Here is a 54263-nt window from a genome sequence, read left to right as displayed (position 1 = left end):
AGAGGAAGCCTAGGTATGTTATTCAAAGAAAACCGACCGAGGCCATCAAGACCAAGGTCGGTTAAACTATCCAAAACCCGCTATCCGGTGAATCGCAATGCTGCTCCGCTTAAGTGAACAGCATTGCGCGCTTAGGCGGGCTTTTGCTTCGCGTTAGGTTTAGTCACCGAGCGATAGTAGGGTAGCGTTGCCGCCTACTGCGGTGATGTTATCGGTACGCGTTTTCTCGGTAATGAAGCGGGTGAGGTAGTGTGGGCCACCGGCTTTTGGTCCGGTACCTGACATGCCGCGACCACCGAATGGTTGCACGCCAACTACTGCTCCGACTTGGTTACGGTTAATGTACACGTTACCGACATCGATTTTGCTAGCGACTTCGCGAGCAAAGGTTTCGTTACGGCTGTGAATACCGAAGGTCAAACCGAAACCGGTGTTATTGATACTGTTGATCACGTCTTCCAGCTCGCTGGTTTTGTAGCGAATCACGTGCAAGATTGGACCAAAGTTCTCTTTGACCAGTTGGTTAATACTGTCGATTTCGATTGCCGTTGGTGCGACGAAGGTTCCGCCTTGGGTGTAATCTGGCATTGGGGCGCGGGCAATTAATCGGCCGGCCTGCTGAATGTCAGAAATATGCTGTTCCAAGTTAGTTTTAGCGATACCGTCGATGACCGGACCGACATCGGTCTCGTGCAACATTGGGTCGCCCACTTGCAGCTCTTCCATTGCTCCACGTAGCAAATCGATGACTCGGTCAGCGATGTCGTCTTGCACATAAAGCACGCGCAAGGCTGAACAGCGTTGCCCCGCACTGGTGAAGGCACTAGCAACTACATCGGTAACGACTTGTTCTGGTAGCGCAGTTGAATCAACCATCATCGCGTTTTGACCGCCGGTTTCGGCAATCAGTGGCACAATGGCACCAGTACGTGCGGCTAATGCGCGGTTGATCGCTTGGGCGGTGTAGGTTGAACCGGTAAAGCATACGCCCCCGATGTCTTCTTGGCTGGTCAGGTAACTACCGACTTCGGCACCGCTACCTGGCATGTAATGCAAGACATCACCTGGAATACCTGCTTCTAACATTAATTGCACGGCACGGTACGCAATCAATCCGGTTTGTTCCGCTGGCTTAGCGATCACGGCGTTACCGGCTGCTAATGCTGCAGCGATTTGGCCGGTGAAGATAGCTAATGGGAAGTTCCACGGGCTGATGCAGATAAAGGTTCCGCGACCTTCGACAAACAACTCGTTGGTTTCACCCGTTGGTCCAGGTAACTGAATTGGGCCGCCCATCAATTCCCGCGCTTGGTTAGCGTAATAGCGACAGAAGTCGACGGCTTCGCGAACTTCATCGATACCGTCTTGCAAGCTTTTACCGGCTTCAATGGAGCATAGCGCAATCAGCTCGTTGCGGTTAGCTTCAAGCAGATCGGCGAATTTTTCTAACGCTTTTGCGCGCTCTTCAACATCGGTATCGCGCCAGCGACGATACGCTTTGTTGGCGCTTTCTAGTGCTTGCTCTGCCAGCTTTTTGTCGCCCCAATAGATGGAGCCAGCGTGTTTAGCGGTCTCTTGCGGGCTAGTGATTGACACATGGTGGTCGGTTTCTATGGTTTTACCATTAACAATTGGGCCACCTTGCCACTGTTTGTCACGGTATTGCTGCACGGCAGCAATGAAATCGTCTGCTTGTGAGTGAATATTCATATTCATTCCTAACGAGTTGGTGCGGTCGCCATAAATTTCTGGCGGCAACGGAATTTTGCTATTAGCGAATTGCTCATGACGGCTCAGGGTTTTCAGCGGGTGAACAGCGAGTTCACTTGCAGCTACCGAGGGGTCAAGCAACTTGTGCACGAATGAAGAGTTGGCGCCATTTTCCAGTAAACGGCGAACCAAATAGGGGAGCAAGTCACGGTGTTTACCGACCGGTGCGTAAATCCGCACGGTCATCTCCGGATCTTGTTCTAACAGCGTGTCATATAACGAATCGCCCATGCCGTGTAGGCGTTGGAATTCGATACGACGCTGGGTGGCTTCATTCATCTGCTGAATAGCAACCACTGTTTGGGCATTGTGAGTTGCGAACTGCGGATAAATCGCGCCGTCGGTATCCTCACTCATCAAGTATCTTGCACAAGCAAGGTACGACACGTCGGTATTGGCCTTGCGAGTAAATACCGGATACCCGCTAATACCGTTCTGCTGCGACCATTTAATTTCGCTATCCCAGTATGCGCCTTTAACTAAACGTACTGGAATCTCGTCGCCGCATTCACGTGCCAAAGCTGTGATCCAACAGAGGGTCGGCAAGGCACGCTTGGAGTAGGCTTGCACGACCAGTCCGAAGCGCGGCCAGCCTTTACAAACGCCGCTGCGATAAACTTTTTCGAACAGCTCTAGCGACAGCTCGTGGCGGTCGGCTTCTTCAGCATCAATGGTAACGCCGACATCGGCTTCTTTCGCCAACTTCACCAAGTCGGTCAGTGTCGTCGCTAGCTCGGTTAGCACGCGCTCATGGTTGGCGCTTTCGTAGCGCGGATGTAGTGCCGACAATTTGATAGAAATCGTTGGTCGCGGTGCCTTAGGATTGTTGAACTTCTCTTTGGCAACGGTCTGTATGGAGTACACATACTCTTCGTAATAACGTTTCGCATCCGCTGCGGTTAACGCCGCTTCGCCCAGCATGTCGTAGGCGTGGGTATAGCCCTTATCGCGGTTAGCGCGACTTTCTTTTAGGGCTTCCTCAATGGTACGCCCTAAAACGAACTGCTTACCCATTATTTGCATTGCCGTATAGGTGGCTTTGCGCACCATCGGCCGACCCATTTTACGGATCAAGCGGCGGAAGGCGTTTCGCGGTGTTTCCATCGGCTTTCCGGTGGGATTAATAACACCGTTGGTTAAGGCTAGTGCCCATGTACCAGAATTCACCAACCATGACGCGCTTTGCCCCATGTGCTTTTGCCAGTCACCACCAGACAACTTGTCTTGAATGAGCGCGTCGGCGGTGTAGGCGTCTGGGATGCGCAGCAGCGCCTCCGCCAAACACATCAAAATGATGCCTTCTTTGGTATCCAGACTGTACTCTTGCAAAAACGCATCAACCACGCCACTGCCGGCGTGATCACGGACTTGCTCAACTAGTTTAGTTGCGCGCTCGGTAACTGCGCTAACGCTGTCGTCATCGTTTGGAACCAACGCAAGTAACTCTTTCATATAGTCATTTTCGTCGACAATGTAGTTGTCGGTGACTGCTTGCTGAAGGCTGCGGAGGTCATCCGCTTGATGACGCTTGGTTAGCACCTCACTCGCTTTGAACATAGCATCTCCTGTAAAGCCAGGCCGAAGCTCGGCGTGCTTCCCCAACGACGGGAATCGGGCGCAAGTATAAGCTTATTTTCGCGCCGGTAAAGCCTTGTTTTCGATCTCACCGTGCAATTTTTCTACAGTAGTGTCAAGCAGAGTCACAACCCCTGTGTATTGACCCTGTGACGGCTAGGCTTTACCTTTAAGCACTTACCCTTTCACTTAGCCTGGAAGCGCCAAAATATGTCGCAAGAATTGGAACTCAAATTAGTTATCGAGCCCTCGCGTAAATCGGCCGTACTCGAACTGTGTCGGCAATTAGCGAAACAGCAACCAGAAGATTGCTTGTCGCTGGCGAATGCGTACTTCGATACCGACGATTTACGTTTGCGACAGTTTGATATTGGACTACGTATAAGAAGCCAAGAAGATCAAAAAGAACAAACAGTTAAGCTTGCAGGTCGAGTCATAGGCGGGCTCCACGAGCGGCCTGAGTACAATGTGAAAATTGATCAAAAGCAGCCAGATTTACGCCTTTTTGATGAACAAATTTGGCCGGAAGATTTCCCGTTAGAAGATGTTCAGCGTGAGTTGCATTGTATTTTTGAAACCGATTTCACTCGTCACCGCTGGCGTATTCCCAGTGAGCAAGGCGTCATCGAGTTGGTGTTCGACCAAGGCACCATTCACGCAAATGACAAGCAAGAAACCATTTGCGAGGTTGAACTGGAGGTTCAAGGGGGCTCGGTACAACAGGCGTTCCGTATGGCTCGTCAACTGATTCAGAAAGGCGCTGCCCAAGTGGGCAATCTCAGCAAGGCAGCGCGCGGTTACCTTTTGGCTGACAAGAGTGTATTGGAGCCTTTTACCCAAGCGCATTTTGTTGCGGTTAATCAACAGGACAGTATCGCTCAGGGGTTGTATCGCTCATTGGAGTACTCCCTGCGCCATTGGCAGCACAACGACGCTTGCTTTAATCGTCACGCCACGGTGCGTGCCGCGGCAGGCATAGCCGACGGTGTGCAACTGTGTAAAGTGGTGCTACAACAACTGGCGAACTTAGACATTGATGTTAGTGAGCAATTACTCCGGATTGAGGAGATCTTATCGCACTTTTCTTGGTTGCAGCAGTACGATGCGCTAACCGAACTGACGGCGGAAGACGGTGCGTATCACCGTGCACTAAAACGTTACCCAGCCCTTTACGAGCAATTAGAGAGCTTGCAGCAACAGGTGATGCAATTATCGAACACCAAGACTTTCTGCCAAACTAAGGGCTACCAGTTAGCGTTGCTGGAGCTCGGTCAATTGTTGATTGAGCAGCCGCAGGTAGAAGCCATGCAGGAGCCACTGCCGGCATGGTCTACGCAGTTACTCAAAAATGATTGGCAGCAGGTTGTCGACGCGTTCAACAAGGAGGATAGCCTGAGTGTCGAACGCTACACCAAGTTGCGACCGTCGTTGTTGCACAGCCTGCGCTTAGGCTATTGTTTTGGGCAATTATTCGATGAAGAGGAACGCGAGACATTCCGTGCGCCTTGGTTGGACTTAGCCCGCGGTATCGGTGAGATTTCGGCGTTACAACAATTACGCTCATGGATTAAGGACCACGACGAATTGAGTCGGGAGAAACTGACCAACTGGCAAGAAGTTCAGCGCGAATCATTGTTATTGGCCTTGGAATACTCTCGTAAAGCCGCACTGAAAAAAGAGCCGTATTGGTTGCATTGATGGCGAAAAGGCATTTTGACATAGCGCCGCAACTGGTTGCTGAGGCGAATGCGCGTTGGCAACGTTGGCTACAGCACTCATCTGCTGCCGAACAACTGACAACGGAACAGCAGCAAAATGTACAGTGGCTGTTTGCTGTGAGTGAGTTTGTTGCCCGCAGTGCTGAACAAATGGCCGATGAATTTCTAGATTGCTTGGATAAATCGCTACCGCACCCGCAACAATACGCCAAGATTGTTAGCCAACGTCTCGCTGACTGTCAAACCGATAAGCAGTTAGGGCAAATACTGCGACAGTTGCGGCGCCAGTGGATGTGCCAGCTCTGTATTGCTGACTTAGAACATCAACTTCCTTTGCGCGATGCATTAACACACCTAACCGCGATGGCGGATGCTTTCATTGAGCAAGCGTTGGCATGGCTTTACGATAATTTTTGCCAACGTTTTGGTACACCGTATTCGGAATCTGGTGAACAGCAACACTTGTTGGTGATTGCCATGGGCAAACTCGGTGGTGGTGAGCTGAACTTTTCCTCGGATATTGACTTGATATTCAGCTATCCAGAACAGGGGCACACTACGGGTGGCAACAAGGCGCTGGAAAATAATGTGTTCTTTACTCGCTTGGCGCAGGCGTTAATTGCTGCGTTAGACCAACAGACGCCCGAGGGTCGGGTTTTCCGCGTCGATATGCGATTGCGACCTTTTGGTCAGTCAGGGCCTCTAGTTTCTAGCTTTAGCGCGCTTGAACATTACTACCAAGAACAAGGGCGGGATTGGGAACGCTATGCCATGGTTAAAGCTCGCGTCATTGGCGGCGAACGCCAGCAACAGGCGCTAGAAACGCTGCTTCGGCCTTTTGTTTATAGACGTTATATCGACTTTAGCGCGATTGAGGCGCTGCGCAAAATGAAGCTGTTGATTCAGCAGGAAACGCGACGTCAAGGCGCTCAGGATAATATCAAGTTGGGGCGTGGAGGCATTCGTGAGGTTGAGTTTATTGTGCAAGCCCACCAGTTAATTCGCGGTGGTCAAGAAAAGCGTTTGCAGACGCGCTCGCTGTACCAAGCCTATGAAGGGCTGAAGCAATTGCAAATGATGCCAACAGAAACCGTCGACCGATTACTCCAAAGCTACGAATTTTTGCGCACTGTTGAGCACCGTCTGCAACAACTCAACGACGAACAAACACAGCAATTGCCGACCAACGAAGCAGACCGTCTGCGCTTGGTCAGTAGTTTCCAATATCGTGATTGGGATGCTCTATACGAAGCCATTAACCAGCATTGTGATTATATTCATCAGCAGTTTCTTTTGGTGGTAGGTGAACAGTCCGAGGAGGACGAGGAAGAGCCAGAGTTACAGGTACTGTGGCAAGACATGCTCGATGACGATGCCGCTATTGAATTATTGCAACAGCAACAGGTAGAGAATCCACTGGTCATCTGGCAAACCTTGCAGGCTTTTCGACTAGATGCGCGCAAGCGTCATTCAGGGCCAAGAGGGCGCCGTGCGCTGGCTCGTTTGGTGCCATTACTGTTGCGCAATATTCTCGACCATCAACACCCTGAACAGGCGCTGGATAGAATTCTGGTGGTCATGCGTAAGATTATGACACGTACCGCCTACGTCGAGTTATTGGTGGAAAACCCCGGCGCCCGTGAGCAACTGATCAAACTGTGCACTGCAAGCCCGTGGATCACCCAACGCTTGGCCCAGTTTCCACTATTATTGGACGAGCTCATCGACCCTCAGCAACTCTATCAATTGCCAGCGCTTGACCAGTATGGGCAGCTATTGCAAGAGTATTTGGTGCGTATTCCGGAACAGGATTTAGAGACTCAAATGGATGCCCTGCGCCAAGCAAAGCAAGCATTACAGCTAAAAATTGCCGCGGCGGACATCAGTGGTGGTGTGGAACTGATGAGAGTCAGCGATCACTTAAGCTTTCTTGCCGAAGCAGTCATTGCCGAAGTGGTTGATATGGCGTGGTTACAGTTGGTCGCGCGCCATGGCACGCCACCGGGTTGTAGTCGCGAAGAAAAGCACTTTGCGGTTGTTGCTTACGGCAAGTTGGGCGGCCTTGAGCTTGGCTATGGTTCCGACTTAGATTTAGTGTTCGTTACCGACGCGGATTATAGCGGACAAACCGATGGTGCTAAGCCGATTGATGTTCAACAGTTCTATTTGCGGCTGGCGCAGCGTATTTTACACCTGTTTACCACTCGCACTGTGACAGGCGTGCTGTATGACGTCGACCTGCGTTTACGGCCGTCGGGGACGGCAGGCTTATTAGTCACCCAGTTACAAAGCTTTGCGCGCTATTTGAGTGAAGAAGCGTGGACGTGGGAATTGCAAGCACTGGTGCGAGCACGTTGTGTTTACGGAAGCCGCGGATTGCAACGGGCGCTGCAGGACATTCGCCAACAAACCCTGATGAAGCCACGCGATCCGCAGCAGTTGCGCGAGGATATTTTAGCCATGCGAGAAAAAATGCGCGGCCATCTGCGGCAGTCGAGCAGTCATCAACAGTTCGACCTGAAACAGGATCCTGGAGGCATTACCGACATTGAATTTATTACGCAGTTTCTGGTGCTCAAGTATGCTCACCAATATCCAAGTTTGGCGCACTACAGCGATAATATTAGGATTCTCACGGAAGCAGAAATACAACAGCTGCTAGCAGCAGAGCAAGCACAGAATTTAATGGCAGCTTACCAGATTCTTCGTTGTGAATCGCATGCGTTAGCGTTACAAGATGAACAAGCATTGAGTTCCCACGACCTAAGCCAAGAGCGTGATGCCGTATTGGCCTGTTGGCGCTCAGTGTTTCAACTGTAGATTGGTTTTAGCTTGCGCTTTAGGCGCTTGCGGCTGTTGTTGGTTTGGGTACAGCAAGCGCTCTACTGGTGGGCAGTCGTGGGTCATGGCTTTCACATCTTCCGCCTCGGTGACTACCAAAGTATTCTGTGGAAAGCAGTAGTATGCGTGTACCGGTACCATGAAGTCGTGTTTTACCGTTTCGGCAACTTGGTTAACCGCGCCGACAAAGGTGTCATCGATATTAAAGGGGGATTTAACGATATAATCGCGGCTTAACCACCAAATAAAATTAACATGGTAGTCACGCGCAATCTCCTCGAGCCGTTGCTTAATGGTTTCCCCTTCCATAAACCAATGTTGGTCGGGCTCTCCGCGCCAATCTTTATCAGCATCATTGCGCCGAGGCAGAGATGCAATAACCTGCTCTAAGGTCTTTTGCGATTGCGCCAGTTCAATCACGTAAATACTCGAGTCATTAGCGCCCGGTGTCAACGACGTGGCAATGTGACTAAAGAAGCGTGAAATCTCATCGTGCAAATTTTTTATCGGTTCTTCGCGAACCCGCGGTCGCTCGGCAAAACCGATCGATTGGCCGTCGATAACAGCGGTGTCAGTGCCCGTTGCCCATTGCTCTCGGAGAATAATTAACAATAAGCCGATAATGATCACTAAAATAATAATGGTGATCTGTGATGCGGTTAATGTCTTGTCACGCTGCTTTGGCAAGCAAGCCTCCTAGCCAGTTACGAGTAGTAGCTTGGCATGTCTTTTTCTGGTCGAGTTTTAAAGCGCCGATGAACCCAGAGGTATTGACTGGGGGCTTGTAAAACCGCTTCTTCAACCAGTTGATTAATACGGGTTACATCTGCTTTATCGTCGCCACTGGGGAAGTTCTCCAATGGTTTATGAAAATACACATCGTAACCTTTGCCATCTTTGCGCCGGTAACAGGTGCTGGCCATCACTTTACAGCGTGCATTGGCAGCAAACAATAATGTACCTGTGGTGGTTGAGGCATCAGGCACGGCAAAAAATGGCACGAATTCTACCCGTTTGCGACCGTAATCTTGATCCGGAAGGTAGGCCGAGATCTCACCATGATCAATAGCGGAAAGCATGCCCTTTACATCTTTTTTACGAATCAAGTATTTGTTTGAGCGACCGCGTCCGCGGGTTTGGAGAAACTCCATTACCGCGTTGTTATGTGGCCGATAGAGACCAACCGCCGGTTGAATGAAACCCTGTAGGCGGGCTTGCATTTCCAAACTGAGAAAGTGAAATAGCAGTAATAGTACTCCCTCTCCATCTTGTTGAGCCTGCTGTAAATACTGCTGGTCATGAATAAAGAGTTTGCGCTTTACGCGCCAGTCTGGCCACCACCAAGCCATGCCGATTTCGAAGTAGGCGACCCCAGTATTTTGCATATTTTCTTTAACCAGCGCTTCAATTTTGTCTTCTGACCAATCGGGAAAGCACAGCTGCAGGTTGCGTCGTGCAATGTTTACACGGCGTTTCATGAACTTATAAAACAGCGTACCTAAGCCTTTGCCCATCGCTATTTGCAAGCGATAAGGTAACCACGAAATAAGGTACAAAATAATCACACCAACCCACGTTAGCCAAAAGCGAGGGTGGAGAAAGCGCCATTCGAAAGGGGGTTTTTTATTGGGATGATGTTTTGCCACAAGCGGTCTTTATCTGTTGCTGTTATCTCTGATGGCTATAGTATGCCTGAGTTTTCAAAGAATGAAAAAAAAAGGGAGCCACGAATGGCCCCCAGGATGCAGTCATTATTAAGAAAACGTTAATTACTGAGCCGTCTCTTTTAAGCTGGCATTGATAGCCAATAAGTCTTCTTCGCTAATATTTCCCGCGGCTTGTTCAAGGGTCAAGATCTGACGGATGTAACCGTAGCGTGCCTGCGACAAGTTACGCTTAGCGTTGTAAAGGTTACGGGTACTATCTAATACGTCGACGATAGTACGAGTACCCACTTCAAAACCCGCCTGCGTCGCTTTTAACGCACTTTCTGCTGAAACTACAGCTTGCTCAAAGGCGTTGATACTGGCGAGTGAGGCAACGACGTCATAGTATGCAGAACGCACATTACGTTGCACATTACGGTACACTTGTGTCATCTGTTGAGAACTCGCAACGTAGTTAAAACGCGCTTGTTCAACTTCTGACGAGGTACGGAATCCAGAGAAAATCGGTACGTCAACTTGCACACCGATGGACTTGGTGTCTAGCGTTGGTAAATCGGTGGTTTGCTCTTGGTTCTGAATCGAAATAGTACTCTCAGAATTCGAGGCAGAGTAACGTGCCTGCAGTGACACTGTTGGATAATGACCCGTCTGTGCTAAATCAATTTGTTGTTGAGCGATTTCGACACCAATTTTTTCAGCCATCAAGGACAGATTCTTTTCTTCGGCAATTTTCACCCATTGTTGCACTTCAGCCGGCTGAGGCTTAGCTGGAGAAAAGCTTTTGGTGTCGAGTGTGGCTAAATCGTTGTGTTGTTGCCCAGTGATTTCACGTAAACCTTCGCGCGCTACCAAAACCGCATTTTGTGCTTTGATTTCACGCGCCACAGCACTGTCGTATTGCGCTTGTGCTTCATGGACATCGGTAATTGCGGTTAAACCTACAGAAAAACGCTGTTTAGTCTGCTCTAGCTGGCGCGCGATCGCTTTTTTTTCTGCTTGTGCAAAGGCTAAATCGTCTTTTGCTTGCAACACGGCAAAGTACGCATTCACAACCCGGAGCATCAGCTCTTGTTGAGCATTGCGATAATTGACCTCTGCTTGGTAGGCTTGTTTATCTGCAATATCAGCGTTTTTCCAGACACCCCAATCAAAAACGCTTTGATTCAGCGTTACGCCGTAATCGAACGAGGTTGAATCTAGGTCGTAAGTAAAAAGCTGGCCGCTATCGTTCGCCTGCACACTTTCCCGCATTGACTTGTTGTAACCTACACTACCGGTCACTTGTGGCCAAAACGCTGAGTCGGCGATATCAATTTTTTGTTGCGCAGCATTTTTTAGTGCTGCCGCACGCAGTAAGGTTGGGTCGTTCTTTAGTGCTAACTGATAAACGTCTTTTAAGTCATCGGCACTAGAGGTCATCGAAACAGAACCAAGAGCTAAACCGACCAACGCTGATAATAAATGCTTTTTCATTTTCAATGAGTCCCTATTGCAAAAGGATGTGGTGCTCGATCAATAGAACCTATTTTACATACACCCGTGAATGATTACTAGTTTATCTGTTTAGTCGCCGCACCTTAAGGTAAAGTTGGTAAAAGAACTTGGCTAAGTGTAACAGAATGTTGAAATCGGACATTAACAGCAAGCAGGTGACGCAGTGAATGGTACGAAATCAAATAATAAAGCGATCGGCGAACGCGCTGAATTTTCTTTGGATGATGTAGAAGTTAAGGCTAAACAGCCCTTATATCAAGGCTTTTTAACGACGGAAAAGTGGACCTTAAGGCACCGCTTATTTGCTGGGGGATGGACGCCTTGGATAGAGCGCGAAGTGATGCGGCGCGGGCACGCGGTGATGGTGATTCCGTATGACCGTCAGCGCGACGAAATGGTAGTGTTGGAGCAGTTTCGTGTTGGCGCAATGGAAACCAGTGATAGTCCTTGGTTGTACGAATTTGTCGCAGGAATGATTGATGAGGGAGAGACCTTAGAGCAAGTGGCGATGCGTGAACTGTCTGAAGAAACCGGAATCCAACAGGCAGACTTGACCTATGCGTTAAGCTATTTATCAAGCCCCGGAGGAACGACTGAGCGTATTCATATCTACATCGCTGATGTTGATGCGAGCCATGGTCACAAATTGGCGGGTTTGGATGCCGAGCATGAAGACATTAAAGTCCATCGCTTGGCGCGAACCGTAGTGATGGATATGCTAGAGCAAGGCAAGATTGATAATGCCGCCAGTGTGATAGGATTACAGTGGTTTCAACTACATCAACAGCAATGGTTAACAAAATAACGAGGAAGCTCACTTGAATAGCGCAGTAAGCCGTTCCCAGCGTCGCTATGTGGTCGATGTTGCGGGACTGCACCGATTAGCAGAGATGAATTATGCCCAGCTAGTTAGGCTGATGCCCGATGACCGCGAGGAGCCCTGCCGGGTCCGTATCGGAGCCAGTGGTTGTTATTCGATCTCGCTAGTGACCGAATCGCGCTACACCTCTGACGTGCGTATTGAACTGCAACAAAAGTCGGTTGCTGATTATTTGCAGCCGCGGCTGGTGGTGCGGCTTTACCATGACGCGAGAATGGCCGAAGTGATCGAAACACAAGGTGTATCGCGGCTCGCGGCGAATTATCCGCAACCCAATAAAGCCATGCGACATGCCGACGAAAAACACCAGAGCAATCGTTTTCTGGCGGATTGGTTGCTGCTCTGTAGACGCCATGGTGAGGCAGAATTAGCCCTATGACTGACGCGTCGCAGCGGGCGCATTGGGTTGTGCTACATGGTTTCGAAAGCTCTCCGCAGTCACAAAAAGCGCAACAGTTACGACACTGGGCTGAGAACTTCGGGCACAGTGTCGAGATTCCGCAATTGCCGCCTAAATGGCGCGAAATGAGCGATTACTTTAACCAACAGGCACCGCGCTGGAGTCAACCGAATGTGGTATTTATTGGCAGCTCCATGGGCGGTTTGTGTGCTCATGCTCTGGCTAGCCGCTGGCAAAGGCGCGCGGTGTTGATTAACCCGTTGGTTGATTTGAGCGAAATTATGCAGTCGCGAGCAGGCTCGCGTTTTCATCCATACTTACAGTGTCAATACCAGCTAACCGCGGACGATGTTGCAGCACTGGCAGAGTTGGCAGAACAACGCAGCGATGAGGTCGATGCTTTGGTGTTAGTACAAAGTGCCGATGAGGTATTGCCAGCTGAACTGACACGCCGTTACTATCAACGCCAGCGAATGATATTTGAGCATGGCGGTGATCATCGTTTTCAAGGATTTCAAAAATATAGCAAAGCGATTGCGCAATTTTGTCGCTGAACACTTCAAATAGCACAGAGTTAATTGTACATTTGTAGACATTCTCACCATGGTCAGCAAGCGACCGAATAATGATAAAAAGAGACGCATGACAGACTATAAAGCGGATTCAATTGAGGTACTGAACGGTTTAGAACCGGTCAAACGCCGTCCAGGGATGTATACCGATACCACGCGTCCCAATCACTTAGGCCAAGAAGTCATTGATAACAGTGTCGACGAAGCGTTGGCAGGGCATGCGCGTAATTTGACCGTAATCCTGCACCAAGATCAGTCATTGGAAGTTATCGATGATGGCCGCGGTATGCCCGTTGATGTGCATCCTGAAGAAGGGCTACCTGGCGTTGAACTGATCATGAGCAAACTCCACGCTGGGGGTAAATTCTCTAATAAAAACTACCAGTTTTCGGGTGGTTTGCACGGCGTCGGTATCTCAGTCGTGAATGCGCTCTCTACACGGGTAGAATTGACCATTCGGCGTGATGGCCAAGTTTATGAGATGGCTTATGAGAATGGTGATAAGGTCAGTGATTTAACCGTTACTGGAAGTTGCGGGAAGCGCAATACCGGTACCCGGGTGCATTTTTGGCCAGATCCAAAATATTTTGATTCCGGAAAATTTTCGGTATTGAAGCTGACCCATATCCTCCGAGCAAAAGCGGTGTTGTGTCCAGGTTTAACCATTACCTTCCGAAACAAGGTCGACGACAACGAAACGCAGTGGTGCTATGAGGATGGCTTGCGAGATTACCTGCGTGAAGCCGTACGCGAACTAGAAACACTGCCGCAAGACCCCTTTATTGGCCAACTCAATGGCAAAACTGAGGCGGTCGAGTGGGCGGTGACGTGGTTACCAGAGGGCGGCGAGTCGGTGGAAGAGAGTTACGTCAACCTGATTCCGACGCCGCAGGGTGGGACCCACGTTAACGGTCTACGCCAAGGCTTGCTGGAGGCGATGCGAGAGTTTTGCGAGTTCCGTAATTTGCTACCACGCGGCGTCAAACTGACGCCAGACGATATCTGGGAGCGGTGTAGCTACATTCTGTCGGTCAAGATGCAGGATCCACAGTTTGCTGGGCAAACCAAAGAACGCCTGTCATCGCGGCAGTGTTCAGCATTTGTATCTGGTGTGGTGAAAGACGCCTTCAGCCTCTGGCTTAACGAACACACTGAGCAAGCGGAACTGCTGGCTGACCTGTGTATCAACAATGCCCAGCGGCGCTTGCGCGCGGCTAAGAAAGTGGTACGGAAAAAGGTCACGCAGGGCCCTGCATTACCGGGCAAACTGACCGACTGTTCAAGCCAGGATCCAGCCTTGGGTGAGTTGTTCCTGGTAGAGGGGGACTCTGCCGGCGGCTCGGCGAAGCAGGCACGTGATCGCGAATATCAAGCGGTGATGCCCTTGCGCGGAAAAATTTTGAACACCTGGGAAGTTGATCCTGGGCAAATTTTAGCGTCGCAAGAGATTCATGACATCTCTGTTGCGATCGGGGTCGACCCCGACTCGATTGATTTGGAAAAACTGCGCTACGGCAAAATTTGTATTCTTGCCGATGCCGATTCTGATGGGCTACATATAGCTACCTTGTTATGTGCGTTATTTGTTAAGCACTTCCGTCCGCTCGTAGAAAACGGCCATATTTTTGTGGCGATGCCGCCACTGTACCGTATTGATGTCGGTAAGGAAGTCTTCTACGCACTTGATGAAGAAGAAAAACAAGGGATTTTAGACCGCATTGAAGCCGAGAATCGCAAAGGCAAAGTGAATGTCCAGCGCTTTAAAGGGTTGGGTGAAATGAACCCGCTGCAATTACGCGAAACTACCATGGACCCGAATACTCGTCGGCTGGTGCAGTTAACCATCGACGACGCGGAAGCGATGGAAGAAATTATGGATATGTTATTAGCGAAAAAGCGCTCCTCTGACCGTCGCGACTGGTTAGAGAGTAAAGGCAATCTTGCCGATCTGGCGGAAGTATAACGAGGGGGCTGGAAAGGATGTCAATGGAAGCAGTCGAACAACGACCGTTAAGCCGCTTCACCGAAGAGGCCTACTTAAATTACTCGATGTATGTCATCAAAGATCGGGCGTTGCCGCATATTGGCGATGGCTTAAAGCCAGTGCAACGTCGGATCGTGTACGCGATGTCAGAGTTAGGCTTATCAGCGCTGGCAAAATATAAAAAGTCCGCACGTACGGTGGGCGATGTCCTCGGTAAATTTCATCCACACGGCGATAGTGCATGTTACGAAGCCATGGTGCTGATGGCACAACCGTTTTCTTATCGTTATCCACTGGTTGACGGTCAAGGTAATTGGGGCTCTGCTGATGACCCTAAATCGTTCGCGGCAATGCGTTACACCGAAGCACGACTATCAAAATTTAGTGAGGTACTGCTAAGCGAGTTAGGGCAGGGCACCGTGGATTGGGTGCCAAATTTTGATGGCACGATGAAGGAGCCGAAGGTATTACCGGCGCGCTTGCCACATATTTTGCTAAACGGTGTGACCGGGATTGCCGTAGGTATGGCCACTGACATTCCGCCACATAATGCCCGAGAAGTAGCGAACGCTTGTGCCTTGTTGTTAGACAAACCCGGCGCAGAATTGTCTGAGGTGATGGAGATTCTAAAGGCGCCAGACTACCCTACTGATGCCGAAATTATTACGCCTCAAAGTGACTTAGTGAAGCTGTATGAAAGTGGTCGCGGTAGCATTAAGATGCGCGCAATCTATCACAAGGACGACGGTGAAATTGTCGTCACTGCGTTGCCGCATCAAGCGTCAGGAGCGCGCATTTTAGAGCAAATCGCCCAACAGATGCAGGCGAAAAAGTTACCGCTAGTGTCTGATCTAAGAGACGAGTCGGACCATGAGAACCCGACCCGTTTGGTGATCGTGCCGCGCTCGAATCGGGTCGATACCGAACAGCTAATGAAGCATCTGTTTGCGACCACCGATTTAGAAAAACAATATCGTGTGAACCTTAACATTTTGGGGCTGGATGGTCGGCCGCAGGTTAAACCTCTGGTTGGGATCCTGAAAGAATGGCTGGATTTCCGCCAAATCACTGTTACTCGTCGGTTACAGCATCGTTTAGAGAAAGTCCTAGCGCGGCTGCACATTCTCGAAGGTTTATTGGTTGCGTACCTAAACCTCGATGAAGTGATCGAGATTATTCGTTATGAAGACGAGCCGAAAGCGGAACTGATTAAACGCTTTAAGCTGACAGAAACCCAAGCCGAAGCCATTTTAGAGCTGAAATTACGCCACTTAGCGAAGCTGGAAGAAATGAAGCTACGCGGCGAGCAGGATGAGCTGAGCAAAGAGCGGGAGAAATTGGAGACACTTCTTGGTTCTGACCGCCGTTTGAAAACCCTGATCAAAAAAGAACTTTTGGCCGATGCTGAGAAGTATGGCGACGAGCGCCGCTCACCCTTGGTTGAGCGCGCTGAAGCGAAAGCCCTATCAGAGCGTGATTTAGCGCCGGCAGAAGCGGTCACCGTGGTGTTATCGAATAAAGGCTGGGTGCGATGTGCGAAGGGGCATGATGTTGACGGGCCGAGCCTAAACTACAAATCAGGCGATAGCTTTATGGCGTCGGCTGAAGGTAAGAGCAACCAGCCAGTGGTATTCCTTGATTCGTCTGGTCGCTCGTTCTCCTGCGAAGCGCACTTATTACCTTCGGCAAGAAGCCAAGGCGAGCCGTTAACAGGCCGATTCAGTTTGGTAGCTGGCGAAAACATCGAACATGTGATGATGGCTAATCCGGACCAACGTTACTTATTGGCTTCAGACGCTGGCTACGGCTTTATTTGTCAGTTCAGTGACTTGGTCAGCCGTAACAAAAACGGTAAGGCCATTTTGACCCTACCGACGGGGGCGAAAGTCTTGCCGCCAAGGGCGGTCGCTGATGTTGAAAAAGATCTTTTGGTGTGTGTATCTAACGAAGGCCGGATGTTGGTATTCCCGGTAGCAGACTTACCGCAACTGGCCAAAGGGAAAGGCAACAAACTTATCAGTATTCCCGCACTACGGGCGCAGAGCCGAGAAGAATATGTCGTTGCTGCGGCGACCGTAGCGAGCGGCGCAGATGTCACGCTATTGGCAGGGAAACGGAAGTTAACCTTGAAGCCAGACGATCTCGAGCATTACCGTGGTGAACGTGGACGTCGAGGCAATAAACTTCCTCGCGGTTTACAGCGGGTCGATGAGATTGTGCCGGGTGAGGCGGCGGATTAACGCCAGCCGCTCATCAGGCTTTGCATGGCCTCGTTGAAAACTGTCACCCAGTACGGACTGAGCTGGGTTCCTGCTAAGCGATTAATCTCGGCAACCGAGCGACGTATCGGGCGCTTCATGTGATGTTCATGAGCGCGCTCGTGCGTCATCGCCTCAAAGGTGTCAACAATGGCGAGAATTTTTGCGCCATCGCAAATCTCATCTTCGCGAAGTCCTAACGGGTATCCTTGCCCATCGGCTTGTTCATGATGTTGCAGTACCATCATCTTGGCCGACTTCCATTGTGGTAAATTCTCCAATAATTTCGCTGATAGGTACACGTGGCTTTCGATTTGTTGCCGCTGCGAGTCACTGAGCGGGCTCTGTTGATGCAGCAGATCTAAGCTTAAGAAGCCCATGCCGAAATCGTGGAGGTAACAGGCCGCCGTTAGTTGCTTTTCGTCGACTGGACTATCAGCAAAGCGATTAATCAGCCGTGCAACTTTAACTTGGCGTTCAGCTCGACCGTGCCAATAAGAGGAACGGCGCTCAACGTTTTCCATCATGTCGCGGAAGAAATGCAAATCGAACGCTAATGGGTCGTCACTGTCTTCATCTAACGCAGCAGAGCTGAATTCGTGATAGTCTTCGTCCAGCACGAGGTTAGGATCAAGTGCCGCAAGCATTTTGCGTAACGTGTGCTGGCGCTGTTCTTCAGATTGTTGCAGCAAGGTGTTGGTATCTTTACCAAACTGGCGATAGCGATGTTCTGGATAATCAATCACGTCAGTGTCGCGGCAGCGCGAAACAAAATCGACGACTTGGTCTAATAATGTCAGAATAATGTCACTGATTAGGCTGGAGTATTGCAATTGCTCGTTACGAAACGCACTAAGCATATCCTCTGCGTGACCAACAAGCGTGATCATCGGGCTTAAACCCACAATACCAAGGTCGCCTTTAATGGTGTGTACTGCGCGGAACAAGCTGGCAGCTAACGCTTGGTCCTGCGGCGACTGTTCGAGCTGTATTAGCGCGGCTTCACTTTGTTGATGAAGCTCGCGAATTTCATCAAGCAACTCGGTCAATACATGCGGTTCAATATTGGGTAAAGTAAACTGTGTCATGCTAGGCACTCGTTATAATTTGCGGTTATTTAACCGAACTGAAAGGGATTCGTCCAGTTTTTTGGATAAAAAATAACCACTGATCGGAGTTTTGCAAGCGTGAAACTGGGTATACTAGCCAGCGAAAAGGAATGGGAGAAATTATGTTAGCAGTACTGCGCTGGATTTTACTTGGCGGATTCATAGTTGTGTTTGGTATAGCGGGATGCTTGTTTTGTATTATTCGTCCCTTTCACCGAAATAATACCTACGTATGGGGACATATTTTCGGTTGGGCTACACATATTTTAGGGTTAAAAATTGTCTGCCGGATACCGCCAGCGGTAAAACAAGGTGGGCCGTTTGTTTATGTCTGTAATCACCAAAATAGTTGGGAAATTTTTACTGTTGCCTCGGTGTTACCCAAGAATACCGTCACCATTGGCAAAAAGAGCCTGAAATGGATCCCGTTCTTTGGTCAATTATATTGGTTGGCAGGAAATATCCTGATCGACCGTAAAAACTCCGGTCGTGCATTGGGTACCATTACTCAGGCGGCCAATGCGATTAAACGACGCGATATTTCTATCTGGCTATTTCCTGAAGGTACACGCAGCTACGGGCGCGGTTTGTTGCCGTTTAAGCGCGGCGCATTCCATACCGCGATTCGAGCCGGCGCAGATATCGTTCCGGTATGCGTGTCCAACCTGCATGGAAAAATAAAAATGAATCGTTGGAATAACGGAATTCTGTTGGTGGAAATGTTGAACCCGATTAAAATAGACGCATTCGGGAAAGACACGGTAAGCCAACTCAGCCAAACCACGCATCAGCAAATGGCCGAGAAAATTGCCCAGCTTGACCGCGAAGTCGCAAAACAGGAGAGCGTTTCATGAGTGCCGTTTTAGATGATTTGTTGGAGCAGTCCAACGACACCATTAGTGCTTTACTCGAGGATGGCGCGGATCCTGACGAGTATTACGAGATTGAGCACCACCTTGCCAGCCGTGACTTTACCAAGCTTGAAAAGGCGGCGGTGGAGCTGGTTAAGCAGGGCTACCATGTTGATGATGCCGATGAGTTCGACGAAGAGGGTGACCGCTGGTTTAGCTTTGCGGCGATCACAGAAGTGAAATTAGCCGCAGAAGTACTGGCTCGGCAAGTACGCGAAATTGATCAAATCGCGGATGAATGTGGCGTCGAATATGACGGCTGGGGCACTTATTTAGATGATGAAGAGGACGACAGCGACGAAGATTATTAACGTCTTCACCCACTGTCGTTTAACGTTTCAGCGGTAAATCGCGACCCTAAAGGGCCGCGATTTTTTCTTTCTGCTGCACTAACTGCTCCAGCATTTCCTGGGCTTCAGCCAGCTTCTCGCGCTCTTTTGCTATCACCGCTTCCGGTGCCTTGCTGACAAAGTTGTCGTTATTCAGCTTACCTTCAAAGCGCGCGACTTCTTTTTCTGCTTTCTCAATCGCTTTATTTAAACGGCTAAGTTCAGCATCTTTATCGATCAGTCCGGCCATTGGAATATGCAACTGTAATTGGTCAACCAATGAGGTTGCACTCGCTGGTGGCTCTTCAGACTCGTCTAAGAAAGTGATTGACGACAGCTTCGCCAACGCACTTAAGAACGACTGATTACTCTCGATACGTTGCCGCGAAACAGCATCGTAGTGACTAACCAAAACCTCCAATGGCTTATTCGGTGACAGGTCCATTTCACCACGGATATTGCGGATACCAATGATCACCCGCTTCAGCCATTCCATGTCTTGCATCGCTTGTTGGTCGACGTCGCTCGTCACTGTCGGGAAAGCTTGAAGCATAATGGTATCGCCAGTAACACCAGCAAGTGGCGCGACACGCTGCCAAATGGTTTCGGTAATGTATGGCGTAATTGGATGCAACAACCGCAGTAACTGTTCTAATACGGTGACCAAGGTTTGCCGTGTTCCGCGTTGTTGCGCTTCATTACCTTGCTGGAATACGGGTTTAGTCAGTTCCAAGTACCAGTCACAGAACTGGTTCCAGGTAAATTCATAGGCAATGTTGGCCGCTTGGTCGAAGCGGTATTGGTCGATGGCTTGGCGGAACTCTTTTACCGTGGCATTAAAGCGCGCTTTAATCCACTGATCGGCCAATGAATACTGCATTTCGCCACCGTTAGCACCACAATCTTGTTGCTCGGTATTCATTAACACAAACCGGCTCGCATTCCATAACTTATTACAGAAGTTACGATAGCCCTCGAGCCGTTTCATATCCCAGTTAATATCACGGCCGGTTGACGCCAACGCTGCTAGGGTAAAGCGCAGAGCGTCGGTGCCGTGTGCACTGATTCCCTCAGGGAATGCCTTGCGCGTACGTTTGGCAATTTTTTCCCGCAACTGTGGTTGCATCATGTTCGCGGTACGCTTGTCGACTAATGCATCGGCGCTAATGCCATCGATCATGTCGAGCGGGTCAAGCACGTTGCCCTTCGACTTCGACATTTTCTGGCCTTCTTCGTCACGAATGAGGCCGGTAACGTAGACTTTTTTGAACGGTACTTGCGGTTTACCATTCTCCTCTTTAAGGAAGTGCATGGTCATCATGATCATACGAGCAACCCAGAAGAAGATGATATCAAAGCCAGTTACCAATACGTCAGTTGGATGGAAGGCTTTTAAGTCATCAGTATTTTCTGGCCAACCTAAAGTAGAGAAGGTCCAGAGTGCTGAGGAGAACCAAGTATCTAGGACATCTTCGTCTTGGCTCAAGCTGACATCATCGCTGAGTTGATGTTGTTCACGCACTTCTGCTTCTGAGCGACCGACATAGACATTGCCTTGTTGATCGTACCAGGCTGGAATTCGGTGACCCCACCATAATTGCCGAGAAATGCACCAGTCTTGAATATCGCGCATCCAACTGAAGTACATGTTCTCGTACTGTTTAGGCACGAACTCAATGTCACCGTCTTCTACGGCTTGTGTTGCTACTTTGGCTAGGGGCTCAACTCGTACATACCATTGATCAGTTAAATGGGGTTCAATCGGCACTCCACCGCGGTCACCGTATGGCACTTTGTTCATGTGCTTGTCGGTTTTGTCTAACAAGCCAGCTTGCTCGAATGCCTCGACAATCGCTTTACGTGCAGCAAAGCGTTCAAGACCGATAAACTGCTCGGGTAAGCTGCCGTCAAAGCCATCAATATCGTCGATGGCTTCACCGGTTGCGGTAAATAAGCCCGCGCGCTGACGAATATTGGCTTCATCGTCTAACACCGCAATCATTGATAGTTTGTGGCGCTTACCAATTTCGTAATCGTTAAAGTCATGGGCCGGAGTGATTTTTACGCAGCCGGTACCGAATTCACGATCAACATAATCATCGGCAATGATGGGAATACGGCGATCGACCAGAGGTAACTGAATGAATTTGCCCACCAGTGATTGATAACGCTCGTCTTCCGGGTGTACGGCAACACAAACGTCGCCCAACATGGTTTCTGGACGCGTTGTGGCGACCACTAAATAGTCGTTGCCATCGGCGGTTTTAGCGCCATCGGCAAGTGGGTAGCGTAGGTGCCAAATTGAACCTTGTTGTTCTTTATTTTCGACTTCGAGATCGGAGATTGCTGTTTTTAATTTCGGATCCCAGTTAACCAAGCGCTTACCGCGATAGATTAAGCCTTCCTGATGGAGCCGAACGAAGACCTCTTTAACTGCATTAGATAAGCCTTCGTCCATGGTGAAACGTTCTCGATCCCAATCGACAGAGTCACCGAGGCGGCGCATCTGTTCGGTAATGGTGCCACCCGATTGTGCTTTCCATTCCCAAATTTTATCAATAAAGGCTTCACGGCCAAGATCGTTACGCGTTTGACCTTGTGCAGCGAGTTGCCGCTCAACCACCATCTGCGTCGCGATACCTGCGTGATCGGTACCCACTTGCCATAAGGTGTTCTTGCCATCCATGCGTTGGTAGCGGGTGAGGATATCCATGATGGTGTGCTGAAAAGCGTGGCCCATGTGCAGGCTACCGGTCACATTGGGAGGAGGAATGACAATGGAATAGCTATCGCCTTCACCACTAGGCTTGAAGTAGCCTTGAGATTCCCAGTGTTGATACAGTGCTTGTTCAATGGATTTGGGAGAATACGTCTTATCCATAGTGACCCTTTAGTGCTCTTCTATTGCCAAGGTTTGCATTTGGTAACCGTTGGCTCGGTAATGTTTGTAGCGTTCCCTAGCTTGTTGCTTGCCGCTATCATCGGCAGGAACGATGTCATAAATCTGTTGATAGCGCTGGGCATTTGTGGGGACCTGAGGCGCTAAATTAAACAGTACTGCGCGGGGGTTAGGTGCGCTATCGCAGCCTTCCCATGTGATCTCCACCGGCGCTTCACCGGCTTTGGCTTCGCCACTGAGTTGATGCGGTATAAAGCTATCCGCGGGCGTTTGCCAGAGCGCCTCATCCAGCGCTTCAGCTTGCTCTTGGCTGGCAGCGTAAACCCGTAAATTTTTATGCTGCCGAAAAAGCGCGGCAATCTTAGCGCAAATCGCGTCCAATTGCTGAGCTTTATCCGTCTGTGGCAGCAGAAAAAACGTCGCAGAAGGCACGCTTAGTCCTCACACTCAATATTGCAGCGGTTCATCAAGAACTGAGTTAACATTGGCACCGGCCGCCCGGTTGCGCCTTTATTTTTACCGCCGTTCCACGCAACCCCGGCAATATCCAAGTGTGCCCACTGGTATTTCTTGGTGAAGCGTGAAAGGAAGCAAGCGGCGGTAATCGCGCCGGCCTCACGACCACCAATATTTGCCATGTCAGCAAAAGGGCTGTCTAACATCGGTTGGTAGTCATCCCACAGCGGCATCCGCCACGAGCGGTCACCACTTTGTTGGGAAGCGTTCAATAACTCATGCGCTAACGGATTATGTGCACTGAATAACGCCGAGGCATGACTCCCCAAAGCAACCACACAGGCGCCGGTTAGCGTTGCCATGTCGATGACGGTTTCTGGTTCAAAGCGCTCGACGTAGGTCAAGGTATCACATAACACCAAACGCCCTTCGGCATCCGTGTTCAACACTTCTACCGTCTGACCACTCATCGTGGTGATGATATCGCCTGGGCGATAGGCTTTGCCGTCTGGCATGTTTTCACAGCCGGCGATGGCGCCAACCACGTTAACGGGTAATTGTAACTCGGCCAATGCTTGCATCGCACCAAGAACGCCTGCCGCGCCACCCATGTCATATTTCATTTCGTCCATGTTGGCGGATGGTTTCAACGAGATACCACCGGCGTCAAAGGTTAAGCCTTTACCCACCAAGACTATCGGTGCTTGGCCCGGCTCACCGCCCTGATAGTGCATCAGGGTTAACACCGATTCGTTATCTGAACCATTCCCTACTGCTAGGTAGGCATTCATGCCAAGCTCTGCCATTTCGGCTTCTTCCACCGTGGTGACTGACAGATTATCGTAATGGCTGGCAATCTCTTTGGCTTGGTCCGCCAAGTACCGAGGGTTACAAATATTTGGCGGCATATTAGCCACGTCGCGACAGGCAGAAACCCCTTTGGCAATCGCTAATGCATGCTGAATTGCGCGCTCGCCGACAGATAGCTCTTTCCGGGTCGGTACGTTAAAGACCAACTTACGGAGAGGACGGCGTGGTTCTTCCTTCTTGCTTTTTAGCTGGTTAAAGCTGTACAAACCCGCTTGAGCAGCCTCTACCGCTTGTCGGACTTTCCAATAACTGTCACGGCCTTTAACGTGCAATTCACTTAAAAAGCAAACCGCCTCCATCGACCCAGTTTCATTCAAGGTACTAATGGTTCGGCTGATAATTTGTTTGTACTGGCGTTCGTCGAGTTCCCGTTCTTTGCCACAACCAACCAACAATACTCGCTCTGCAAGAATGTTTGGAACATGGTGCAGCAGCAGCATTTGGCCGGACTTGCCTTCAAGGTCGCCGCGTCGTAACAGGTTGCTTAGGTAACCTTCGCTAACTTTATCTAAATGCTCGGCAACACCTGACAAACGACGAGGTTCAAACACCCCTACGACGATACAGGCTGAACGTTGTTTTTCTGGGCTACCACTTTTGACACTGAATTCCATAACTGAACTCCTGTTAGGTGAGCGGCACAAGAACGTGTATACTCAACAGAGCTTAATCGCAGTGTGACGATTAATTCTTGTTAAAATGACAAGTTTACTTAAAAATTGCAGTTATTCCAGCAAAACGCAAAGTTATGAGTGGTAATCGGTGCGCATTTTTCGTTATTTGATAAAAGAAACGTTCAAATCGCAGATGGCGGTTTTACTTGTGCTGATGACGATTTTCGTCAGCCAAAAATTCGTTCGTGTGCTATCCGATGCTTCGGAAGGCGATATTCCTGGCAGTATTGTGTTTCAGCTATTGTCGTTAAATTTGCCTGCTCTGCTGGCGTTAATCCTCCCGCTTAGCCTATTTTTAGGCATCTTATTGGCTCACGGTCGCATCTACGCCGATAATGAAATGACGGTCCTCCACGCTTGTGGAGTGAGCGAATGGTATGTCACTCGAGTCACCTTGGTGTACGCCGTAATTTTGGCATTAGTGACTGCCGCAATGACGATGTGGTTAGTGCCGTGGTCGCTGACACAAGAACAAAAAGTCGAAGACAAAGCGCGCAGCGAAACCGGACTAAATGTGATCATTCCAGGTCGCTTCCAGCAAGCGAGTAACCAAAAAGCAGTGATTTTTGTTCAGGGTCAAACCGACTCTGGTGAACTCGATGAAGTGTTTGTTGCACAACAATACACCAACGAAAAGGGCCAAGTGCAGGGCAGTGTGGTGATGGCCGATCGTGGCCGAGTTGATATCGAAAGTGGTGGTTCGCAGTCGTTACAACTCAGCAACGGGCATCGCTACGTGGGCGGCGATAATGCCGACTACCAGGTGATGTCGTTCGATGGTTATCAACTACAAATCAAAGAGCAAGAGAGTGGCGAGCAATTAAAGAAACTTGAGGCATACAACACCTTGCAGTTGCTCGATGAACAATCACCACAAGCGCGAGCAGAATTTCAGTGGCGTATTGCTATTCCGTTGGCGATGCCGTTATTAACCTTGATTGCCGTGCCGCTCAGTCGTGTTAATCCGCGCCAGGGCAAGTTTGCGCGGATGGCGCCAGCGTTGTTGATTTATCTTGGCTATTTTTTGATTTTGATGGCGGCAAAATCGGCGTTGGCGGATGGCGTGATCCCAGCCGCTCTGGGGTTATGGTGGATCCACCTGATACTGATTGTGTTTGGCTTTATCTTAGTTGGCAGAACACGGCCATCTTGGTTGAAGTTTAAGGCACGAGTGCGGAGCAAAGAGCACTCGTCAACGGCACAACAAGGAACTCGTTAATGCTTTCCTTATTAGACAAATACATCGGCAAAACGGTTTTACGGACTTCGGCACTGAGCCTCGCTGTGCTGGTTGGTCTATCGTCGTTGATTCGGTTTGTCGAACAACTAAAGACCGTGGGTAAAGGGGCGTACGATACCGTAGATGCTGCTTTGTTCGTGTTATTCAGCGTGCCGCGAGATATTGAGGTATTTCTGCCCATGGCGGCGCTACTCGGTGGCCTCATCGGAATGGGGATGCTGGCGAGTAGTTCGGAGCTCGTAGTGATGCTTGCTGCAGGTCGTTCGCGCTTGAATATCATTGGCTCAGTTATGAAAGCTGCAGTGATAATGATGTTGCTTGGGCTGGCGATAGGCGAGTGGGTAGCGCCGCCTGCCGAAGCCTATGGTCGCTTATTGCGTTCACAGGAAATTTCTGGTGGTAGCCTTATTTCTGCTCAGCGTGGGGTTTGGGCGAAAGACGGCGCAGACTTTGTAAATATCAGTGAAGTTGAAGATACCGGCAGATTAGCGGGTATTACTATTTACCAGTTCGACAACAACAGAAAGCTTGGCGCTGTGACGCAAGCGCAATCTGCCACGTTTATACAAAACAGTTGGCGGTTAAAGAATGCTACCATTACGGCATTATCTGCCGATAGAATTGAGAAACGGCAATTTCCCTATCTACAATGGCGTTCTACGCTGACCCCAGACAAGCTCGGCGTGGTTACCGTGAAACCCGACTCGTTATCCATTCGCGGTTTAATCGATTATCTTTCTTACCTAAAAATTAACCAACAAGCTTCACAGCGCTATGAGTTGGCGTTGTGGCGCAAAGTGTTTTCACCACTGACGTTGGCGGTTATGTTGTTGGTGGCACTGTCATTCATTTTTGGTCCGTTACGTTCGACCACCATGGGCGCCCGAATTTTACTGGGCGTAATAACCGGGTTCGCGTTTCACGTCAGTAATGAAATTTTGGGACCACTGGCTCAGGTCTATCAGCTTCCTGCGATATTCGGGGCGCTGATGCCGAGCATCATTTTTGCCGCGGTAGCCATCTACTTTATGCAACGCAAAGCGGTCTAGGCCTGCGCAAAATATAGCTATTTTTCTTAATATAAAACCCAAAAGTAAAAAGCTACCTTCGTACTTGAAAGGGTCGGCTAGTATCGGGTAGAAGCTGAATAAGGGTTGTGGTTAAAAAGCAGTACCTACAAATTAACAGTGTTACTTAGCATTGGTGCCGAGTCGCCTTTTTACTTTGTGAAAATAGCCAAGCGCTGGAATGATCACCAAAATCGCTATCAGTGCTAACAACCACAAATAATGCTGTTGGAATAATTCTAGTCTAGCGATGGCGACGGCCGCACTGTTATTGGTGTGTTCGGCGTAAGCAATGGGCCCAATAGCCGCATCCTTTGCGATGGCAAAGCCACCACTCACCGAACTGTCCCATGCCAGCGAAGACAGCGATGAATAGGCTTTTACACCTATCGCAGAAGCACCAAAAGCGATCACTCCGATAGCAACCGTGCCTAAGCCGAGTATGCCGATGCCAACGGCGCCAATACTGATGATGCCAAACGACACAATGCCAACACATATCGGCGCGACCGCAAATCCTCCCCAGGCAAACAGTAAACCATAGGCGTGAGAGCCGCCCGCAATCCAAGCAACTGCCGGCTTATCAGTATGCTCTGGCATCGCAAACTGAAAATGTACTAGCGGCACACCGAACAACCTCCACGCACTAATATATTCGCGTTGCTTAGCATTTATCTGATCCGCCGCGCGGCTGAATGCCTCTGGGTGGGACAAGCGTTGGTGCTGGCGTAGTGCCCGCATGGCGTTAAACATTCGATGGCTGAGCAGCCAGTAGCAAACGGTGAAAATTATCACGCTCAACTGTGATAATACGGTGAAAGAGGAGGCCGCTTGCGGCTGTGACACAGCAGCAAACTTAAATCCAAACATGAGCCCGACAAAAACTGCCGCGGTGCCAAGGAAAAGAATGACTGAGCGAATGACCAAGCGCCGTTCAGCGTCGGTGCGAGATTGAATTAACCCTGTTTTCATTCCGATAAAGGAACTGACAAGCCCAGAAAATGCGGCCAGCATTGTGACTAACCCAGTAGCCTTTATCGCACTGCTGGCCTTGCTCGCACCCAACCCAAAGCTAAGCGCTTTTGCGGACGGGCTGAGCATTCCTGTGGCGGCTAACACAGTGGTGGTAAAGACGACACCAGGTTTACTGCGGCTGAGCGTGTTTTCGACCATGTTTAGCATGGCACTGTGAAGCAGTTTGCGCCCCCGTGACAGCCGTTGTTTTATCGCATCTTCCGACAGTTCAAGTGCTGCCGCAACGTCACTGATGGATTGTTCCTGACGGTAGAACAGCACCAGCGGCTCACGATAGCTTGGGTCGAGTTGCTGTAACGCGGCCCATAATAACGATTGTTGTTGCTGGGCGATGACGGCATCGTCCGGCAGGGTAGCGTCAGATGCCGTAGTCTGGTGTGGTTCAGTTTCGCTATCAACCACTATGTGGTTAGCATGCTGGCGCCGGTGGCGGCTGATTTTGAAACGCAAAATACCACATAACCATGCTTTGAGCTTTTCTGGCTCACGCAAATCAGCCAATTGCTTCCAAGCATCCACAAATACCTCTTGGGCGATATCCTCACTGTGTTTAACGTCGCCGACAGCAGCATAGGCCAAAGAACATAATAAATTTTGGTAACGCGAGACAATAATAGAAAACGCTTCATGGTCGCCCTTAACGGCATGCGTGACTAACGCGTCATCGGTCATGGCGATCGCTTGCGGTGCTCGATTAAATAGCTTCATGTTTCTCACTCTCTGGTTTTTCCCAGTAAGTGCACGCGACCAATAAAAAGGTGACAAATTATTTTTTGTCACCGCAACAGGCTTCTCTGGCACTTCTATGTGAACGCGGCAATGGTGCGGCGTTTATTCCTAGCAAACTAGAGAGAACATATTATGAAACTGTTCAAGAAAGAAGCTTTATACGCAGTAAAAGTCGCGCTACTGAGTGGTGTCCTTGGATTTTCCCAGCTTTCTGTTGCCGCGGCAGAGACACTGGTTGACAGGTTTAATGACAGCAAGTTAAACGACTTTGGCTTTACCCGACAATTAATGACCGATGCGATAGCGGGCGGCGAGACTACTGCTGTAATGGCTGTGATTGACGGGACACTGCAAGTGCGTGGTGATATTCGTCCGGCTCGTGGTCAATTAGGCTGGGCTAGCGTAGTAATACCGCTTGCCGATTTTGGGAAAAATTGGAATGCCAGTGATTACCAAGGCATTCGGTTACGTATTAAGCTCAACAGCGGTAATCTTTCCGTTTCGGCGAACAGCACAGCCATTACTAATTTCGATTACCATGCCGCGGCTGTGGCAGTTGCTGCGGACCAACAATTTCATCAAGTGGATATCCCATTCAGCCAGATGCAACGCGCTTGGTCTAGTAACACGCCACTCGCGAAAGATACTCTGAATAGCATCAGCATTGCCGCATATGCCCTGCAGGCTGCCACGTTTGACTATCAAGTTGACAGTGTAAGTTTCTATTAATTTTGCAGCCAAAGGTGGTTATCACTATGTCTAATCCATCTCAACAACGGCTCTATTACTTAGATGCCGTGCGAGCTTTGGCGCTTTTACTTGGCGTGATTTTTCACGCCAGTTTATCTTTTATGCCAATGTTTATTGGCTGGGCAGTGATGGATATATCAACCTCCAGTGCCGTACCAGTATTTGTTCTGATCAGCCATTGTTTCAGAATGGTTTTGTTCTTTTTGATCGCTGGCTTTTTTACCCGTATGACGCAATACCGTTCGGGTTATATTGCTTCCCGACTAAAACGATTGGGGATCCCCTTTATTCTTGGCTGGTTTGCGCTACGTCCATTGCTTTTATCAGGTTGGATAATGGGTAGTCAGAGTATGCAAGGCGACGTAGCCATTGACGAAGGTCTGATGCAAGGATTTTCACAATTGTTTGATGACTCAACGGCCTGGTTTACCGGGACTCACCTGTGGTTCTTGTATTACCTACTGATGTTCACGGTAGTGGCTGTTATCGGCCACCAGTTACTGTCGCAAGTGCCGCGGTTGAAACAACCTTTGACCCAGTTTGCCGATGCAGGGATCGCGACTATTTGTAACGCCTGGTGGGGAATCTTTTTGCTAGCACTCCCTTGTGCGGTGATACTTTGGTTTATGCAAAACTGGGGCATAGATACACCAGATAAGACATTGACGCCTGACTGGCCAGTGACTGCCCTGTACGGTTTGAGTTTTATGGTTGGCTGGCTATTACAACGCAATAGTCATTTACTGATAACGTTTTCCCGGCTACGTTGGCAAACCGTGGTGCTGGCCGTTGTAGCAACCGCTGCCTGTGTTTGGGTTGCTCGACACGAAGGCTATGTGGTTGACATGCGAAGTGCGCTAGTAAAAGTTGCTTTCGTATGCAGTTATGCATTGATGATGTGGACCATCATTGTGTTAGTGCTGGGATTGTGTCGGCGCGCTTTTTCGCAGCCGCGACGCTGGGTGAGCTATTTATCTGACGCTTCATATTGGCTGTATTTAGTCCACTTGCCAGTGGTGATTTGGCTCCAGATTGCGGTCGCTGAACTGGCGCTTTTTTGGTGGCTAAAATGGTTGATGATTTGTCTGGGAACCATAGCCATATCGCTCCTGCTTTATCACACACTTGTACGTTCTACATGCATCGGTGAATTGCTTAACGGTAAACGGAAATCACAGGTGTTGACGCATTAGGTTTGATTTATCGGTAAACGATATTTACAGGAAAACTATGGTGCCGAGGGGGGGACTTGAACCCCCACGCTGTTACCAGCGGTGGATTTTGAATCCACTGCGTCTACCAATTCCGCCACCTCGGCAAGGGGAGGAACACATCGCTGTGTTGATGGGACGGCATTATACCGAGCAGTTAAGGCGAATCAAGCAATTATTTCAGGAAAATGAGAGTTTTTGGTTCAACTGCTGATAATATCGCCAGTTGCGCTCAAGCGATGTCTCATATCGTGCTATGATGCCGCTTTCAACGATTGCAAACATAGAGCCTTATGTCTGACCGAGAAACTTCTGAAATCGACGCGTTGAGCGCCCAGCAAGCCCATGCTAACTCCCCCAGCGCTGGCTTTCTAAGGCGTTTCGCCGCATGGATATACGACGCTTTGGTTGCCATAGCGATTGCTATGTTATCCTCTGCGCTCGCACTGGGCTTGGTTGCCACACTGACTGCGATGGGCTGGCTGAGCTTGGGTAATGCGGAAGATCATGCCGCATTACTGACCCACAGTATTTGGTATAAGGTTTACCTGTTAACCGTTCAGGTGGTCTTCTTCGGTTGGTTTTGGTGGCGCTCGGGGCAGACCATTGGCATGCGCGCATGGCGGCTACGGTTGCAAAACCCTGATGGCTCACGGCTAACAATAAAGCAAGTTGCTATTCGGATGCTGACTTGCCTATTGGGGTTGGGCAATCTATGGGTGCTGGTTGATCGCAAACATAAACGGGCTTGGCATGATTATGTCGCTGGTACCGAGTTAGTCACCCTGTCTAAACAAGCGAACCAACTATACTACTGGCGCGAACTGTAATTCATCGCTTGAGTTACCCTTCGCGACGAACAGCAACTATTCTTGCTCTAGTGAGTACCAGCATGACTAACGCAAAGTAAGGCCTAGCTGATGCTGTGCCACTAAACGAAACACGTAAGCGAGTTTGAACAGTGCGGCAAAGACGATTTGTAGCACGTGGAAAACGGCTAGCAGCATCACCGATAGATATTGCTCATAACCCCAAGCAACGATAGCCGAAGCGATGAAAGCAAGAAAAAATATGACCATACAGCGATTAGAGGTATTGAGAAGTCGTTGCTTAACCATAAACATACATCCTTAATGTATCTTTAATAAAGTGTATTCTGTATGTATATTTAAAAAAAGTCAATCTAGAGACGCTTATGCAGATTAAAAAATTCACTGACTTTGGTTTACGTATGCTGATGTTGCTTGCCGCCCAGCCTGAAGGTGCGTCGACGACGATTAAAGACATGGGGCGGCTGCTCAATTTGTCACCCAATCACCTGAACAAAGTGGTACATGACATGGCGAAACAGGGTTGGATTGTGACCAAACGTGGTCGCTCGGGCGGCTTTTCGCTGGCCTGCAAGCCTAAAGAGCTGCGCGTTGATCAGCTCATTCGCTCTATGGAGGCCGATGAGCCTTGGGTGAATTGTCACAACCCCGAGTGCCAATTGTACCCGGGTTGCCATTTGCACCAACTGATCGCTGAAGGCAAAGCATTGTTCTATCAACATTTGGCAAAATTTACGTTAGCTGACTTGGTTAAAGACAAAAGCGTCTTAGCCAGTTTGGGTAAAGATACGATTTTGTTGGATTCCTTACACTGACAACAGGCTGTATCAGCGATATACTGGCGCTGAGAGTTATTAATTACGAGGTGCTATGACCGAAAAACAACAGCCATCCGATGCCCCGCAATATGAGGTGGAAATTCCGTCGCGTGAGGCAATGCTGGAACTCATCAAATCGCGGACCAAGCCCGTTAGTTACACCGAGATCCTGAGCCACTTTTCACTTCAGGATGAACGTCAGCATATCGGTGTGAAACGGCGGCTGCGTGCGATGGAGCGCGATGGCCAATTGGTCTACACCAAAGCTGACGCCTACGGTTTACCGGAGCGTATGCAACTGATTAAAGGGCGCTTGATTGGCCATCGCGATGGCTTCGGTTTCGTTCGTCCTGATGATGGAGAAGCGGATATCTTTATCCCTCACCATCAAATGTACTCGGTGCTGCATGGCGATCGAGTATTGGTAAAAGTGGCAGGGAAAGACAACAAAGGCCGGCCCGAAGGGCGTATTGTTCGGGTAATAGAACCGCGTGAAACCGAAATTGTTGGACGCTACTTTATTGACCAAGGGTTAGCGATTGTCGTACCAGACGACAGCCGCATCGGCCAAGATATTCTGATTCCTGAGGGCGAAAATGCGGGTGCGCGACATGGACAGATGGTCGTCGTCACCCTGACTAACCGCCCCAACCGTCGAACCAGCCCCATCGGCAAAGTGACCGAAGTGCTGGGTGAACATATGGCGCCGGGGATGGAAATTGAGGTGGCGATGCGAGAGCACGAAATCCCCCATGAATGGCCAGAGGCAATAGCCGCAGAAATGGCAAAAGTACAGGAAACTGTGCCCAAAGAAGCTTATCAAGACCGTATTGATTTGCGTGAAGTTCCGTTAATCACCATCGATGGTGAAGACTCACGCGATTTTGACGATGCCGTATTCTGTGAGCCTGACGGCAATGGTTGGCGCCTATTAGTGGCTATCGCTGATGTTTCTTACTACGTGCGACCCAACTCAGCATTGGACCAAGAAGCCATTAACCGTGGCAACTCGGTATACTTTCCCAATAATGTGATTCCGATGCTACCAGAGAAGCTTTCGAATGGCCTATGCTCGCTAAACCCGCAAGTTGACCGCTTGTGTATGGTTGCGGAAATGACCATTTCTGCGCAAGGAAAGCTGCAAAGTAGCGACTTTTATCCGGCAGTGATGAATAGCCATGCACGACTAACATATACCAAGGTTGCGGCGATGCTCGACGGTGAGCCAGAGCTACGCCAGCAATACCAGCACGTACTTACTGCAGTAGAAAATTTGCACGGCTTGTATCGGGTGTTGAATAAAGCTCGACAATTGCGCCACGCGATTGAGTTTGAGACGCAAGAGACGCGCTTTATTTTTAATGCACAACGCAAAATCGAAACCATTGAGCCAGTGCAGCGTAATGTTGCTCACAAGATTATTGAAGAATGCATGATCATGGCTAACGTTGCCGCTGCACGGTGGATTGAGAGTGACCCAGAAATCGGTGCATTGTTTCGTATTCACGAGCCCCCAAGCGATGAGAAGCTCGAGGGCTTCCGTGCATTTTTGGCCGAACTCGGTCTGAATTTAGGCGGTGGAGAGCGTCCTTCACCGGCCGATTACGATGCGCTATCGGAACAAATTCAAGAGCGCCCGGATAAAGAACTGATCGAAACCATGATGTTGCGCTCTATGCAGCAAGCGGTCTATTCGCCCGACAATGTTGGCCACTTCGGCTTAGCGTTAGAGGCATACGCCCATTTCACCTCGCCGATCCGGCGCTACCCCGATCTTATTTTGCACCGTGCGATTAAGGCGTTGCTGAAAAAGAAAAATGGTGCGTCTCCGGCAACCGCTGGTGCATGGAGTTATCCGGACGATGATTTAGAGCAGTTGGGGATGCAAACCTCAATGACTGAGCGCCGCGCAGATGATGCGACGCGGCAAGTGGACGAGTGGTTAAAATGCGAGTTTATGCAAGACCACGTTGGTGCCAACTTTGAGGGCGTGGTGTCGTCGGTGACACCATTTGGGCTATTTGTTCGGATCAATGATTTTCACATTGATGGCCTCGTGCATATCAGTCATCTCGATAATGACTACTACCACTTTGATGAAACTCGGCGCATGTTGGTCGGAGAAAATAGTCGGGTGGTTTATCGCTTAGGTGATTCGGTACAAGTGACCGTACGCAGCGTTAACTTAGATGAACGTAAAATTGATTTGGGCCTGATTACCGCACACAGTCCGACAGGCAAACGCCGTGGTGGTGCGAACAAAAAGCAAAGCCAGAGTGCGAAGCAAATGCCCGATAAGAAGCGCGGCAAGGGTAAAAAGCCACACGCAAAACGCAAGTCATCCGCCAATAAACAACGGAAGAGTAAACACAAGTCATGAGCCAGAAAGTCGATGTCTACGGACTTCATGCGGTGCGGTCGATTGTTGAACACTCACCGGAGCGATTAGTCAGTGTGCAGGTAGCAAAAGAGCGCCATGATGGGGCGATGAATGCGCTCATCAGTGACATAAAAAAATGGGGCGTTAGCATTCAGATGGTCCCCAAAGATACCCTCAATAAAAGAGCCGAGGGCGGGAATCATCAAGGCATTATTGCCACGGTCACTGCGCCGCCGACACTGACTGAAAATGATTTGGAAGGCTTAGTAGAACGCGCTGATGCTGCACTATTTTTGGTGTTAGACGGTGTCACGGATCCACACAATTTGGGTGCTTGTTTACGGACTGCCGACGCGGCAGGGGTGACGGCGGTCATTGTCGCTAAAGATAAATCGGCGCAACTCAATGCCACAGTGAGAAAAGTCGCTTGTGGTGCAGCAGAAACCGTACCCTTTGTGGTGGTAACCAATTTGGCGCGAGCGCTTCGTCAATTGCAACAGCTAAACGTCTGGGTTATCGGCACCGCCGGAGAGGCTGAGCACTCACTTTACGAGGTTGACTATAAAACACCAACGGCTTTGGTAATGGGCGCTGAGGGACCGGGAATGCGGCGCCTAACGCGGGAAACCTGTGACCAGTTGGTGAGCATCCCGTTGGCAGGCAGTGTTAGCAGTTTGAATGTGTCTGTCGCGACGGGCGTTTGCCTGTTTGAAGCCGTGCGGCAACGTCAGTAAGCGTGAGGGGCAGTTTCATGTCTTGGGCAAAAATAAAACCTCTGCTCATTGCTGTGGCGTTAATTGCCTTAGCGTGGTTGGCTTGGATGCCAGATTGGCAAGCGCAGAGTTTTAAACGCTCGACTAAACCTTTTGTGGCGCTTAGCGTTACTGCGCAGCAGCCAGAGTTGCAATATAGTCGCGAGGTAATGGAAGATATCCGTAACCGTTTAGCGGTGCGCCACGAGTGGATTGTGGACCCTGAAGCACCGCACTGGAAGATTGCGGTAGCGGTCTCGCAGGAACAAGCGGCTGGCGCTAAAACCCCTGTTAGTATTGTCGCTAAGTTGTTTTATGACGGCCAGTTACAGCAACAGTGGCGTGTCCAAGGCAACATGTCCGCGGCTAACGAATTGGCGTCACGCGCGGTGAAGTTACTGACCACCGCAGTAAGCAACGTCGACCCGGCTTTCGAATAACCGCGATTTCTTGCATTTGCCGCTTTGATTCGATAGAATCGCGCGGCTTAAATCAGCCTTTCTCATTTTGTTTTTTGAGTTCCTTGCTTCTATGTCAGTGCGGCTGAGCTGAAAAGAGGCTTTTTAAACCAAAAGGAAACCCGTAATGCGTCATTACGAAATCGTATTTATGGTTCACCCGGACCAAAGCGAGCAAGTCCCTGGTATGATCGAGCGTTATAGCGAGACCATCAAGCAGGGCGGTGGCAGCATCCTCCGTCTCGAAGACTGGGGTCGTCGTCAATTAGCTTACCCAATCAACAAGCTGCACAAAGCGCACTATGTTCTGATGAACATCGAAGCAACAGCAGAAGTGGTTGAAGAGCTTGAAACTGCATTCCGTTACAACGATGCAGTATTGCGCAACTTAGTGATGCGTAAGAAAGAAGCTATCACTGAGCCTTCGCCGTTAAACAAAGCGAAGGATGAGCGTAAAGGTGAGAGCGAAGCGGCTTAAGCGCTTCAGTTATGGACCAGCACGTTAACCAAATAAGTATTGCAGGCACACTGTGTAAACCTGCGAGGTTACGTAAAAGTCCAGCCGGAATTGAACATTTGTATGTGCTGTTAGAGCATCGTTCGCAACAACCTGAAGCCGGATTACTGCGGCAATGTTATGTGCGAATTCAAGTGATTCATAGCGGTGATCACCTTGAGCATTGGTTAGAAAAATTGACGGTGGGTTGTGAAATTGAAGCGCGGGGTTTTCTTCATCGCCATGAAGATAGCAACGGTTTAGCTAAATTAGTTTTACATGCCCAACACCTAGTTAAGAAATAAGGAGGCCATCATGGCTCGTTTTTTCCGTCGCCGTAAGTTTTGCCGCTTTAAGGCAGAAGGCGTAAAAGAAATCGATTACAAAGATATTGCTACGCTGAAAAACTATATCACTGAATCAGGCAAGATCGTTCCTAGCCGTATTACTGGAACGTCAGCGAAATACCAACGTCAGTTGGCGCGTGCTATCAAGCGTGCTCGCTATTTGTCATTGCTGCCTTACACTGATTCACATCAGTAAGCCGGCATTCGGTTCGATTACCAAGCGTAGAGGTAGCGAAAATGGAAATCATTCTTTTAGATAAAATTGCCAACTTGGGTACTTTGGGCGACCAAGTATCTGTTAAATCAGGCTATGCTCGTAACTTCTTATTCCCAAATGGGAAAGCAGTTCCAGCAACTAAACAAAACATCGAGTTGTTCGAACAACGTCGTGCAGAGTTAGAAGCGAAAATCGCTGAAGACTTAGCAAAAGCGCAAGCACGTGCTGACAAGTTGAACGCTCTTGAAGCCGTTGTTATCGAGTCTAAAGCCGGTGACGAAGGTAAATTGTTTGGTTCAATCGGTACTCGCGATATCGCTGATGCAATCACTGCAGCAGGCGTACAAGTGAAGAAGAGCGAAGTACTTATGCCTCACGGTACTATCCGTGAAGTTGGTGAGTTTGAGCTTGAATTGCACGTTCACGCTGACGTATTTGCAACAGTGACCATCAAGGTTGTTGCTGCTGCATAATTGTCACGTAACCGTGATAAGAAAAAGCTGCCCTCGGGCAGCTTTTTTTTTGCTCGCAGTAAACCTTGTGATGAGTGCCGGCAACTCATACAGTAAAGGCGCCCAGATTGAGGAATAGGAGACCAGTTGTTGCAACAACTTGATACCTCGGTAGATCACGAAGACAAGGATATCGCACGAGCTATTGCCGGTGACGTGAATGCGTTTCAGCGCCTGTATCAAACCTACGTCGGTAAAGTGTATGGATTGGTATTAAGGCTCTGCGGCGACCGTAGCCAAGCCGATGATATGGTGCAGGAAGTCTTTATTCAGTTATGGCAGAAGTTGGCGAACTTTCGCGGTGATTCGAAATTTAGTACCTGGCTGCATGCGGTCGCCACCAACGTCACCTTAACTGAATTACGTAAGCAAAAGCGCTGGTACCAGCGCATCATCAAAGCGGGCCAGCAAGTCCAGCAAGAGGCCGATAGTGGTGCGATGGACTTGTCGGAGCTTGATAGATACGTAATGAAGCTTCCGGATCAAACGCGCTGGGTGTTCGTTCTGGCGGCACTGGAGGGAATGCGGCACGAGGAAATCGCTGACCAGTTGGGTATTGCCGTGGGTACCAGTAAAGCACAATTACATCGTGCAAAACAATTAATAGAGGAGTGGGCTAATCATGACGCAGCGTAAAACACTAGAGCAATTGTTGCAGCAGCATCAGCAGCAAGCGGCGCCGGCTCCGAATAAAGATTTATGGCAGGGCATTGAGCATGCTTTAGTCAGGCAGCCTCAGGGCAAAGCCAACGCAAGCTCTGTAACAAAGCCATGGTTTGCTATTGCCGCATCAATATTAATGGTAGCGGTGCTGGTGAGCCAGTGGTGGCCAAAGAATACTACGCAGCAACCGCAAACGATTTATGAGTTAGCGCAACAGTTAAATCAGACTCAGGACCAGCAAGTGGAATTGATTAAAGCTCGCTTTGAAGCCGCCGGCTATAAAGCACCATCTGGAAATTTTGCGGAATCGTTGGCGAACTTACAACAGGCGCGGAAACAAGTGACAGAGTCATTGATGAAGTCACCGAACGATAGAAGCTTATTAGAAATGTTGCGCTGGGTGAACCAGCAAGAATTGAAACTTTTAGACCAAGCGTATGCCAAGCAAAGTCGCTTGCAACAGTTATAAATAGTAGGAGAGTGGCGATGAGAGATTCAATAGCAAAAGCTAAAACTGGATGGTTAGTAGGTGTTCTTTGCCTAGCACTCAGCGCGATATACAGCGTAACCGCAGCTGCACAAGAGAGTGTGGACAAACACCTTAGCGTAAGTAGTGACGTAAAAGTGGTTGTCGAAAATGTTCGCGGTAAATTGGTCGTACAACCCGGTGCCGATGATGATGTTCATGTTCAAGGCACATTGGATGAAGACACCAAAGAGTTCATCTTCAAACAAAGCGGTGACACGGTTTACCTTAAAGTTAAAATTAAACAGCAAAGTGGCTGGCACAACTGGGGCAACAGCGATAAGCGCGGCTCTAATTTAACGCTCACCATTCCTGCAAGCGCTAGTATTTCAGTGCAGGGCGTCTCTATGGATACCGAAATCAACGACATCAAAGGCGGTACTTCGATCGAGTTAGTTAGCGGCGATGTCCGGGCGAGCCAGTTAGCCAAACAGGTGAGTTTGAGTACTGTTAGCGGCGATATTCATAGTGTCGACATGCGTGGCGATGTGCGCTTAGAAAGCGTTAGCGGCAATATCGAAGACACTGGCTCAAGCGGTGACAGCGGTGAGTATTCAGTCGTTAGTGGCGACCTCAATATCAGTTCACAGATGCAAGATGTCATTTTACAAAGTGTCTCTGGTGATATTCGAGCTTCCCTCGGTAGCGTTAAAAAGCTAGAGCTATCGACCGTCAGTGGCGATACCAGCGCAGAGTTCACCTTGCTCGATGGTGGTGATATTGAGGCGTCGAGTGTTAGCGGTGAAATGACGTTGAATTTTGTTGGTGAGGTAAATGCCGCATTCGATATTAACGCTAATGCAGGTGGTGACATCCAAAATATGCTGTCGAGCGACGAGCCGCGAGAGGCCAAGTACGGACCTGCTAGTTCGCTTGAATTCAGCGTCGGTAACGGCAGCGCCAGCGTTGATATCAATACGGTGAGTGGTGACATCCGAGTTCGGCCAGCAAAATAATCGCATTCCCAACCGTACTGGCCCTCTGACTTTTGAGAGGGCCTTTTTTTGGCTTTTCGCCACCGATTTGCTTTCAACTCAGCAGTGCTTTTTGTATAGTCGTAAGGATTTATTTTCGGACTCAGTAAGTGATTCATTAATGGCTGAAACAGCAAAAAAGACCGACGCAAAAGTGGCGGAAATACGCAGTGCGCCGCACTCCATCGAGGCTGAACAATCAGTGTTGGGTGGCTTAATGCTGGATAACGAGCGTTGGGATGACGTTGCTGGCAAGGTCATTGCTGATGATTTTTATCATCGTGCCCATCGAATGATTTTTGCTGCCATGCAATATTTGGCCGAACGCAACCAACCGATCGATTTGGTTACCGTATCAGAAAAGCTTGAGGCCAGTGATCAACTTGAACGGGTGGGTGGCTTTGCCTACCTCGGCGAAATTGCGAAAAACACTCCGAGTGCAGCCAATATTCTCGCTTATGCGGATATCGTTCGGGAACGTGCCGTGGTTCGCGAAATGATTGGTGTGGCAAACGAAATTGCTGAGTCTGGCTACGATACTCAAGGTCGCAGTAGTCACGAATTGCTCGATTTAGCCGAGAGTAAAGTCTTTCACATTGCCGAAAAACGGGTGTCTGGAAGCGAAGGACCTAAAGGCATTCACAGCATCCTATCGAGCACCATTGACCGCATCGAAGCGCTTAGTAAAACCAAAAATAACAACGGTGTCACCGGCGTATCCACTGGCTTTCATGACCTAGACCGGAAAACCGCTGGGTTACAGCCATCTGACCTGGTCATTGTTGCGGCGCGTCCGTCTATGGGTAAAACCACGTTTGCCATGAATTTGGCGGAAAATATAGCGCTTAACCATGATAAGCCGGTGTTAGTTTTTAGCTTAGAGATGCCGGCTGAACAGCTGATGATGCGGATGTTGGCTTCACTTAGCCGAGTGGACCAGACCAAAGTTCGTACTGGACGGCTAGAGGATGATGACTGGGCACGTATCGCCTCAGTCATGAATATGCTGAACGAACGTAATAATCTCTATATCGACGACAGTTCTGGACTCACCCCGACTGAGGTGCGCTCTCGCGCACGCCGGATTCACCGACAACACGAAGGGTTATCAATGATCATGGTGGATTATCTGCAATTGATGACAGTACCAGGGATGTCAGAAAACAGAACCTTAGAGATTGCCGAAATTTCACGCTCATTAAAGGCACTAGCAAAAGAATTAGAAGTGCCCGTGGTCGCGCTTTCGCAGTTAAACCGCTCGCTCGAACAACGTGCCGACAAACGACCGGTTAATTCAGACTTGCGTGAATCAGGCTCAATTGAGCAGGATGCCGACGTCATCATGTTTATTTATCGTGATGAAGTCTACCACCCTGATAGTGCGCAACAGGGCTTGGCAGAAATCATTATCGGTAAACAACGGAATGGTCCCATCGGCGCTATCGAGCTGAAATTCCATGGTCATTTATCGCGGTTCGATAACTTTGTTCGAGCCGAAGACGATGAGCGCTACTAATGCGCGGAGCATGGGCAGAAATCGACATTGCGGCATTAAACCGTAATGTCCAAAGACTGCAGGAACGGGCACCGGCCAGCCAAATTCTGGCTATCCTTAAGGCCAATGCCTATGGCCATGGCTTAATCGAGATCGCCAAGCACATTCAAGGCGTGGGCGCCATCGGTGTTGCCCGCGTGGGAGAGGCTATGCGGTTGCGCGAAAATGGCTGCCAGCTTCCGATTGTGCTGTTGGAGGGTTTTTTTTCCGCGACGGAATTGCCGCTGTTGGCCGAATATCAGTTACAGCCGGTGATTCATCAGCAGCAACAACTGCAACAGTTCTTAGGGTACCGGTTCAACACCAACATTCCGGTTTGGTTAAAAGTCGACAGCGGCATGCACCGTATTGGCCTAGACCCAGAATTCGCGGCACAGGCCTACCAGTCCTTGTGTGAGCACCCAGATGTCGCTGAGGCTCCGGTGATCATGAGCCATTTTGCCTGCGCTGATGAGGCAAATCACCCGTTAAATATGAAACAGCAACAAGTCATGCAGACCTTAGCCAGCTTGTCACCTGTGCGTAGCTTCGCCAATTCTGCCGCAATCGTTAACTTCCCAGCATGGCAGCAGCAGTGGGTTCGTCCTGGTTTGCTAATGTATGGCGTATCACCTATTCGCAGCGAGTCGAGCGAAAGCTTAGGGGTAACACCAGTGATGACCTTGAAGGCCAGTATTATTTCTGTGCGTTCAGTTAAGCAAGGAGAAAGTGTAGGGTACGGCAGCGCTTGGACCGCTAGTCGGGATACCCAAGTGGGAATTGTCGCTATCGGCTATGGTGACGGCTATCCGCGTCATGCGCCGAACGGTACGCCAGTGCTAATTAATGGGCATCGCTATGGTTTGGCTGGCAGGGTCTCGATGGATATGTTAGCGGTAGAGCTTGGCCCGGGCAGCGCTGTAAAGGTCGGTGATACGGCGATTTTGTGGGGCAAAGATGAGGCCTCGCAACAGCAGTTATCGGTCGATGACATTGCTGCTGCTGCCGGCACTATTTCTTATGAATTACTCTGTAATATGGCCCAGAGGGTAGAGTACGATTACGCTTTGTCGAAGCAAATTTCGATGTAAGCGTTACCCGCAATGTGGCTAAATGGCATGATGATTTTCGGACCATCTGCCTTGTGTGAGATGGTGTGCTCGCGACCAGAAACAACAATCGGTGTTGCCATTTCAAAGTCATAACCTTTTTCACCTAAGCTTTTTTTCGCTCCACCGGTGACCATATTGGTGATTTCACCGACCATGTCACACACCTCTTCATTCAGTGACGTCGGTCGCTCGCCGAGCATTTTATACATAATTTCTATGGCCAAGTTCTCTTCAAAGGACACAGAAAAGGAGCCTTTTAGTTGTGGCCCTACCATGCCAATGATGCCTGATACGTCGCCTTTAGCGACGTCATTTTTTTTCACCATTGGGCTACCCGGCTTCAGTTCCATTTGTGCCATCATTGATAATACATTGCTTAATGCTTGAAGAAACGGGTTCACGAATTCCGCATTCATATCTAGTCCTTTTAGGTCGTGAGATTCAGTGGTTGTCAGCATTTTATTGTTTTTGTTGTTTGCCAGTGTAGCACGTTAGCGTCGCACTATCTTTTTGATTGGTTAACGCCACTGTACCGTGATAGCTCGGTGCCGCATAGTCAACATTATTGACTTGTGGAGGGAAAGCATTCATCAATAAACGATTACGTACCTGCCAGCCGCATGGATCTTGCTTGCCTAGCACTTCTTGATAAATCCAAATATTTTGGTAATCGGCTTCCATTCCTACCCAAGATAAGTCTATGTTGTTGCCGTCAGCATCTTGTACGGAGAAGTTTTCGTTTACCCATTTATGGATTTTTTCACGCGCGTCAGGTTGGTCTAGACGAAAGTCCTTTTGGTACTTTTTGGTCATTGCTAATTGCACATCGTGCAACGCGTATTGATGAATGATCTCGGTGTTACCGGTGTGATCGTTAACGCTAATTTCCACCATCCCAAAAAAATAGCGATGAGCTGCCGCAAGTAGCGGCAGCCCCATCGCTAGGAGGATGGTTAGGCGTTTAAGCCATGCCATATTAGTCCTCATCTTCGATCGATTTTAGCTCTTCGTCGTAGTCTTCCATCATGCTGTTCTTGCCGCCCCAAACACCTCGTTTGTACAGCTCGATACGTGAAGGAATCACACGTTGTGGCCAATAGTTATTGCTGAGGTCGGTATCCGCAGTCTCCCAGTTAGGATCAACGATGATTTCTTTGATCTCTTTGTCTGTCATGATCATTTTTGATACATGGTCAGGAGAACGGCGCCAGATCTCTGCTGGAATACGCATGTGCTCTTTAGAGCCATCGGCATATTTAATATCCAACAAGATTGGCATGACCAAGCCACCTTTGTTCGAGAAGTCGACAACGTAGAAGTTAGTGTCATCTTTCAACATTGCTTTCTGTTCATCAGTAAGGTCTGCAAGAAGTTTGTTGTACTCGTTGCGATCCGCATTGGTCACAGTGTATTCATCGTGCTCGTTGTAGAAGTCACGAAGTTCTGGCTGTTGACCAACAGTGGTCGGCATACCTTGATTGCGATGCGCAGTAATAGTGATTGGTTCGCGTTGGTCCTGCTCACGTTTCCACGCTTTCTCCACTTCAGGATCCTGCGTGTTGACGTTGTATAGGTGAATGTCATCAATCGCGATATCTACGTGGTCGGTAGTATAGAACCAGCCGCGCCAGAACCAATCAAGATCAACACCTGATGCGTCTTCCATGGTGCGGAATAAATCGTCTGGCGTTGGACGCTTGAACTTCCAGCGGCGCGCATATTCACGGAAAGCGAAGTCAAATAATTCGCGACCCATGATGGTTTCACGCAACACGTTCAATGCAGTGGCTGGTTTACCATATGCGTTATTACCAAACTGCAGAATAGACTCTGAGTTTGTCATAATAGGCATTTGGTTTTGGCTAGCCATGTAGCGAACGATGTCGCGCGCATGACCGCGATCAGACGGGTAGTTTTCTTCCCAACGTTGTTCCGCTAGGAACTGCAGGAAGGTGTTGATACCTTCGTCCATCCAGGTCCACTGACGTTCGTCACTGTTAACCGTCATTGGGAAGAAGATGTGGCCGATCTCGTGAATAATCACAGAGATAAGTCCGTACTTGGTACGCTTCGAATAGTATTTTTTACCCGTATCTTCGTCAACGTAAGGACGCGGACCGTTGAAGGTGATCATTGGGTATTCCATACCACCAACAGGACCGTTCACAGAGATGGCGACCGGATAGGGGTAATCGATACTATAGTAGCTATAACTCTTAATAGTGTGGATGACCGCTTCAGTAGAATAGCGTTCCCAAAGAGGGTTACCTTCTTTTGGATAGAATGACATCGCTAATACATCAACGCCGCCATTCTTATAACCTTTTGCGTCCCAGATAAAGCGACGTGACGAGGCCCACGCGAAGTCACGAACGTTATCGGCTTTAAATACCCAAGTTTTGGTATCGTCTGTGCCTTCTTTTTCGTTTTCGATCGCTTCTTCTTCCGTCACAATTTTAACTGGCTTATCAGCAGTACGTGCTTCTGCTAAACGCGCGCGTTGAGTGCGGGTTAAAACGTCTTCAGGATTTTGTAATACGCCTGTTGCTGCAACGATATGGTCAGCAGGAACGGTAATCGCTACGGTGTAGTCACCGAACTCAAGCGTGAACTCACCGCTACCAACAAATTGCTTATTCTGCCAGCCGTATACGTCATAGTAGGCTGCCATGCGTGGGAACCACTGTGACACTTCGTACAAATAGTTATCGTCTTCTTCAAAGTACTCGTAGCCACCACGACCACCTAATACTTTTTGTTCAACGATGTTGTACTGCCAACTAATGTTAAATTTGGTCTGCTCACCCGATTGTAGTGGTTCTTTCAGGTCAATACGCATCATTGTACCGTTGATTACGTAGTGATAGTCGTTGCCATTGGCATCACTCACGTCAGTAATCTTGTAACCAGCGGGGAATTCAGAGGCAGTTTTCATTGACTCCATACCCTTGAAACTGACCTTATCTAGATCAGAGGTGGTACGAGTTTTATTACCGATTGAATCCTGACGGAAACGGTTTTGGTCTAATTGCACCCAAACATAGCGTAATGTGTCTGGAGAATTATTGTGGTAAGTGATGGTCTCACTTGCCGATAAACTTTGGTTTTCGTCATCAAGTTTAACTTTGATGTTGTAGTCCGCTTTCTGTTGCCAGTACTGATGTCCCGGCGCGCCAGATGCTGTGCGATAAACGTTAGGTGTACGTAACTTATCATCGCTCAGCTGGCGGAACTTATCGTCAAACGCCTGACCGTACGCAACGGTGCTAACCGTTAAAAGCGTAGCGGTTACGGCAAAGGCTTGTTTAAGTTTCATGCCAACGTCCTTCCCCAAATGGTATTGGTTGTTATAAGAGCAACCCAGTTATACCACAGCTAGGGCGTTGGACGAAGTCAGCTTTCGATAAGTGGAGGGAAAGTTAGGTTAAACGTTGGCAGTTTTGGCATAACCCATGTGCTTCGATGGTTTGCTCGTGTACGTTAAAGCCTTCGTTTTCGGCTTGTTGCTGCAACTTTTGATAGACCCCTTCGGACTGGATTTCTTGCACATCACCACAGGCGTCACAGATCAACATCTGCACTGGATGTTGGTGTTCAAAGTGGGAGCACAGCACAAACGCGTTGGCCGAAGAGATTTTGTGCACAAAACCTTGTTCCTGCAAAAAATCCAACGCGCGATAGATGGTCGGTGGCTTGGCATTGGGCATTTCTTGTTTGAGTTTGTCTAACAAGTCGTATGCACCAATGGCACCACTCTCGGCTGCTAACAGTGAAAACACTTCGCGCCGAGCTGGGGTGAGTTTTACCCCGCGTTTATCGCAAAGTTTTTCTGCTTTGCGAATCAATCTGTCGGTGTCTTGCATGACAACCTGCCCGTTAACCAGAAACCTGCCGAAAGCGGCAACTATAAGGTATCATTATAACGAGGCCATTGCGTGGTGACTACTGTCGCAGGACAAGATTGTGGTAAACTGCGGCGAAAGTCTTGAATGGATTGTTGTGGAGTCTCTTTTGCAGAAGCGAATTTCGCCGTTGTCGGTGGCCCCGATGTTGGATTGGACCGACCGTCACTGTCGTTACTTTCATCGGCTGCTCAACCCGACTGTGCTGCTCTATACCGAAATGGTTACCACTGGTGCAATTATTCACGGCAAGCAAGACTTTCTCGCATATAACTCAGCAGAACATCCGCTGGCGCTGCAGCTCGGGGGAAGCGACCCCGCAGCGATGGCTCACTGTGCAGCACTCGCCGAGCAGCGTGGCTATGACGAAATTAATATTAATGTCGGCTGCCCCTCAGACCGCGTGCAGAATGGCATGTTCGGCGCATGTTTAATGGCCGACCCCAAGCTCGTTGCAGACTGCGTTACGGCAATGAAAGCCGCCGTGGCGATTCCGGTAACGGTAAAGACACGGTTGGGCATTGATGAGCACGACAGTGATGAGTTTCTTTGGCGCTTCACCGACGCCGTGGTTGATGCCGGCGTAGATAGTTTAATTGTGCATGCTCGCAAAGCGTGGCTGAAAGGTTTGAGCCCAAAGGAAAACCGCGAAATCCCGCCGTTGCAATATGAGCGTGTGTACCAACTTAGGCAACGCTACCCCGAGCTGCCGCTAGCGATAAATGGGGGGGTTAAAACCGCCGCAGAAATTGCTCACCACCTGAACCATGTAGACAGTGTCATGGTGGGGCGGGAGGCTTACCAAAATCCGTGGTTATTGGCTGAGCTTGCAGACCAACAAGCGTCGCGAGAAGCCATCGCACGCAAAATGATCCCCTACGTTGATCAGCATATTGGCCAGGGTGGTAGAGCTTGGCACGTTGCGCGGCATATGCTGGGATTGTTCAGCGCGCAACCTGGCGGACGGCGCTGGCGGCAATATATTAGCCAACAAGGTCCACAAGCGCAGTCTGCGGAGCAACTTATTGAGGGTGCGCTACAATTCCGCGAAAGTGGTGAAAAACACTAAATCTACTGGTCAAAAACGCTAAAAAATGGTTTTCGCTTTTTTTATGAATGCACAGTAAACCGCTTTTTGTTCATCTGGAAAAATATTAAATCAATTAAAAACAATGGGTTATTGATATTTAATCAGTTTGGCACAACCTTTGTATTATCTCCTTCGACTACACAAACGCTCGTTATTGAGCATGACGAAAAGAAGCCAAGGAGATTACCATGAAAACATTATTCACTAGTGGCGTTGCAGCAACACTGTTAGTTGCCAGTTTTGGCGCCTCTGCACAGCAAGCCGACGAATCGCTATCTGCACAGTTTCAACAAGAACTCAGCTTAGCCTCAGCGGAATTGATGGAAACAACCAAAGCTGCGGTTACCCAAACCTTAGAAGAATGGGCGGATGACCTGATTGGCAGCGATGATGCGCAAGCGCAGTTAGCGGTTAAACCAGAATCAGCAACTGCTGAAAAGCCGCAATCATAAGGCGGTTCCCATGGCACAATGGATGATTTGGATGGCAATTGTGAGTCTCGCTCCAGTGGTTAGTACGGTTGTCGCTGGGGCGTTGATGAGTTGGGGATTAGGAATCGTTCGCCAGAACTAAAAGCTGTGCTACTCTGCTTGCAATAACAATCAATGAAATGCAGGTAGAACAATGAAAACCACACTCTCTTACGCCGCTTTGGTTCTGGCCTCTTCACTCTCGATCAACGCCAGCCATGCGCAGACTACGGAGCATCCCGCTTCTGAAAAAGCCAAGCAGCTCGCCCACGAATTTCTGCTGATCGATACCCACATAGATGTCCCTTATCGCATTAACGAGCACTGGGAAAATGTCGCGGAAGCGACAAAAGACGGCGATTTCGACTATCCGCGCGCAGTGGAAGGCGGTTTGAATGCACCATTTATGTCGATTTATATCCCAGCGTCTTATGAGCAAAGTGGCGGTAGCATTCAATTGGCAAACCAGCTTATCGATAGTATGGAAGCCCTAGTAGGGCGTGCTCCCGACAAGTTTGCAATGGCCTACAGTACCGACGATATCAAGCAGAACAAAAAGAAAGGGCTTATATCCTTGGCTTTGGGCATGGAAAATGGTACGCCAATAGAAGGCGACCTAAAAAACCTGCAACACTTCTATGATCGCGGTATTCGCTACATCACTTTAGCGCACTCACAGTCTAACCATATCGCTGACTCATCCTACGACATTCGTCGCCAGTGGCATGGTCTAAGCCCGTTTGGCAAAGAACTGGTAAAAGCAATGAATAAGACTGGGGTCATGGTGGACATTTCTCACGTTTCTGACGAAGCGTTCTATCAGGCTGTAGAGATATCGGCAACGCCGGTCATCGCCTCACACAGTTCACTACGCAAATACACCCCCGGATTCGAACGTAACATGAGCGACGATATGCTATTGGCGTTAAAAAAGAACGGTGGGGTGATTCAAATTAACTTCGGTTCGTCGTTCGTCGCCCAACAAGCTAACCGCTACGGCGATATGTTGGAGAAACGAATCGAGGCGGTGAAAAAAAAGTATGGTGAGGATTCGGCTGAAACCCAGCGCCGTATTGAAGAACTCAAAGCGAATAACCCATACCCCTACGCAACCCTAGAAGATGTGCTGGACAACATTGACCACGTGGTGCAACTGATCGGTATTGACCACGTTGGGGTAGGCTCCGATTTCGATGGTGTTGGAGATTCATTGCCGGTTGGCTTGAAAGATGTTTCTGACTATCCAAACTTGGTCCAAGGGCTACTGGACCGAGGTTATAGCGATGCAGATATTAAACAGATTCTAGGTGGCAATTTAATGCGGGTTTGGGAAGCTAACGAAGCGTACGCCAAAACCCACTAAATTCCGCTGTAGGCGTTGACATTAGGCCGCGGAAGCGTATAATTCGCGGCCACATCTCCTTATCAAGATTGTTTTCAAGATAGTAGGTGTGACGCATCAGGGCTTCGTAAGTAACTGATGCACAACAACAATTCCGATTGGGAATTGAATGGTTTGTCGTAGATTATCGCTCGCCCGGTATGTGCCAGGGTGCTCGCGATTTTCTGTGCTCTTTTTTAAATGCTCTTTTTATTGAGGCTTTGATTTTTATGGCTAATCAAAGAATTCGGATTCGCTTGAAAGCGTTCGATCACCGTCTGATCGACCAGTCAACGGCTGAGATCGTTGAGACTGCGAAGCGCACTGGTGCTCAGGTACGTGGTCCTATCCCACTGCCAACGCGGAAAGAACGCTTCACCGTACTGATTTCACCACACGTCAACAAAGACGCGCGTGACCAGTACGAAATCCGCACCCATAAGCGTCTAATTGACATCATGGACCCAACAGACAAAACCGTAGACGCTTTGATGCGCCTCGACCTTGCTGCGGGCGTTGATGTTCAAATCAGCTTGGGTTAAGTGGGCAGTAATAGGATTACACACGAGAGGTTTTAACAATGGCTATAGGTCTAGTCGGTCGTAAAGTGGGAATGACGCGTGTCTTCCAAGAAGACGGCGCTTCTGTTCCTGTTACTGTGATCGAAGTGCTGGCTAACCGGGTGACTCAGGTTAAAACGGAAGACACCGACGGTTATCGTGCCCTTCAAGTCACCACAGGCGAGAAAAAAGCAAGCCGTGTCAGCAAGCCTTTAGCGGGTCACTACGCTAAAGCAGGCACTGAAGCAGGTCGCGGTCTGTGGGAATTCCGTTTGGAAAATGGTGAAGGCGAAGATTACGCAGTAGGTTCGGAAATCACTGTTGAAGTTTTAGCTGAAGCTAAGAAAGTTGACGTTACAGGTACATCGAAAGGTAAAGGTTTTGCGGGTACCGTAAAACGCTGGAACTTCCGTACTCAAGACGCGACACACGGTAACTCACTATCACACCGTGCACCGGGTTCAATCGGTCAAAACCAGTCACCAGGTAAGGTCTTTAAAGGCAAGAAAATGGCTGGTCAAATGGGTAACGAGCGCGTAACCGTTCAATCTTTGGACGTTGTACGTGTTGATGCAGAACGTAACTTGTTATTGGTCCGCGGTGCGGTACCTGGCGCAACAGGTGGCGACGTGGTCATCAAGCCCGCGGTCAAGGCGTAACGTCTGAGGAGAATAGTGATGGAATTAACATTGAAAGACGCAAAAGGCGCTCTTGAGGTTTCCGAAGCTACCTTTGGACGTGAGTTTAACGAAGCGCTTGTCCATCAGGTAGTAGTCGCTTACGCAGCTGGTTCGCGCCAGGGCACTAAAGCTCAAAAAACGCGTTCAGAAGTTGCTGGCGGTGGTAAGAAACCATGGCGTCAAAAAGGTACGGGTCGTGCTCGTGCAGGGACTATCCGTAGTCCAATCTGGCGTTCTGGTGGCGTGACGTTTGCTGCGAAACCGCGCAACCACGCACAGAAGGTTAATAAGAAAATGTACCGCGGTGCAATCAAAAGCATCGTTTCTGAACTGATTCGTCAGGATCGTTTAGTAGTGGTTGAAAACTTTGGTGTGGATTCACCGAAGACTAAACAACTGGCTGCAAAACTGAAAGCGATGGATCTTAACGACGTATTGATCGTTGCAAAAGAAATCGACGAGAACTTGTTCTTGGCGTCTCGCAACCTTCATAAAGTTGACGTACGTGATGTTCAGGGTATCGATCCAGTCAGTCTGATTGCTTTCGAAAAAGTATTGATGACTGCGGATGCAGTGAAACAGCTTGAGGAGGTGTTGTCATGATGCGCGAAGAACGTTTGCTGAAAGTGATTCTAGCACCTCACGTTTCTGAGAAGTCGACTACGACTGCCGAAGAAAACAACACTGTTGTTTTCCAAGTAGCAATTGACGCGACTAAAACAGAAATCAAAGCGGCTGTCGAAAAGCTGTTTGAAGTTGAAGTTGAAAATGTTCGTACCGTTAAAGTTAAGGGTAAAACAAAACGCACTGGCTACCGCTTCGGTAAACGTAGCGACTGGAAAAAGGCGTATGTTTCTCTTAAAGAAGGTGCTGACATCGACTTCGTTGGCGGCGCTGAATAACAGGAGGATATATCAATGGCTGTAGTTAAGTGTAAGCCTACATCTCCGGGTCGTCGCCACGTTGTTAAAGTGGTGGGACAAGACCTGTATAAAGGAAAGCCTTACGCACCGTTGCTGGACAAAAACAGCAAAAGCGGTGGTCGTAACAATGGTGGCCGGATTACGGTTCGTCACATTGGTGGCGGTCATAAACACCACTATCGTTTGATCGACTTCAAACGCGACAAAGACGGCATTCCTGGAAAAGTTGAACGGATTGAATACGATCCGAACCGTACTGCGAATATCGCATTGGTTTTGTATGCTGACGGTGAACGTCGCTACATCTTGGCTCCGAAAAACTTGAAAGTGGGCGACAAAGTCCAATCAGGTCCTGACGCGCCAATCAAAATGGGTAACACCTTACCTTTGCGCAACATCCCAGTGGGTACAGTTGTTCACGCAATCGAAATGCAACCTGGTAAAGGTGCACAGCTAGCACGTTCTGCTGGTGCCTATGTTCAGGTGCTAGCGCGTGACGGCGCTTACGTGACTGTACGTTTACGTTCAGGCGAAATGCGTAAGATCCTAGCTGAGTGTCGTGCAACCATCGGTGAAGTGGGTAACGCAGAACACATGCTGCGTCAATTGGGTAAGGCTGGTGCTAAGCGCTGGCGTGGTGTTCGTCCTACCGTTCGCGGTGTGGCAATGAACCCAGTTGATCACCCGCACGGTGGTGGTGAAGGCCGTACTTCAGGTGGTCGTCATCCTGTAACGCCTTGGGGTACTCCGACCAAGGGCTACAAAACCCGTAAAAACAAGCGTACCGATAAGTTCATCGTACGCCGTCGTAACAAGTAAGAGGATTTACCATGCCACGTTCTCTTAAAAAAGGTCCATTTATAGACCTTCACCTGCTAAATAAGGTGGAGAAAGCGTTGGAAGCCGGGGATAAAAAGCCAATTAAAACTTGGTCCCGTCGTTCAATGATTATTCCAGATATGATCGGCTTAACTATTGCCGTTCACAACGGTCGTCAACACGTACCGGTTTTTGTGAGCGACGAAATGATCGGTCATAAACTGGGTGAGTTTGCACCAACCCGTACTTATCGCGGCCATGCTGCTGATAAGAAAGCGAAGAAACGGTAAGAGGTAGAGAGTGATGGAAGCTATTGCTAAACACCAATTTGCCCGCGTTTCAGCGCAAAAGGGCCGGTTGGTTGCTGACCAGATTCGCGGTTTACCAGTGGCTAAAGCCCTGGATATCCTTGCGTACAGTCCGAAAGACGCGGCTGGCTTGATCAAGAAAGTCCTTGAATCAGCTATCGCTAACGCGGAACACAACGAAGGCGCAGACATCGATGAGCTTAAAGTTGCGCGTATCTTCTTAGATGAAGGTCCGACGATGAAGCGTATCAAGCCTCGTGCGAAAGGCCGTGCCGATCGTATCTTTAAGCGCACCAGCCACATTACTGTGGTCGTGTCAGATAGCTAGGAGATAAATTATGGGTCAGAAAGTACATCCTAATGGTATTCGCCTAGGTATCTCCAGACCATGGAATGCAACCTGGTATGCGAATACAAACGAGTTCGCTGATAACCTGCATAGCGACTACCAAGTACGCAAGTTCTTGACCAAAGAACTGAGCAACGCTTCGGTATCGCGCATTGTTATCGAACGTCCAGCGAAAAGCGTACGCGTTACTATTCACACCGCTCGTCCGGGTGTGGTGATTGGTAAGAAAGGTGAAGACGTAGAGAAGTTGCGTAAGGCAGTGCAAAAACTGACTGACGCCCCTGCTCAAATCAACATCTCAGAAGTGCGTAAGCCTGAGTTAGATTCTCAGTTAGTTGCTGACAACATCGCTGGTCAGTTGGAACGTCGTGTAATGTTCCGTCGCGCAATGAAACGTGCTGTACAGAACGCGATTCGTTTAGGCGCTAAAGGTATTAAAGTGGAAGTTAGTGGCCGTTTAGGCGGCGCTGAGATCGCACGTACCGAATGGTACCGTGAAGGTCGTGTACCACTTCATACGTTGCGTGCCGACATCGATTACTCAACGGCAGAAGCGAATACCACTTATGGTATCATCGGCGTTAAAGTTTGGATCTTCCGTGGTGAAGTATTGGGTGGCTTGCCTACCGAAGAAAAGCCAGCAGCTCCAGCGAAGCGCCCAAAAGGCCGTAAGTAAGGAGAGACGATATGTTACAACCTAAGCGTACTAAATTCCGTAAGGTTCACACCGGTCGTAACCGTGGTCTGGCGCAGTCTGGTAACAAAGTCAGCTTCGGTACTTTCGGTTTGAAAGCGGTTGACCGTGGTCGTATGACTGCGCGTCAAATCGAAGCGGGCCGTCGTGCGATGACTCGTCACGTTAAGCGTCAAGGTAAAATCTGGATCCGTGTATTCCCAGACAAGCCGATTACCAAAAAGCCATTAGAAGTTCGTATGGGTAAAGGTAAAGGTAACGTGGAATACTGGGTTGCGCAGATTCAGCCAGGCCGTGTTTTGTATGAAATGGACGGCGTGTCTGAAGAGTTGGCGCGTGAAGCGTTCCGCTTGGCGGCACGTAAGTTGCCATTTAAAACAACCTTTGTGACTCGGACGGTGATGTAATGAAAGCAACTGAACTGAAAGAAAAAACCGTTGAGCAGCTGCAAGAAGAGTTGTTGAACTTGCGTCGCGAGCAATTTAACTTGCGCATGCAGGCGGCAACTGGCCAGCTGAGTCAGACTCATATGATGAAACAAGTACGTCGCGATATCGCACGTGTGAAAACCATCTTAAACGATAAGGCAGGTGCGTAATGGCTGAAGAAAAACGTGTTCGTACCCTGCAAGGTCGTGTCATCAGTGACAAAATGGACAAGTCCATTACTGTAGCTGTAGAGCGTCGTGTAAAACACCCTATCTATGGGAAATACATCAAGCGCACTACTAAGCTGCACGCTCATGACGAAGAAAACCAGTGCAAAATGGGCGATACCGTGATTATTCGCGAAACGCGTCCAGTTTCTAAGACTAAGTCTTGGGCGTTGGTTGAAATCGTAGAGCGCGCTGTGATCGTCTAAGCGCAGGTCTATAACAAACGACAAAAAAGCTCCCGTTGCGGGCAATGCTGATCAGTTAAGAAATAATTTAGCGATCCATTGACCGATCAAGTGGAGCTGTCAAACTCCAGTGATAGTAACTGTCACTGGAGTTTTTTTATGTCTCTCAGCCGCGCGCTACGCGATTCA

55 protein-coding genes and 1 tRNA gene are annotated in these 54263 nt (G+C 49.2%); 41 read left to right on the top strand and 15 right to left on the bottom strand.

The annotated features are described in order from the left end of the window. Nucleotides 1–159: 159 nt before the first annotated feature. Nucleotides 160–3327: a bifunctional proline dehydrogenase/L-glutamate gamma-semialdehyde dehydrogenase PutA gene (putA, locus tag CWI84_RS11255; RefSeq protein WP_126842687.1), complete on the bottom strand. Its 3168-nt coding sequence runs from the start codon at nucleotides 3325–3327 to the stop codon at nucleotides 160–162. A 228-nt stretch (nucleotides 3328–3555) separates the two neighbouring features. On the opposite strand from putA, the gene CWI84_RS11250 reads away from it, so the two are divergent. Both CWI84_RS11250 and glnE read left to right on the top strand, forming a co-directional pair. Further along, nucleotides 3556–5043 (top strand): CYTH domain-containing protein, encoded by a 1488-nt coding sequence (locus CWI84_RS11250; RefSeq protein ID WP_126842686.1) that lies wholly within the window; start codon nucleotides 3556–3558, stop codon nucleotides 5041–5043. Next, entirely contained in the window at nucleotides 5043–7883 is a 2841-nt protein-coding gene (gene glnE, locus CWI84_RS11245) for a bifunctional [glutamate--ammonia ligase]-adenylyl-L-tyrosine phosphorylase/[glutamate--ammonia-ligase] adenylyltransferase (RefSeq protein WP_126842685.1), read from the top strand. Before CWI84_RS11250 ends, glnE begins: the two co-directional genes overlap by 1 nt. Here glnE and CWI84_RS11240 read toward each other — a convergent pair. The 3 genes from CWI84_RS11240 to tolC form a co-directional block, all read right to left on the bottom strand. Beyond that, the gene (locus tag CWI84_RS11240) at nucleotides 7866–8591 is read right to left on the bottom strand and encodes a TcpQ domain-containing protein (RefSeq protein ID WP_126842684.1); all 726 of its coding nucleotides are present in this window, start codon (nucleotides 8589–8591) and stop codon (nucleotides 7866–7868) included. The genes glnE and CWI84_RS11240 overlap by 18 nt on opposite strands. Nucleotides 8592–8608: 17 nt before the next feature. Then, a complete protein-coding gene (lpxL, locus tag CWI84_RS11235) occupies nucleotides 8609–9550 on the bottom strand; it encodes an LpxL/LpxP family Kdo(2)-lipid IV(A) lauroyl/palmitoleoyl acyltransferase (protein WP_126842683.1) in 942 nt (313 codons plus the stop codon). Between the two features lie 123 nt (nucleotides 9551–9673). Then, entirely contained in the window at nucleotides 9674–11044 is a 1371-nt protein-coding gene (tolC, locus tag CWI84_RS11230) for an outer membrane channel protein TolC (RefSeq protein ID WP_126842682.1), read from the bottom strand. Nucleotides 11045–11228: 184 nt separating this feature from the next. On the opposite strand from tolC, the gene CWI84_RS11225 reads away from it, so the two are divergent. The 5 genes from CWI84_RS11225 (at nucleotide 11229) to parC (ending at nucleotide 17141) form a co-directional block, all read left to right on the top strand. Next, entirely contained in the window at nucleotides 11229–11870 is a 642-nt protein-coding gene (locus CWI84_RS11225) for an NUDIX domain-containing protein (RefSeq protein ID WP_241968791.1), read from the top strand. 13 nt (nucleotides 11871–11883) lie between these two features. Continuing rightward, nucleotides 11884–12324 carry a DUF1249 domain-containing protein gene (locus CWI84_RS11220; RefSeq protein ID WP_241968790.1) on the top strand — a complete coding sequence of 147 codons (441 nt, stop codon included), beginning with the start codon at nucleotides 11884–11886 and terminating at the stop codon, nucleotides 12322–12324. Beyond that, nucleotides 12321–12899 (top strand): YqiA/YcfP family alpha/beta fold hydrolase, encoded by a 579-nt coding sequence (locus CWI84_RS11215; RefSeq protein ID WP_126842681.1) that lies wholly within the window; start codon nucleotides 12321–12323, stop codon nucleotides 12897–12899. The genes CWI84_RS11220 and CWI84_RS11215 overlap by 4 nt, the downstream gene beginning before the upstream one ends. 88 nt (nucleotides 12900–12987) lie before the next feature. Next, entirely contained in the window at nucleotides 12988–14880 is a 1893-nt protein-coding gene (gene parE / locus CWI84_RS11210) for a DNA topoisomerase IV subunit B (protein ID WP_126842680.1), read from the top strand. Nucleotides 14881–14897: 17 nt separating this feature from the next. Beyond that, nucleotides 14898–17141, top strand: a complete 2244-nt coding sequence (gene parC / locus CWI84_RS11205; RefSeq protein WP_126842679.1) for a DNA topoisomerase IV subunit A — start codon at nucleotides 14898–14900, stop codon at nucleotides 17139–17141. On the opposite strand, the gene CWI84_RS11200 is transcribed toward parC, so the two are convergent. Then, entirely contained in the window at nucleotides 17138–18247 is a 1110-nt protein-coding gene (locus tag CWI84_RS11200) for an HD-GYP domain-containing protein (protein ID WP_126842678.1), read from the bottom strand. The genes parC and CWI84_RS11200 overlap by 4 nt on opposite strands. A 143-nt stretch (nucleotides 18248–18390) precedes the next feature. On the opposite strand from CWI84_RS11200, the gene CWI84_RS11195 reads away from it, so the two are divergent. Together CWI84_RS11195 and rraB are read left to right on the top strand one after the other, a co-directional pair. Then, nucleotides 18391–19122, top strand: coding sequence for a 1-acylglycerol-3-phosphate O-acyltransferase (locus tag CWI84_RS11195; RefSeq protein WP_126842677.1), 732 nt, complete (start codon nucleotides 18391–18393; stop codon nucleotides 19120–19122). Then, complete coding sequence (gene rraB, locus CWI84_RS11190) at nucleotides 19119–19490, top strand: ribonuclease E inhibitor RraB (RefSeq protein WP_126842676.1); 372 nt, start codon at nucleotides 19119–19121, stop codon at nucleotides 19488–19490. The genes CWI84_RS11195 and rraB overlap by 4 nt, the downstream gene beginning before the upstream one ends. Before the next feature lie 46 nt (nucleotides 19491–19536). Here rraB and CWI84_RS11185 read toward each other — a convergent pair whose 3' ends face one another. From CWI84_RS11185 to pepA, 3 genes are read right to left on the bottom strand one after another with little or no spacing between them, the layout of a single operon-like run. Further along, complete coding sequence (locus tag CWI84_RS11185; protein WP_126842675.1) at nucleotides 19537–22389, bottom strand: valine--tRNA ligase; 2853 nt, start codon at nucleotides 22387–22389, stop codon at nucleotides 19537–19539. A gap of 9 nt (nucleotides 22390–22398) precedes the next feature. Further along, nucleotides 22399–22839, bottom strand: coding sequence for a DNA polymerase III subunit chi (locus tag CWI84_RS11180; protein WP_126842674.1), 441 nt, complete (start codon nucleotides 22837–22839; stop codon nucleotides 22399–22401). 2 nt (nucleotides 22840–22841) lie between these two features. Next, nucleotides 22842–24347, bottom strand: a complete 1506-nt coding sequence (pepA, locus tag CWI84_RS11175; RefSeq protein WP_126842673.1) for a leucyl aminopeptidase — start codon at nucleotides 24345–24347, stop codon at nucleotides 22842–22844. 148 nt (nucleotides 24348–24495) lie between these two features. Here pepA and lptF point away from each other — a divergent pair, with 148 nt between their 5' ends. Beyond that, nucleotides 24496–25626 (top strand): LPS export ABC transporter permease LptF, encoded by a 1131-nt coding sequence (gene lptF, locus CWI84_RS11170; protein WP_198674518.1) that lies wholly within the window; start codon nucleotides 24496–24498, stop codon nucleotides 25624–25626. Next, nucleotides 25626–26696, top strand: coding sequence for an LPS export ABC transporter permease LptG (gene lptG / locus CWI84_RS11165; protein WP_126842672.1), 1071 nt, complete (start codon nucleotides 25626–25628; stop codon nucleotides 26694–26696). Before lptF ends, lptG begins: the two co-directional genes overlap by 1 nt. A 141-nt stretch (nucleotides 26697–26837) precedes the next feature. On the opposite strand, the gene CWI84_RS11160 is transcribed toward lptG, so the two are convergent. Then, the gene (locus CWI84_RS11160; protein ID WP_126842671.1) at nucleotides 26838–28457 is read right to left on the bottom strand and encodes an RNA polymerase sigma factor; all 1620 of its coding nucleotides are present in this window, start codon (nucleotides 28455–28457) and stop codon (nucleotides 26838–26840) included. A 153-nt stretch (nucleotides 28458–28610) separates the two neighbouring features. On the opposite strand from CWI84_RS11160, the gene CWI84_RS11155 reads away from it, so the two are divergent. Both CWI84_RS11155 and CWI84_RS11150 read left to right on the top strand, forming a co-directional pair. After that, nucleotides 28611–29207, top strand: a complete 597-nt coding sequence (locus CWI84_RS11155) for a CIA30 family protein (protein ID WP_126842670.1) — start codon at nucleotides 28611–28613, stop codon at nucleotides 29205–29207. Between the two features lie 26 nt (nucleotides 29208–29233). Then, entirely contained in the window at nucleotides 29234–30421 is a 1188-nt protein-coding gene (locus tag CWI84_RS11150) for an acyltransferase family protein (protein ID WP_126842669.1), read from the top strand. 38 nt (nucleotides 30422–30459) lie between these two features. Here CWI84_RS11150 and CWI84_RS11145 read toward each other — a convergent pair. After that, nucleotides 30460–30546: transfer RNA gene (locus CWI84_RS11145), tRNA-Leu, on the bottom strand. Between the two features lie 186 nt (nucleotides 30547–30732). On the opposite strand from CWI84_RS11145, the gene CWI84_RS11140 reads away from it, so the two are divergent. Next, complete coding sequence (locus CWI84_RS11140) at nucleotides 30733–31269, top strand: RDD family protein (RefSeq protein WP_126842668.1); 537 nt, start codon at nucleotides 30733–30735, stop codon at nucleotides 31267–31269. A gap of 66 nt (nucleotides 31270–31335) precedes the next feature. Here the strand turns inward: CWI84_RS11140 and CWI84_RS11135 are convergent, their stop codons facing one another. Then, nucleotides 31336–31557: a hypothetical protein gene (locus CWI84_RS11135; RefSeq protein ID WP_126842667.1), complete on the bottom strand. Its 222-nt coding sequence runs from the start codon at nucleotides 31555–31557 to the stop codon at nucleotides 31336–31338. Between the two features lie 77 nt (nucleotides 31558–31634). Here CWI84_RS11135 and CWI84_RS11130 point away from each other — a divergent pair, with 77 nt between their 5' ends. The 13 genes from CWI84_RS11130 to alr all read left to right on the top strand — a co-directional run bounded on the left by CWI84_RS11130 (nucleotide 31635) and on the right by alr (nucleotide 42037). Beyond that, a complete protein-coding gene (locus CWI84_RS11130; RefSeq protein ID WP_126842666.1) occupies nucleotides 31635–32084 on the top strand; it encodes an RrF2 family transcriptional regulator in 450 nt (149 codons plus the stop codon). Between the two features lie 55 nt (nucleotides 32085–32139). Then, nucleotides 32140–34467 carry a ribonuclease R gene (gene rnr, locus CWI84_RS11125; protein ID WP_126842665.1) on the top strand — a complete coding sequence of 776 codons (2328 nt, stop codon included), beginning with the start codon at nucleotides 32140–32142 and terminating at the stop codon, nucleotides 34465–34467. Then, nucleotides 34464–35201 (top strand): 23S rRNA (guanosine(2251)-2'-O)-methyltransferase RlmB, encoded by a 738-nt coding sequence (gene rlmB, locus CWI84_RS11120; protein ID WP_126842664.1) that lies wholly within the window; start codon nucleotides 34464–34466, stop codon nucleotides 35199–35201. The genes rnr and rlmB overlap by 4 nt, the downstream gene beginning before the upstream one ends. Nucleotides 35202–35218: 17 nt before the next feature. Beyond that, entirely contained in the window at nucleotides 35219–35659 is a 441-nt protein-coding gene (locus CWI84_RS11115; RefSeq protein ID WP_126842663.1) for a hypothetical protein, read from the top strand. Between the two features lie 145 nt (nucleotides 35660–35804). Beyond that, entirely contained in the window at nucleotides 35805–36155 is a 351-nt protein-coding gene (gene rpsF, locus CWI84_RS11110; protein WP_126842662.1) for a 30S ribosomal protein S6, read from the top strand. 11 nt (nucleotides 36156–36166) lie between these two features. After that, nucleotides 36167–36478, top strand: coding sequence for a primosomal replication protein N (gene priB / locus CWI84_RS11105; RefSeq protein ID WP_126842661.1), 312 nt, complete (start codon nucleotides 36167–36169; stop codon nucleotides 36476–36478). A 10-nt stretch (nucleotides 36479–36488) separates the two neighbouring features. Next, on the top strand, nucleotides 36489–36716 hold the full coding sequence (gene rpsR / locus CWI84_RS11100; protein ID WP_006956988.1) for a 30S ribosomal protein S18: 228 nt from the start codon (nucleotides 36489–36491) through the stop codon (nucleotides 36714–36716). A gap of 41 nt (nucleotides 36717–36757) precedes the next feature. Further along, the gene (rplI, locus tag CWI84_RS11095) at nucleotides 36758–37210 is read left to right on the top strand and encodes a 50S ribosomal protein L9 (RefSeq protein ID WP_126842660.1); all 453 of its coding nucleotides are present in this window, start codon (nucleotides 36758–36760) and stop codon (nucleotides 37208–37210) included. 126 nt (nucleotides 37211–37336) lie between these two features. Then, nucleotides 37337–37885 carry an RNA polymerase sigma factor gene (locus CWI84_RS11090; RefSeq protein WP_241968789.1) on the top strand — a complete coding sequence of 183 codons (549 nt, stop codon included), beginning with the start codon at nucleotides 37337–37339 and terminating at the stop codon, nucleotides 37883–37885. Continuing rightward, nucleotides 37872–38381, top strand: a complete 510-nt coding sequence (locus CWI84_RS11085; protein ID WP_126842659.1) for a hypothetical protein — start codon at nucleotides 37872–37874, stop codon at nucleotides 38379–38381. The genes CWI84_RS11090 and CWI84_RS11085 overlap by 14 nt, the downstream gene beginning before the upstream one ends. A 17-nt stretch (nucleotides 38382–38398) precedes the next feature. Continuing rightward, nucleotides 38399–39394, top strand: a complete 996-nt coding sequence (locus CWI84_RS11080) for a DUF4097 family beta strand repeat-containing protein (protein ID WP_126842658.1) — start codon at nucleotides 38399–38401, stop codon at nucleotides 39392–39394. Between the two features lie 139 nt (nucleotides 39395–39533). Continuing rightward, complete coding sequence (gene dnaB, locus CWI84_RS11075) at nucleotides 39534–40928, top strand: replicative DNA helicase (RefSeq protein ID WP_126842657.1); 1395 nt, start codon at nucleotides 39534–39536, stop codon at nucleotides 40926–40928. Next, nucleotides 40928–42037 carry an alanine racemase gene (gene alr / locus CWI84_RS11070; protein WP_126842656.1) on the top strand — a complete coding sequence of 370 codons (1110 nt, stop codon included), beginning with the start codon at nucleotides 40928–40930 and terminating at the stop codon, nucleotides 42035–42037. The genes dnaB and alr overlap by 1 nt, the downstream gene beginning before the upstream one ends. Here alr and CWI84_RS11065 read toward each other — a convergent pair. The 4 genes from CWI84_RS11065 to zur form a co-directional block, all read right to left on the bottom strand. After that, complete coding sequence (locus CWI84_RS11065; RefSeq protein ID WP_126842655.1) at nucleotides 42007–42474, bottom strand: chemotaxis protein CheX; 468 nt, start codon at nucleotides 42472–42474, stop codon at nucleotides 42007–42009. The genes alr and CWI84_RS11065 overlap by 31 nt on opposite strands. Before the next feature lie 43 nt (nucleotides 42475–42517). Then, a complete protein-coding gene (locus tag CWI84_RS11060; protein ID WP_126842654.1) occupies nucleotides 42518–43033 on the bottom strand; it encodes a DUF6702 family protein in 516 nt (171 codons plus the stop codon). A gap of 1 nt (nucleotide 43034) precedes the next feature. After that, nucleotides 43035–45374: a M1 family metallopeptidase gene (locus CWI84_RS11055; RefSeq protein WP_126842653.1), complete on the bottom strand. Its 2340-nt coding sequence runs from the start codon at nucleotides 45372–45374 to the stop codon at nucleotides 43035–43037. Nucleotides 45375–45477: 103 nt separating this feature from the next. Beyond that, nucleotides 45478–45921, bottom strand: coding sequence for a zinc uptake transcriptional repressor Zur (gene zur / locus CWI84_RS11050; RefSeq protein ID WP_126842652.1), 444 nt, complete (start codon nucleotides 45919–45921; stop codon nucleotides 45478–45480). 148 nt (nucleotides 45922–46069) lie between these two features. Between zur and dusA the strand changes: the two genes are divergently transcribed. From dusA to rpsQ, 14 genes are all read left to right on the top strand, one after another. Next, the gene (gene dusA, locus CWI84_RS11045; RefSeq protein WP_275540943.1) at nucleotides 46070–47029 is read left to right on the top strand and encodes a tRNA dihydrouridine(20/20a) synthase DusA; all 960 of its coding nucleotides are present in this window, start codon (nucleotides 46070–46072) and stop codon (nucleotides 47027–47029) included. Nucleotides 47030–47238: 209 nt separating this feature from the next. Then, the gene (locus CWI84_RS11040; RefSeq protein ID WP_126842651.1) at nucleotides 47239–47502 is read left to right on the top strand and encodes a hypothetical protein; all 264 of its coding nucleotides are present in this window, start codon (nucleotides 47239–47241) and stop codon (nucleotides 47500–47502) included. Between the two features lie 172 nt (nucleotides 47503–47674). After that, nucleotides 47675–48883, top strand: coding sequence for a dipeptidase (locus CWI84_RS11035; RefSeq protein ID WP_126842650.1), 1209 nt, complete (start codon nucleotides 47675–47677; stop codon nucleotides 48881–48883). Nucleotides 48884–49131: 248 nt separating this feature from the next. Next, complete coding sequence (rpsJ, locus tag CWI84_RS11030) at nucleotides 49132–49443, top strand: 30S ribosomal protein S10 (RefSeq protein WP_008488677.1); 312 nt, start codon at nucleotides 49132–49134, stop codon at nucleotides 49441–49443. Nucleotides 49444–49481: 38 nt separating this feature from the next. Further along, a complete protein-coding gene (rplC, locus tag CWI84_RS11025; protein WP_126842649.1) occupies nucleotides 49482–50120 on the top strand; it encodes a 50S ribosomal protein L3 in 639 nt (212 codons plus the stop codon). Nucleotides 50121–50138: 18 nt separating this feature from the next. Then, a complete protein-coding gene (rplD, locus tag CWI84_RS11020) occupies nucleotides 50139–50744 on the top strand; it encodes a 50S ribosomal protein L4 (RefSeq protein WP_126842648.1) in 606 nt (201 codons plus the stop codon). Continuing rightward, on the top strand, nucleotides 50741–51043 hold the full coding sequence (gene rplW, locus CWI84_RS11015) for a 50S ribosomal protein L23 (RefSeq protein ID WP_126842647.1): 303 nt from the start codon (nucleotides 50741–50743) through the stop codon (nucleotides 51041–51043). The genes rplD and rplW overlap by 4 nt, the downstream gene beginning before the upstream one ends. Nucleotides 51044–51058: 15 nt before the next feature. Continuing rightward, nucleotides 51059–51883, top strand: coding sequence for a 50S ribosomal protein L2 (gene rplB / locus CWI84_RS11010; protein ID WP_126842646.1), 825 nt, complete (start codon nucleotides 51059–51061; stop codon nucleotides 51881–51883). Nucleotides 51884–51894: 11 nt separating this feature from the next. Beyond that, complete coding sequence (rpsS, locus tag CWI84_RS11005; protein ID WP_026860408.1) at nucleotides 51895–52173, top strand: 30S ribosomal protein S19; 279 nt, start codon at nucleotides 51895–51897, stop codon at nucleotides 52171–52173. 13 nt (nucleotides 52174–52186) lie between these two features. Continuing rightward, complete coding sequence (gene rplV / locus CWI84_RS11000; RefSeq protein ID WP_126842645.1) at nucleotides 52187–52519, top strand: 50S ribosomal protein L22; 333 nt, start codon at nucleotides 52187–52189, stop codon at nucleotides 52517–52519. A gap of 10 nt (nucleotides 52520–52529) precedes the next feature. Further along, entirely contained in the window at nucleotides 52530–53216 is a 687-nt protein-coding gene (gene rpsC / locus CWI84_RS10995) for a 30S ribosomal protein S3 (RefSeq protein WP_126842644.1), read from the top strand. 11 nt (nucleotides 53217–53227) lie between these two features. Beyond that, nucleotides 53228–53641: a 50S ribosomal protein L16 gene (gene rplP, locus CWI84_RS10990; RefSeq protein WP_126842643.1), complete on the top strand. Its 414-nt coding sequence runs from the start codon at nucleotides 53228–53230 to the stop codon at nucleotides 53639–53641. Continuing rightward, nucleotides 53641–53832 carry a 50S ribosomal protein L29 gene (gene rpmC / locus CWI84_RS10985; RefSeq protein WP_126842642.1) on the top strand — a complete coding sequence of 64 codons (192 nt, stop codon included), beginning with the start codon at nucleotides 53641–53643 and terminating at the stop codon, nucleotides 53830–53832. The genes rplP and rpmC overlap by 1 nt, the downstream gene beginning before the upstream one ends. Continuing rightward, nucleotides 53832–54095, top strand: coding sequence for a 30S ribosomal protein S17 (gene rpsQ, locus CWI84_RS10980; protein WP_126842641.1), 264 nt, complete (start codon nucleotides 53832–53834; stop codon nucleotides 54093–54095). The genes rpmC and rpsQ overlap by 1 nt, the downstream gene beginning before the upstream one ends. The last annotated feature ends 168 nt before the right edge of the window (nucleotides 54096–54263 follow it).

Source organism: Idiomarina tyrosinivorans (assembly GCF_003987475.1).
GTDB lineage: Bacteria > Pseudomonadota > Gammaproteobacteria > Enterobacterales > Alteromonadaceae > Idiomarina > Idiomarina tyrosinivorans.
Note: the sequence above shows the minus strand (reverse complement) of the source record. Positions and strands in the feature narration are given on the sequence as shown.

Excerpts from the sequence above, each read along its gene's own strand:
- putA (WP_126842687.1), bottom strand. The coding sequence starts at position 3,327 with ATGTTCAAAGCGAGTGAGGTGCTAACCAAGCGTCATCAAGCGGATGAC.
- CWI84_RS11250 (WP_126842686.1), top strand. The coding sequence starts at position 3,556 with ATGTCGCAAGAATTGGAACTCAAATTAGTTATCGAGCCCTCGCGTAAA.
- glnE (WP_126842685.1), top strand. The coding sequence starts at position 5,043 with ATGGCGAAAAGGCATTTTGACATAGCGCCGCAACTGGTTGCTGAGGCG.
- tolC (WP_126842682.1), bottom strand. The coding sequence starts at position 11,044 with ATGAAAAAGCATTTATTATCAGCGTTGGTCGGTTTAGCTCTTGGTTCT.
- CWI84_RS11215 (WP_126842681.1), top strand. The coding sequence starts at position 12,321 with ATGACTGACGCGTCGCAGCGGGCGCATTGGGTTGTGCTACATGGTTTC.
- parE (WP_126842680.1), top strand. The coding sequence starts at position 12,988 with ATGACAGACTATAAAGCGGATTCAATTGAGGTACTGAACGGTTTAGAA.
- parC (WP_126842679.1), top strand. The coding sequence starts at position 14,898 with ATGTCAATGGAAGCAGTCGAACAACGACCGTTAAGCCGCTTCACCGAA.
- CWI84_RS11200 (WP_126842678.1), bottom strand. The coding sequence starts at position 18,247 with ATGACACAGTTTACTTTACCCAATATTGAACCGCATGTATTGACCGAG.
- CWI84_RS11195 (WP_126842677.1), top strand. The coding sequence starts at position 18,391 with ATGTTAGCAGTACTGCGCTGGATTTTACTTGGCGGATTCATAGTTGTG.
- rraB (WP_126842676.1), top strand. The coding sequence starts at position 19,119 with ATGAGTGCCGTTTTAGATGATTTGTTGGAGCAGTCCAACGACACCATT.
- CWI84_RS11185 (WP_126842675.1), bottom strand. The coding sequence starts at position 22,389 with ATGGATAAGACGTATTCTCCCAAATCCATTGAACAAGCACTGTATCAA.
- pepA (WP_126842673.1), bottom strand. The coding sequence starts at position 24,347 with ATGGAATTCAGTGTCAAAAGTGGTAGCCCAGAAAAACAACGTTCAGCC.
- lptG (WP_126842672.1), top strand. The coding sequence starts at position 25,626 with ATGCTTTCCTTATTAGACAAATACATCGGCAAAACGGTTTTACGGACT.
- CWI84_RS11160 (WP_126842671.1), bottom strand. The coding sequence starts at position 28,457 with ATGAAGCTATTTAATCGAGCACCGCAAGCGATCGCCATGACCGATGAC.
- CWI84_RS11155 (WP_126842670.1), top strand. The coding sequence starts at position 28,611 with ATGAAACTGTTCAAGAAAGAAGCTTTATACGCAGTAAAAGTCGCGCTA.
- CWI84_RS11150 (WP_126842669.1), top strand. The coding sequence starts at position 29,234 with ATGTCTAATCCATCTCAACAACGGCTCTATTACTTAGATGCCGTGCGA.
- CWI84_RS11140 (WP_126842668.1), top strand. The coding sequence starts at position 30,733 with ATGTCTGACCGAGAAACTTCTGAAATCGACGCGTTGAGCGCCCAGCAA.
- CWI84_RS11135 (WP_126842667.1), bottom strand. The coding sequence starts at position 31,557 with ATGGTTAAGCAACGACTTCTCAATACCTCTAATCGCTGTATGGTCATA.
- CWI84_RS11130 (WP_126842666.1), top strand. The coding sequence starts at position 31,635 with ATGCAGATTAAAAAATTCACTGACTTTGGTTTACGTATGCTGATGTTG.
- rnr (WP_126842665.1), top strand. The coding sequence starts at position 32,140 with ATGACCGAAAAACAACAGCCATCCGATGCCCCGCAATATGAGGTGGAA.
- rlmB (WP_126842664.1), top strand. The coding sequence starts at position 34,464 with ATGAGCCAGAAAGTCGATGTCTACGGACTTCATGCGGTGCGGTCGATT.
- CWI84_RS11115 (WP_126842663.1), top strand. The coding sequence starts at position 35,219 with ATGTCTTGGGCAAAAATAAAACCTCTGCTCATTGCTGTGGCGTTAATT.
- rpsF (WP_126842662.1), top strand. The coding sequence starts at position 35,805 with ATGCGTCATTACGAAATCGTATTTATGGTTCACCCGGACCAAAGCGAG.
- priB (WP_126842661.1), top strand. The coding sequence starts at position 36,167 with ATGGACCAGCACGTTAACCAAATAAGTATTGCAGGCACACTGTGTAAA.
- rpsR (WP_006956988.1), top strand. The coding sequence starts at position 36,489 with ATGGCTCGTTTTTTCCGTCGCCGTAAGTTTTGCCGCTTTAAGGCAGAA.
- rplI (WP_126842660.1), top strand. The coding sequence starts at position 36,758 with ATGGAAATCATTCTTTTAGATAAAATTGCCAACTTGGGTACTTTGGGC.
- CWI84_RS11085 (WP_126842659.1), top strand. The coding sequence starts at position 37,872 with ATGACGCAGCGTAAAACACTAGAGCAATTGTTGCAGCAGCATCAGCAG.
- CWI84_RS11080 (WP_126842658.1), top strand. The coding sequence starts at position 38,399 with ATGAGAGATTCAATAGCAAAAGCTAAAACTGGATGGTTAGTAGGTGTT.
- dnaB (WP_126842657.1), top strand. The coding sequence starts at position 39,534 with ATGGCTGAAACAGCAAAAAAGACCGACGCAAAAGTGGCGGAAATACGC.
- alr (WP_126842656.1), top strand. The coding sequence starts at position 40,928 with ATGCGCGGAGCATGGGCAGAAATCGACATTGCGGCATTAAACCGTAAT.
- CWI84_RS11065 (WP_126842655.1), bottom strand. The coding sequence starts at position 42,474 with ATGAATGCGGAATTCGTGAACCCGTTTCTTCAAGCATTAAGCAATGTA.
- CWI84_RS11060 (WP_126842654.1), bottom strand. The coding sequence starts at position 43,033 with ATGGCATGGCTTAAACGCCTAACCATCCTCCTAGCGATGGGGCTGCCG.
- CWI84_RS11055 (WP_126842653.1), bottom strand. The coding sequence starts at position 45,374 with ATGAAACTTAAACAAGCCTTTGCCGTAACCGCTACGCTTTTAACGGTT.
- zur (WP_126842652.1), bottom strand. The coding sequence starts at position 45,921 with ATGCAAGACACCGACAGATTGATTCGCAAAGCAGAAAAACTTTGCGAT.
- CWI84_RS11040 (WP_126842651.1), top strand. The coding sequence starts at position 47,239 with ATGAAAACATTATTCACTAGTGGCGTTGCAGCAACACTGTTAGTTGCC.
- CWI84_RS11035 (WP_126842650.1), top strand. The coding sequence starts at position 47,675 with ATGAAAACCACACTCTCTTACGCCGCTTTGGTTCTGGCCTCTTCACTC.
- rpsJ (WP_008488677.1), top strand. The coding sequence starts at position 49,132 with ATGGCTAATCAAAGAATTCGGATTCGCTTGAAAGCGTTCGATCACCGT.
- rplC (WP_126842649.1), top strand. The coding sequence starts at position 49,482 with ATGGCTATAGGTCTAGTCGGTCGTAAAGTGGGAATGACGCGTGTCTTC.
- rplD (WP_126842648.1), top strand. The coding sequence starts at position 50,139 with ATGGAATTAACATTGAAAGACGCAAAAGGCGCTCTTGAGGTTTCCGAA.
- rplW (WP_126842647.1), top strand. The coding sequence starts at position 50,741 with ATGATGCGCGAAGAACGTTTGCTGAAAGTGATTCTAGCACCTCACGTT.
- rplB (WP_126842646.1), top strand. The coding sequence starts at position 51,059 with ATGGCTGTAGTTAAGTGTAAGCCTACATCTCCGGGTCGTCGCCACGTT.
- rpsS (WP_026860408.1), top strand. The coding sequence starts at position 51,895 with ATGCCACGTTCTCTTAAAAAAGGTCCATTTATAGACCTTCACCTGCTA.
- rplV (WP_126842645.1), top strand. The coding sequence starts at position 52,187 with ATGGAAGCTATTGCTAAACACCAATTTGCCCGCGTTTCAGCGCAAAAG.
- rpsC (WP_126842644.1), top strand. The coding sequence starts at position 52,530 with ATGGGTCAGAAAGTACATCCTAATGGTATTCGCCTAGGTATCTCCAGA.
- rplP (WP_126842643.1), top strand. The coding sequence starts at position 53,228 with ATGTTACAACCTAAGCGTACTAAATTCCGTAAGGTTCACACCGGTCGT.
- rpmC (WP_126842642.1), top strand. The coding sequence starts at position 53,641 with ATGAAAGCAACTGAACTGAAAGAAAAAACCGTTGAGCAGCTGCAAGAA.
- rpsQ (WP_126842641.1), top strand. The coding sequence starts at position 53,832 with ATGGCTGAAGAAAAACGTGTTCGTACCCTGCAAGGTCGTGTCATCAGT.